The following is a 55,426-nucleotide window of genomic DNA, read 5'->3' on the forward strand; positions in this document are numbered from 1 at the left end:
GACCGCCGAAAGCTTCCTGGGCTTCATCGACATCACGTCGATCCGCCTCTGGCTCCGCCATTTGTCAACATGACCTAACGTGGCCAACTTGCAGCGATCTTTGCCACTTGGTCGTTGCCGTGCACCTTGGCATCGCGGGCATAGGGGCGCAGTTGGGCAATCGGCCAGGTTTCGATCTGATGCGGCGCGAAGACGAGGTCCGTGGGGCGGGGCTCGGAATGTTGGGGGGAAGCAAAGCGCCCGCGCGGGGGGCCTCTGGGCGCAATTCTTCGATGATCAAGGGGAGGCCAATGGGGGCGGGCCTGACAGACGAAAAAGCGAAGCAGATTCAACTTCTTCCTTTCTGGATGGGTGGATGGATCAGGGAAAGGGCCGCACGCAGGCATGGCAAAGGTGAAACATGCCAACGGGGAGCGGCGTGCGGGGCTTCAAGATGCTGGACCGGAATACCCGCGCCGTGCGATGCAATTCATCTTTCAATCCCAAGGAGGAATCGCCATGCGACCCGGTCGCACCCAGCCCCTGACCCTGACACGCCGCGCTCTCGGCACCCGGCTTGCCGGTGTGGCTGCTGCCATCGGCTTCGGGAACGGGGCGGCGGCCAGCACCATGGCGACCCCGGTGCCGGTTCTGGACCCCGACCTGCGCGATGCGGCCCTGCGTGGCCTGGCCCTGGCGGGCTACCGCGGGGACCCCGTCACCGCGGCTGCGGCAAATGCCGCGATCGAGCGACTGTCCCGGACCGACCCCGAGGGGGCGCTCCTCGCGCGCATCTACCAGATGCTCGACGTGCGCCCGGCGCAATACTGGCCGGAGAACGTTCCCGAGGCGGCCGCCGCCGACCTTGCCACGCTGCACGCAACCATCCGGGCCTGCCAGCCGGTTGCGTTCGGCTATACCGACCTGTCGGGGAACGAGACTGCGCGCACGGTCCTGCCGCTGGCACTGGTACATCCGCCGCAAGGGGTAAAACTGCTCGCCTGGTGCGAAGAGCGCGAGGATTTCCGCCAGTTCTTTGTACGAGCCATCAGGGGCCTGACCCCGCGCTCCGGCAACTTCGGCGAAGATCGTCTGGCGCTGCTGGAAGGCCTTCTGGAAAAGGAAGCCTGGCGGGTCTGATGTCTCGTACAAAGAACTGGCGGAAACCCGCCGCCGATGGAGCAACGGGCGGCCGACACGGCAGCACAGTTTCTGGTCCCTGACCCCCGGCGGCGATAGCACGGTCGCCCGCAGGGACCTGGCGGAACCGGATGATCGCGCCATCGCCCGGACCGCCCGCCTGTATACGGCGCTTGCGCGGATCGCGGGGGCGCTGCCGACGGGAAAACCTGTCCTGGCGGGCCCTCCCCCGGGGGATCCCCGGGGGCGGCGGGGTCAGGCGGGCAGGGGGGGGCGTTTGCGGATCAGCGGCCGCAGGAGGATCGGCAGGAAGATCAGCGTCCCGATGATCGTCGTCACCAGCTCGGGCGCCACCAGCAGCACCGCCGCCACCGCCAGCAGCACGCGTTCCCACCACCACAGCCGGTCGCCCAGATAGTCCGAGAACGCCGCCGACAGGGCGACGATCCCCAATGCACAGCCGTAGACCGCCAGGATGAACTCCGACCAGGCGAAGTTCTGCACCATGACCAGCATCGAGGGCGAGAACACGAAGACGAAGGGCACCATGACCTTGCCCATCGACAGCCGGAAGGCGGTGTTGCCGGTGGTGAAGGGGTTGGCGTTGGCGATCCCCGCCGTCGCATAGGCGGCCAGCGCCACCGGCGGGGTGATGTCGGCCAGGATCCCGTAATAGAACACGAAGAAATGGGCGACGATCTGTTCCACCCCCAGCAGGGCCAGGATGGGCGCCGCCACGGTGACCATGATCAGGTAGTTCGCGGTGGTGGGCACGCCGGTGCCCATCACGATGCAGACCACCGCGGTCAGCATCAGCGTCAGCAGCAACGTCAGCCCCTGGACCGACATCATGCCGAAGGGGATCCACGGCTCGATGACCGCGGCCCAGCCGCCTGCGGTCTGGGTGACGATATAGGCCACCTTGAACGAAACCCCGGTCAGGGTGAACACGCCGATGATGATGCCGACGGTCGCCGCCGCCGCCCCCACCGCCAGGGCGTATTTCGCCCCCAGGACGAAGGCCGCGAACACATCCGAGAAGGTCATCCGGTTGCGCGGGTTCACCAGCCCGATCAGCACGCAAAGGGTGATGCCCCAGAACGCCGCCAGATAGGGCGTGTTGCCGTTCATCAGGATGGCGACCAGCACGAACATCGGAAACAGCGTCGGCCAGTCGCGTTTCAGGATCGCCCAGATCCTCGGCATTTCCTCGCGCGTCAGGCCGCGCAGGCCGCGGCGCTTGGCCTCGAAATGCACCTGCATCAGCACGCCGAAGAAATGCATGAAGGCCGGGACCAGCGCGGCGATCATGATATGGGTATAGGGGATGCCCAGAAACTCGATCATCAGGAAGGCGGCGGCGCCCATGATCGGCGGCGTGATCTGCCCGCCGGTGGAGGCCGCGGCCTCGACCGCCGCGGCGAAATGGCGCCGGTAGCCCACCCGCATCATCGCGGGAACGGTCAGCGCGCCGGTCGTCACCGCATTGGCGATGGAGGATCCGGTGATCGTCCCCAGAAGCGCCGAGGACAGCACCGAAACCTTCGCCGGCCCGCCCGAGAAACGCCCGGCCAGCGCGGTCGCGGCGTCGATGAACAACTGCCCCAGCCCCATCCGGGTCGCCAGCACCCCGAACAGCACGAAATGGAACACATAGGTCGCCACCACCCCCACCGGCAGGCCGTAGATCCCCTGCGAGGTCAGGTAGAGGTGGTTGACCAACGCCGACCAGCTTGCCCCCGGATGGACCAGCATGCCCGGCATGTAGCGCCCGTAAAGCGCATAGAGCATCATCACCACGGCGATGACCGGCAGCGGCCAGCCCATGGACCGGCGCGTGGCCTCCAGCAGCACCACGATCAGCGTCGAGCCCATCACCAGATCGAGCGTCGAGGGGTTGCCGACCCGGAACGCCAGTTCCGAAAAGACATAGGGCACATAAAGCGTCGAGACCGCCGCCGCCGCCGCAAGGATCCAGTCGTAGACCGGCAGTCCGCCCGGGCGGAACAGCGACGACGGGTGCAGCTTGTCATCCGCCCGCCGCGCCGCGAAGACGAGGAAGATCAGCGACAGCACGAAGGACATGTGCACGGCGCGGTGCGTCACCTCGCGCAGCAGGCCGAAACCCGCGGTGTAATAGTGAAAGGCCGACAGGCTGAAAAGCGCCGCCGCGGCCAGCCCGCCGGCGAACCCGCCGAGCGGGCGGAAACGTACCTCGGGGTCGAATTTCTCTTCAAGCTCGCGGGCCTTCGCCTCGTCGAACTCGACCCGGTCGGGCTCTTCGGGTCCGGGCGGATGCTGTTCGGTCATCTGGAAGCTGTCCCTTGATCGGCGCCCCGGGGGGCGCGATTGAAAAAGGGCGGGAGGCGGCTCTTGCCGTTCCTCCCGCCCGGGGTCAGGTCAGTCGCCCGCCCTCACTTGGCGGCGGGAATATCCAGACCGGCTTCCTTGTAGAAGCGTTCGGCACCCGGGTGCAGCGGAATACCCACGCCGTCCAGCGCGGTTTCCAGCCGGATTTCCTTGCCCTTGGCGTGGCCCGCGTCCAGCAGCGCGCGCGAGTTCTTGTTCCACAGCGCCTTGGTGATCTCGTAGACCAGTTCCTCGGGCTGGTTCGCGCCGGTGATCCACTGGGCGCCGACGGCGAGCGTCTGCACATCGTGGTCGATGCCCTTGTAGGTGCCCGCCGGAACCGTGTTCGCGGCGAAGAAGCCATAGTCGGCGATCACCTTTTCGGCCTCGGGCCCGGCAAGCGGAACCAGCGTGACCGGGCGGCTGGCCGCCAGTTCGGCGATCGCGCCGGCCGGGAAGCCGCCGACGAAGAAGAAGGCGTCCATATGCCGTCACGCATCAGATCCGCCGCCTGGTTGGGCTTGAGGAATTCCGGCGTGATGTCGCTTTCCGACAGGCCCCAGGCGGCGAGGATCAGCCGGGCATCCACCAGCGTGCCGGAACCGGGTTCGTCCAGCGACACCTTCTTGCCCTTGAGATCGGCCACGGAATTGATCCCGGCATCGGCGCGGGCGACGAGGTGGATCGATTCCGGGTAGAGGTTCGCGATGGCCCGCAGTTCGGTCACGGCCGGCTGGCCCTCGAACACCCCGGTGCCGGTATAGGCCCAATAGGCGACGTCGGATTGCGAGAAGCCGGATTCGATGGTGCCGCCCTTGATGCCGTTCACGTTCGCCACCGACCCGTTCGAGGCAAGGGCCGTGGCCACGAGGCCGGGGGCGCCGCAGCTGCCGCCCTCTTCGCAGGGGCGCGAGCCGGGCGGGTTGGAAATGGCATTGGCCAGCAGACCGCCGATCGGGAAATAGGTCCCGGCGGTGCCGCCGGTCGCGATGCGGAAGAAGCTCATCTCCTGCGCGTTGGCCGCGCCGAGACCGAGCGTCACCACCACTGCGGCGGCAAGTCCTGCGATGTTCTTCATCATGTCGGGCTCCCTGGTTGTCGTTCCTTGAAGGCAGCCTAGCCAGCGATCCGGCTTCGCTCAAGCCTAATCGGGGCGGAGGGCGCCGCCTCCCGTCGGGTAAAGGGGCCTTCCCGCCTCAGGTTTCGACGATCCCGCGCAGCCGGTCGGAGCGGCGGCGCAGCAGTTCCAGCGAGATCAGGAACAGGACCGAGACGAGGATCAGGAGCGTCGCGACCGCAAGGATCGTCGGGTTGATCGACTCGCGCAGGCCGGAAAACATCTGGCGGGGGATCGTCCTTTGCCCCGGGCCGGCCAGGAAGATCACGATCACCACCTCGTCGAACGAGGTCACGAAGGCGAAGAGCGCGCCGGAAATCACCCCGGGCCGGATCAGCGGCACGGTGATGTCGCGGAACGCCCGCAGGGGCGTGGCCCCCATGCTCAGCCCCGCCTGATAAAGCGCGGTGTCGAAGCCCGACAGCGTGGCCGTGACCGAGATCATGACAAAGGGAATCCCGAGCGCGGCATGGGCCATGATCAGCCCGATATAGGTGCCCGCGATGTTGTAGCGGGTGTAGAAGAAGAACATCCCCGCCGCCATGATGATCAGCGGCACGATCATCGGCGACAGCATCAGCGCGGTGATCAGCCCCTTGAACGGCATGTGGCGGCTGGTCATGCCCACCGCCGCCATGGTGCCCAGAACGGTGGCGATGGCGGTGGCGCAGATGCCGATGAAGAAGCTGTTCTTGATCGCCAGCATCCAGTTCGGGTTGTTCAGCATCTCGCGGTACCAGCGCAGGGAATAGGCGTCGGGGTCGAGCCGCAGCATGCCTTCGGTGAAGCTGAAGAAGGGTTCCGAATTGAACGACAGCGGCACGATCACCAGGATCGGCAGGATCAGGAAGAACAGCACCAGCCAGGACAGGCCCGACAGCGCCCGCGCGCCCAGTTTGTGCCAGAAGGTGAACCACGCCGGCCAGCTTCGGAACATGTGCCTACCCCAGCTTGATGTTGCTGGCGCCCACCAGCCGGTCGAAGAGGAAATAGATCGCCAGGATCAGCGCCAGCAGCAGCGTGCCCAGGGCCGCGGCCAGACCCCAGTTGTTCGATTCCGTCATGTGGAAGGCGATGAGGTTGGAAATCATCTGCCCGTCCGTCCCGCCCACCAGCGCGGGTGTGATGTAATAGCCGACCGAGATGATGAAGACGAGCATCGCGCCCGCCGAAAGCCCCGGCAGGCTGGCCGGCAGATAGACCGACCACCACGCCCGGACCGGCCGCGCGCCCATCGACATGGCGGCGCGCATGTAGCTGGGGTCGATCCCGCGCATCACGGCGTAAAGCGGCAGCACCATGAAGGGCAGCAGGATATGCGTCATCGCCAGCACGGTCGCGAATTCGGTGTAAAGCAGCGTCAGCGGCCGGTCGATCACGCCGAGCCGCAGCAGGGTGGAATTCACCACCCCGTTGGTCTGCAACAGCGTGATCCAGGCCGTGGTGCGCACCAGAAGCGAGGTCCAGAACGGCAGCAGCACGAAGATCATCAGCATGTTCGCCCGGCTGGCACGCTGATGCGCCAGAAAGAACGCCAGCGGATAGCCGAGCGCCACGGTCAGCAGCGTGATGACCAGCGCCATGCGCAGGGTCTTGACGTAGAGGTCGATATAGATCCGCGCCGAGGCCCGCGGCTGGATGCTGCCGTCCGGCGTGCGTTCGAGGTCGAGCGCGGTCAGGAAGTTGCGGTCGGTGAAGGTGCGCCCGGCCTCGTGCATCGCGCGCCAGATCCGGGGCTCGCCCCAGGTCGCGTTGATCGTGGGCAGCAGGTCCGCGCCATCGGCCTCGACCTCTGCCGCCGGCATGCCGTTCAGCCGCCGCCCGGTGCTCTGGATCGTGCTGGATGCGCCGGGCATCACCCGGTTGATCTCTTCGCCCAGCCGGCCGGAACGGCGTTCGCCGAACAGCGCGCGCAGTTCCACGGCAAAGGCGGTGCGGGCCTCGGCCGGGGGCAGGCCCGCGTCGTCCCAGCCGGACATGGCGTCGAGCGTCTGCGGGATCAGCTGCATCACGCCCGGGTTGTGGACCGACCGGAACAGCATGGTCCCGATCGGCGCGATGAAGGCGAAGGCCAGAAACACCAGCAGCGGCGCGACCAGCAGCAGCGCCGTCAGCCGATGGCGCAGCACCTCGCGCCGGGCATGGCGCCTTTCCCCGGCGGTCAGGGCCAGATCGGCCGCCAGCGGGGCCGCCTTGCGCGGCAGGGGGCCGGTCGATGCGGCAGGGGTGACGGTCATGCGAAGATCCCGGGATCGGCTGGCGCCGGGGGCGGGGCCCGCCCCCGGCGGATCAGGCGCTTATTGCAGCAGCCACTGGTTGAACCGCTCGCCCAGCGCCTCGCCGTAATCGGCCCAGAAGATGCCGTCGGCACGCAGGCCCTTGTCGATGTGGGACGAGGGCAGATAGGGCACGACCTCGGGCGCGATCAGCGCGTTCGAGGACCGGCGGGTCGGGCCATAGGCCACGTCCTGCATCCCGGCCAGCGGTTCGGTGCCGGTGGCGAAGGCGATGAATTCATGCGCGAGGTCGATGTTCTTCGAACCCTTGAGGATCGCCCAGACGTCGATGTCGAAGATCTGCCCGTCGAAGATCATCTCGAACGGGCGCTTTTCGTCCATCACCACGGCGAAGATCCGGCCGTTGGCCGATTGCACCACCGAGGCGCCGCCGTCGTTCAGCAGCACCGGCGCCTGGCTCCAGCTGTCGAACCAGACGATATCGCCCCGGATCTTGTCGAGGCTGGCGAAGGCGCGGTCCTGCCCTTCGGGGGTGGCAAGCACCTCGTAGACCTGATCCATCGGCACGCCATCGGCGATCAGCGCCCATTCCAGGTTCACCTGCGGCCGGCGCTGGAACCCGCGCTTGCCGGGGAACTTGGCCACGTCCCACAGATCGGCGATGGTCTGCGGCCCGCCCGCGGTGAACACGTCGCGGTTATAGGCGAAAATGGTGGACCAGAAGATCACGCCGACGCCGCATTCGTTGGCCAGCCCGTCCGCGTAGAAATCCTCCAGCGCCGCGGTGCCGTCGGCGCCCGCGGGCAGGATGTCGCGCGGGATGCTTTCCAGCAACCCCTCGGCGCAGGCGCGTTCGAGGTCGATGGCCTCGATATCGACCACATCCCACAGGATATTGCCGGCCTCGACCTGGGCCTTCATCTCGGCGATGCCGCCGGAATAATCCTCGAACAGCACGTTCTTGCCGGTCTTGGCGATGAAGGGCTCGATCATGTGCTTGCGTTGTGCCGCGCCATAGGCGCCGCCATAGGACACCACGGTCAGATCCTGCGCGGCGACGGGCAGGGCCAGGGCGGCGAACACGGTCGCGGCCAGAAGGCGTCTTGCGGTTGTCATCTCTGCGTCTCCTCTGTTGTCGGTCGTCTCAGGCATTGCCCGGCCTGTTTCGGGTCGCCTATTCCCCGATCGCCGCATGGGCCGCGAAGGCGGAACAGTCGCGGGTGGAGGCGGCCAGAACCACCTCGTCCCCTTCGGTGAATTCGGGCGCGGTCAGGTCGTTCAGCAGTTTGACCACGATCTGCGTGCCGTCCGGCAGGCGAAAGAAATACCGGATGAAATCCCCGACATAGAGCCGGGTGGTGAAGCGCGCGGTGAAGCGGGTGTCGAACGCGATCCCCGAGGCGGCGAAGAACAGCTTTTCCGGCCGGACCGAGACATTGCAGGACATGCCGATGGTTTCGGCATCGGCGCGCCGGCAGCGCAGCACCTCGCCCGAGGATATGCGCACATCCGCCGTGCCCTCGCCAAGCGCCACCAGTTCGCCGGGCAGGAAGTTGTTCTCGCCGATGAAATCCGCGACAAATCCGTTGCGCGGGGACTCATAGAGCACATCGGGCGCGTCGCATTGCTGCACCACGCCCGCGTTGAACACCGCGATCCGGTTCGACATGGTCAGCGCCTCGGTCTGGTCATGGGTGACATAGATCACCGTGAAGCCGAGTTGCCTGTGCAGCCGCGTGATTTCGAACTGCATCTGTTCGCGCAGCTTCTTGTCCAGCGCGCCCAGGGGTTCGTCCATCAGCACCAGCCGGGGCGCGAAGATCAGCGCGCGCGCCAGCGCCACCCGCTGGCGCTGCCCGCCCGACAGCTGCGCCGGGCGGCGGTTGCCGTAGGCGCCCAGTTCCACCAGATCCAGATATTCCTGGACCTTGGCCCTGACCTCTGCCCCGCGCATGTTGCGCAGTTTCAGCGGATAGCCGAGGTTTTCGGCGATGGTCATGTGCGGGAACAGGGCGTAGTTCTGAAACACCATGCCGATGTCGCGCTTGTAGGGCGCCATCCGGGCGATGGACCGGCCTTGCAGCCGGATATCGCCGCTGGTCAGGCTTTCGAACCCGGCCAGCATCATCAGCAGCGTGGACTTGCCCGACCCCGAAGGGCCGAGCAGGGTCACGAATTCCCCCTCCGCCACGGAAAGGTCGAAATTGCGGACGACCAGCGTTTCTTGGTCATAGCTTTTCTGAACCCGGTCGAATTCCAGAAAAGCCCGGTCGCCCGGATCACCCATGCAACATGTTCCCCTGTCGAACGGCTTTTCGAAGCGGGGCTTCTGTCGGCCCCGTCAGTGGCTGGGGTCATGATAGCGTCGGCTTCGCTCTCGACGCAATCCGCTCGTCATGGCCGGGGGCGGGGGCGTTTCCGGTCGGCGGCCCGGGCCGGTTTCCGGCGGGCACGGTTTCGGCACGGGACGGGAGGCAGAACGCTGCAGCGGAAGGGGGCCGTTCATCACCTGCGCCGCGATGCCAAGGCGCACGCCTTCGCCACAGTGATGCAGGTTTCGTTGCCCCGGCCGAGGGCGCGAAACCCCCGGCCAGCGCCCGCCCCGCCCATCGCGGGCGCTGGCCGGACCGGTGTTCCCGACATCGCCATCGCTCCTGTCGCCGTCCCGCCACGGGCGGGGAAACGCAGCGGGTTTGCTATCCCGCCCGACCGGACTGCGGTGGAGCGTGGATCCGGCCTACTTCTCGCCGTCCTCTTCCCGCCGCACCGACGCCGCCTTGGGGCCGCCTCCGGCGTCGACGGGCCGCCCGGTGTCGGTGTCCGTCCCGGACCCGCGTTTCGGGCCCTCTTCGGCGGCCTTCAGGATGGGGCGGGGGTTGAAATCCTTGTCGGCATTGCTGGTATCGACGCGCTTTTCCAGGATCCGGCGCTGCTGTTCATGGGTCTTGTTGCCGCTCATCGCCGCCCCCTACTTGTTCTCGCGCCCGCGCTGGCGCGGGTCGATGCCGCCCGAGGGCGTGGTGTCGTTCAGCACGTCGCCCTCGAAGGTGTTGTCGCCGTCGATGCGCGGATCGTCGCGGTCGGCGCCCTTGGACCGGCCGATGCCGGGATCGTTGCGCAGATCGGCGTCGCTGGGGCGCGAGGTCTTGGGATGCTTGCCGGAGGTCATGGGGTGTCCTTTCCCTTTTCCGGGCGGGTGTCGGCCAGATCCTCTGCCGGGCGGGCGCCGCCCGTCTGCCGGTCGTCCTGCCGTTCCGCCCGCACATGGGCGGAATCGAGCCCGCGCTGTTCGGAATGGCGCGCGGCGTCGCGGTTCGACAGCACCTCGGGCAGCGGCCCGGGGTCGAGCGGGCCCATCCCGCCGGTGCCGTCGCCCTTGCCGCTGTCCTGCTGGCCGGGGCCGTATTTCTTGCTGCTTGCTTGTGCCATGCTGGTCTCCTTCAGGACAGGAACCGCCGCCGGCGCCGGTTGTTCCCCAAAGGGGCGGGTTCAGCCCCCTTCGGGCAGCGCCCAGGCGATGACGTAATCCCCCGGTTCCGTGCCGATGGACCCGTGCCCGCCCGCCACGATCAGCAGGTACTGCCGGCCCTCCACCTCGTAGGTCATGGGGGTGGACTGGCCGCCCGCGGGCAGGCGGGCCTTCCACAGTTCCGCACCGGTGGTCAGGTCGTAGCCGCGCAGGTAGTCGTCCACCGTGGCGCCCAGAAAGGCGACGCCGCCCCGGGTGATGATCGGCCCGCCGATGCCGGGCACGCCCAGTTCGAACGGCAGGGGCAGGGGGGTCATGTCGCGCACGGTGCCGTTCTTGTGCCGCCAGGCGATCTCGCCCGTCACCAGATCCGCCCCGGCCACATAACCCCAAGGCGGCGCCTGACAGGGAATGCCGAGCGGCCCGAGGAACGGCCCCATCACCACGCCATAGGGCGCGCCCTCGTTGCGGTTGAGGCCCTGTTCGCTGGCGGTTTCGCCCGCCTCGGGCGGCGGGATCTGGTCGCGCGGCACCAGCCGCGCGGTGAAGGCCAGCCATGTCGGCATGCCGAACATCACCTGCCGTTCGGGATCCACGGCGATGGAACCCCAGTTGAACACCCCGAAATTGCCGGGATAGACGATGGTTCCGTTCTGCGACGGCGGGGTATAGCGGCCCTCGTAGTTCAACCGGTTGAAGTCGATCCGGCACATCAGCTGGTCGAAGATCGACAGGCCCCACATGTCGGCCTCGCGCATGCGCGGCGGCTCGAAGCTGAGGGCGGAAACGGGCTGGGTGGGGGCGGTGAAATCCTCGGGGATGGCGCCATGCGGCGCGGACACCTCGGTCACGGGCAGGATCGGCGCGCCGGTCTCGCGGTTCAGCACATAGATGTCGCCCTGCTTGGTGGGGGCGACCAGCGCGGGCACCGTTTCCCCGCCGGTTTCCAGATCCAGCAGCACGGGCTGGGCAGGCACATCCATGTCCCACAGATCGTGGTGGACGGTCTGGAACACCCACCGCCTTTGCCCCGTCGCCACGTCCAGCGCCACGACCGACGAGGAATGTTCCTCGACCGCCGGGCTGCGGCCCATGCCCAACTGATCGGGCACCTGATTGCCGAGCGGGATATAGACCAGCCCGCGGTCGGCATCGACCGAGAACACCGACCAGCTGTTGGGGGAATTGGCGGAATAGGTCTCGCCCCCCGCGATGTCGATGGGCGCGGTGTCGTCGGGGTTGCCGCTGTCCCAGTTCCACAGCAGCTCGCCCGTCAGGATGTCATAGGCGCGGATCACGCCCGACTGCGACCAGATCGAGAAATTGTCGTTCACCGCGCCGCCGATGATGATGCGCCCGTCCACCGCGACGGGCGGTGAGGTGGAATAGTAATAGCCCGCCGGGTTGTAGGGCATGCCCGCTTCCAGATGCAGGGTGCCGTTTTCGGCAAAGCCGGTGCAGACCTGCCCGGTTTGCGCATCCAGCGCGATCAGCCGGGCGTCGGCGGTGGGCATGTAGACCCGTTCCACGCAGGCCGGGCCTTCCGCCGCGGGCGCGGCCCCGGTGTTCCAGTAGGTGACACCGCGGCAGGTCTGGTGCTGCCGGTCGGGGTTCATGCCGGAATCGGCGTCGAAGCGCCAGATCTCTGCCCCCGTCGCGGCGTCGAGCGCGATGGCGATATTGTGCGGGGTGCAGAGGTAAAGCCGGTTGCCGACCTTCAGCGGCGTGACCTGATAGGTCGTCTCGTTCACATCGTCGGGCCGCTTCACATCGCCGGTCTGATAGCGCCAGACCTCTTGCAGGTTGCCGACATTGGCGGGGGTGATGGCGTCGAGCGGCGACCACCGCTGGCCAAAGCCGGTGCGGCCGTACTGGTGCCAGTCGCCGTCCGGCACCGGGTTGCCGGTGGCGGGCGCGCTGGTCAGCCGCGGGCCGGGCAGTTCGCCGGCGATGTCATGCGGATCGCGCAGCATCGCGGCCCCCGCCGCCGCGACGGTGACGAGGATGACCAGCCCGAGCGGCAGGCCCCGCGCCATCGCCGGCGCGCTGCCCTCGCCCGGAACCGGGGGAACCAGCCGCCGGCGCACCGGCGGCAGCCAGAGCCATATCCCCATCAGCACAAGGATCCCGCCGCGCGGCATCAGTTGCCACCAGTCGAACCCCACCTCCCACAGCGACCAGACCAGCCAGAGCGCGATGATGGCGGCGAAAAGATGCAGCCCCGCCGGCCGCCCGCGCCATAAGAGCCAGACCGCCACCAGCATGGCCACGCCGAGCAGAAGATAGGCCGCGCTGCCCCCGAGGGCCGCGAGCCAGGCGCCGAGACCCGTGAGGGCCAGTGCGATCAGGCCGAAAAGCCCGGTGGTAAAGATCCGCATTCCGCATCCTCTTCGTTCGGGGGCGGCCCCCCGCCCGGACGGTTCGGGCAGGTCATTCCTGCTGGATGGCATGGGGGTTGGCGCTGTCCTGCCCGGCCTCGCCGCCGTCGTTGCCGATCCCGCCGAAGACCAGCAGGGCGGCCAGGCCGAGGACGACGATCGCCGCCGCGATCCAGATCTTGGCCATTCCCGCCTCCTGTTCCTGCGGATCCGCCGGGCGGCCTTCGCCGCATCCTGCACGGCAAACCGGCCAGCGGGCAGGATGTTCCCGCCCGGGGCGAAAGAGGGGCGTCCCGCAATGGGACGGCGATGCCGGGCCCCGTCCCGATCCGGGACGGTTTCCGGCCGCCCCGGAAAACCATCCATCTGGGATTCATGATTATTCCCCGCCGCCGGGCCGTGGCGCGGATCCTGCATGCAAAAGGTCGCAGACCAACGAAAGGGAGGATTTCGATGTCTGGACCAAGAATGACGGTGGTGGACTGCGGGCCGCTGACGCTGGACAAGGCCAAGCTGGTGACGATGGCGCCGGGGACGGTCTCTATCCCGACCACCGTCGCGATCTTCGATCACCCGAAACATGGCGTGATCCTGTGGGATACCGGCTGCTGGGAGGATGTGGCCGATCCCGACGGGCCCGGCGCCTATTGGGGCGAGGGGATCAAGACCGCCTTCGGCGCCGAAGCCTTCACCCGCGACATGGCGATCAACCGGCGGCTCGACAGGCTGGGGATCAGGACCGGCGACGTGAAATACGTGGTCTATTCCCACCTGCACCTCGATCACGCCGGCGGCATGAGCTATTTCCCGAACGCCGTGCATGTCATGCAGCGGGATGAGCTGCGCTATGCGCTCTGCCCCGATCCGTGGATCAGGCCGGTCTATGTGCAGAACGACTTCCGCGACCTGCACCGGCTGAACATCCTGGAAATCGACGGCGACCACGACCTGTTCGGCGACGGCACCTTCCAACTGATCAAGGCGCCGGGCCATGCGCCGGGGATGCAATGCCTGATGGTCACGCTGCCGCAGCGCGGGCGCTTCATCCTGGGCGGCGACATCGCCCACCAGCGCGACCAGTATGAGGCGATGATCCCCATGCCCTGGGACTACAGCTGCAACCTGATGAGCCGGTCGCGCAACAGGATCAAGCAGTTGGAACGCGCGGGCATCGAGATGTTCCTGTGCCACGAGCCGGGCGAATTCGCCGCCCTGCCGGGCAACGGAACCTGGTGGGAATGACGAAGGGCAGGGGAGGAGACATCATGAAAAACAAGGCACCCAACAACCCCGCCGATCTGGACGTGCTGATCGTCGGTGCCGGTTTCGCCGGGCTCTACCAACTCAAGCACCTGCGCGATCGCGGCTACAACGTGAAGCTGTTCGACGCGGGCAGCGACATCGGCGGCGTGTGGCACTGGAACTGCTATCCCGGCGCGCGGGTCGATTCCATCGGGGCGATCTATCAGTTTTCCGACCCCGACCTGTGGAAGGGCTGGGATTATTCCGAGAAATTCCCCTCGTGGCAGGAACTGCGCGCCTATTTCGACTATGTGGACAGCAAATGGCACCTGCGCCGGGACTGCCGGTTCAACACACGGGTGACGGCCGCGACCTTCGACGAGGACCGCAACATCTGGGCCGTCCAGACGCAGGACGGCCGGACCACCACCTGCCGCTGGTTCATCCTCTGCACCGGTTTCGCCGCCAAGCCGGTGATCCCGGATTTCAAGGGGAAAGAGGATTTCAAGGGCATCGCCACCCACACCGGCCTGTGGCCGCAGGGCGGGATCGACATGAAGGGCAAGCGCGTGGCGGTGATCGGCACCGGCGCCAGCGCGGTGCAGGTGATCCAGGAGGCCAGCAAGGAAGCCGCGCAACTGACGATCTTCCAGCGCACGCCGAACCTGACCATCCCGATGCGGCAGAAGGCGCTGTCCAAGGAGGAGAACGCCCGGCTGAAGGCCGAGAAATATCAGGAATGGCTGGACAACCGCGAACGGACCTTCGCGGGGTTCGAGTTCGATTTCTACCCCAGGGCCGCCGCCGACTGCACCCCCGAGGAACGCGAGGCGATCTTCCGCGAGGTCTGGGAAACCGGCGCCTTCAACTGGTGGCTGGGGAACCTGAACGACGTTCTGGTCAACCCGGAATCGAACCTCGCGCAATACAACTTCTGGCGCGACGAGACCCGCAAGCGCATTGCGAACCCCGCGCTGCACGAGGTGCTGGCCCCCACGACGCCGCCGCATCCCTATGGCGTCAAGCGGCCCTGCCTGGAACAGTGGTATTACGAGGTGTTCAACCAGGACAATGTGGAACTGGTCGACCTGAAGAAGGAACCCATCGGGCGCATCACCGAAACCGGGCTGATCGCCGGCGACCGGGAATTCGCGTTCGACATTCTGGTCTATGCCACCGGCTTCGACGCGGTGTCGGGCGGGCTGGTGCAGATCGACGTCAAGGGCACCGACGGGCGCAATCTGGCCACCCATTGGGCCGATGGCATCAGGACCCATCTGGGCATGGCCGCCCCCGGTTTCCCGAACCTGCTGTTCCTTTACGGACCGCAAAGCCCCTCGGGGTTCTGCAACGGGCCGACCTGTGCGGAAAAGCAGGGCGACTGGATGATCCGCTTCATCGAGGACATGACCGCGCAAGGGGTGGTGAGGGCCGAGGCCACCGCGGCGGCGGCGCGGGACTGGGCCAGGGGGACGCATGACATCATCAACATGACGCTCTTCCCGCAGGCCGGAAGCTGGTACATGGGCGCGAACATCCCCGGCAAGCGGCGCGAGATCCTGGTCTATCCGGGCGGGCTGCCGAGCTATCTGCAACTCGTGAACAAGAACCGCGAGGACGGCTATCCCGGCTTCGATCTGGCGCGCGAAACGGCCATGGCCTGAGGGCAGGGCGGGGCCCCCGCGGCCCCGCCCGTTCAGCGGAGGAGAAAGATGACGGAACTGACATTCATGACGCCGCCGCGCATCGTCTGCGCGCCGGGCGGGCTGGCGCGGCTGGGCAGCCTCGCGGCGGAACTGGGCGGAACGCGCGCCTTCATCGTCACCGACCCGGGGCTGACCCGTCTGGGGCTCGGCCAGCGGGCGGTGGCGGCGCTGGAGGCCGCGGGCCTGTCCGGCACGGTCTTCGACCGGGTGGAGGCCGATCCGCCCTATGCGGTGGTGCGCGCGGCGGTCGCCCATGCCCGCGAGGCCGGGGCGGATCTGGTGATCGGGCTCGGGGGCGGCAGTTCGATGGACACCGCCAAGGTGGTGGCGCTGGCGCTGAATTCGGACCAGAGCCTCGACGAGATGGTGGGCACCGAACAGGCCACCGGCACAAGGCTGCCGCTGATCTGCGTGCCGACCACGGCGGGCACCGGATCGGAAGTGACCTTCGTGTCGGTCCTGACCGGCGACGACGGGATGAAGAAGGCGATCTATTCCGCGAAACTGCTGCCCGACATCGCATTGCTGGATGCCGAACTGACATTGGGGATGCCGCCGCATGTGACCGCGGCCCCGGCGCTGGACGCGATGGTCCATGCGGTCGAGGCCTATACCTCGCGGACCCGCAAGAACCCGGTGTCGGACGCGCTGGCGGTCAAGGCGCTGGCGCTGCTGGCCGGGAATTTCGAGACCGTGCTGACGGATGGCGGCAATATCGCCGCGCGCAGCGACATGTTGCTGGGTTCGATGATGGCGGGCATGGCCTTCGTCAACGCCTCGGTGGGCGCGGTCCATGCGCTGTCCTACCCCTTGGGCGCGCGGTTCCATGTGCCGCACGGGCATTCCAACGCGCTGGTGATGGGGCCGGTGTTCCGCTTCAACATCCCGGCGGCCCGGGCGCAATACGCCGAACTGGCCGCGATCGTCCTGCCCGGGCGCAGTTTCAATTCGGACAAGGATGCCGCCAACGCCTTCGTGGACCGGCTGGAAGGGATGCTGACCGCCAGCGGCCTGCCCACCCGCCTGTCGCAGCTTGGCGTGACCGCGGCGGACATTCCCGCCATGGCGCAGGAGGTGACAGAGAAGATAACCCGCCTGATCGCCACCAACCCGCGCGACATGACCTTGGACGAGGTGATGGCCCTCTATCGCGAGGTGTTGTGAAGGCCGGGTGTCCGGCGGCGTTTTACACGCTGGCGCAGACCGCCTACATTGGCGCCTGACCGCCGGTCGCGCCGGAATACCCACTGTTTACTGTGAGGGAGGACGCAGTAATGCAGAAACTGGATCTGACCCGGATCGGGTCGCGCGAATACGCGCGCGAGGTCGCGCATTTCTGGGACCGGCTGCTTGGCGACTACGATGTCGAGATGCCGGGCGTGCGCGATGTCGTCTATGAATCCTGGCTGCGGTGCAAGCAGATCGGGGTCGATCCGCTGAAACGCGCCGCGCCCAAGGCGCCCGCCCCGGTCGCCGGATCCGGCAATGTCAGCGAGGACCGGCTGCGCGCGGTGATGCGGTCCTCGCTGGAAACCGTGGCGCCCTATCTGAGCGAGGCGAAATCGGTCCTGATCGGCACCGGGCACAACGGGCTGATCTTCACCTCGCAGGGCGATGCGAGGCTGGCCGAGGGGCTGTCGGAAAATTCCGTGGTCGAGGGCGCGATGTGGGACGAGGCCCATGTCGGCACCAATGCCATCGGCACCGCGCTGGCCATCGGCGGCAAGGTGCTGATCCATGGCGAGGAGCATTTCTGCAACGCCGGCAAGCAATGGAGCTGCGCGGCCGATGTGATCCGCGACCCGGTGGACCGCTCGATCCTGGGCGTCATCGACCTGACCGGCCCGGCCGAGTCGATTTCGCTGCGCGCCGGCGCTCTGATCGCCGCCGTGGTCGAACGCGCCGAAAGCGAACTGGCCCGGCTGGACCTGATGGACCAGATCAGCCTGATCGACTGCTTTCACCAGCGCAGCAATCTGGGCGAGGGGCTGATCCTCGTGGACCGGCGCGGCCTTGTGGTGCGGCGCAGCTTTCAAAGCCGCTTCGACAAGGCGAACATCCGGCAGGGCGATTACCTGTCCGGCCTCAAGGGGCTGCCTTGCGAAAGCTGGACGCTCGATCTGGTGCATGACGCGCTGCATGACGGCGAGGTGGAATGGATCCGCAACGGCGAAGAGGTGATCGGTGCGGCCATCCATGTCTCGCGCCGGCAGGCGCGGGCGCCCGCCCGATCGGATCTGCCCGCGCCGCTGAAGGCGCTGGTCGACTCCTCGCCCTCGCTCGCGCCGCTGATCCGCGAGGCGGCCATCGTCGCCAAAGGCTCCGTCCCGGTGATGATCACCGGCGAGACGGGCACCGGCAAGGATGTGCTGGCCACCGCGATCCACCTGTCGGGCGCGCGCGCCGGCAAGCCTTTCGTCCCGGTCAACTGCGCCGCGATCCCGCGCGACCTGATCGGGGTGGAACTGTTCGGCTATGTCGAGGGCGCCTTCACCGGCACCCGCAAGGGCGGCATGTCGGGCCGGATCGAGGATGCCGACGGCGGCACGCTGTTCCTGGACGAGATCGGCGACATGCCCATCGAGTTGCAGCCCTATCTGCTGCGGGTGCTGGAAAGCGGCACGGTGTCGCGTCTGGGCGAAAGCCGGCAGCGCAAGGTGGATCTGCGCATCATCGCCGCGACCAACCAGCCGTTGCAGGACCTGATGGCGCAGGGGCGGTTCCGCAGCGATCTTTATTACCGGCTGAACGTCGCGCGGCTGCATCTGCCGCCGCTGCGCGACCGGCGGGGGGATATTCCGTATCTGGTGGAGCGGCTGCACGCCCAGATCCACGGCAGCACCGCCGGGCAGGCCATGCCGCGCGCCATCGTGGACCAGCTTGCGGCGCGCGACCTGCCGGGGAACATCCGCGAATTGCGCTCGCTGGTCGAACGCGCGGCGGCGGGGCTGTCGCTGGACGAGCCCGCGGCGGTTTCCGCCCCGGTGACGCCCCGGGCCACGACCCTGGCGGCGGTGGAACGCGACCTGATATTGACCTGTCTGGACCGCAACAACGGCAATGTCGGCCGGGTGGCCGAGGAACTGTCGATCCCCCGCTCCACGCTCTACCGCAAGCTGGCCGCCTATCGCGACAAAGACCCGGCCTGAATGCAAAGGGCTTCGCTGCAAACCCGGGCAGAGGCCGGGCCGAGGGCGCAGACCATCGCCGTTGCCCGGCTGCTCGCCCTGTCCGCGGTGGACATCGCGGTGCTGACCGCGCAGGCCGCGCTGGAAAACCCCGCACTGCGGGTCGGGTTCGCGCTGGAGGAGGACCCGCCGCCCCGGCGCATCGGCGCCCCGCCGCTGGCCCGGCTGGACGAAACCATGGCCGGGGCCGCGCCGCAGTCGCTGCATGAACATGTCGCGCGCCAGATCCCGCTGCTGGTGCGCGACCGCGGCCTGCTGCCGCTTGCCCATGCCTGGCTGGAGGGGTTGGAGCCGACCGGCTGGGTCGGTCTGCGGGCCGACGAGGTGGCGGCCCGCTGTTCGGCAGGCGTCGGGGCGGCCGAACATGTGCTGCATCTGTTGCAGGGAGCAGAGCCGGATGGCCTCTTCGCCCGCAGCCTGCGGGAATGTCTGGCCATCCAGTTGCGCGCCCGCGATGGCCTGACGCCGACGATGCAGGCGCTGCTGGATCACCTGCCGCTTCTGGCGGCCGGGGATCTGCGGGCGCTGGCCGACCGCACCGGCATTCCGCCGCAAGACCTGCCCGCGCTGATCGGCCGGTTGCGCGGGCTCGACCCCAAGCCCGGCGCGCAGTTCCAGAATGCGCCCGCGATCCTGCCCGCCCCCGATTTCCTGATCGAGCGGGTGGAGGGGGCGGGCTGGGACCTGCGCCGGGGCCGCTGGTTGCGCCCCACGCTGGACATCGCCGCACCCCCGGCGCGCGCCTTGGCCGCCGACCTGCGGCGCGCCGCGGCGCTGGCCGCGCTGGTCGAGAACCGCGACCGGCTGATCTGGCGCACGGCGGTTCAGGCGGCGGGCTGGCAGGGCGATTTTCTCGACGGGCGGCGCGACTGGCCGCGCCCCATGGCGCTGGCGGATGTCGCCCGGCCCCTGGGCGTGCATGAAACCAGCGTCGGGCGCATCCGCAACCATCTGGTCATCGGCGACGGAAGCCGCGCCATCCGGTTGCGCGACCTGTTCGCCCCCGGGATCGCCACCGCCGCGGGGCCGATCACCCCGCGGGAACTGACGGCCCGCATCGCCGCCATCGCCGCAGCACCGGCGGGTGCCCTGACCGACGAGGCCATCCGCAACGCGCTGTTGCGCATGGGGATCACGGTTTCGCGCCGCACGGTCGCGAAATATCGCGGCAGGATCGGCTAGACCCCTGCACGCCTGCGCAGAAGCGGATGGATTGCCCATCTTCGCGCAAAAGGCGTAAACAGCCCGGGGCCGTGCCGGGTGCGTGCGGCACGGAAATCGCGGTTCAACGATGCTGGAAACGGATGTGATCGAAGATCTGCTGCGCGGGCTGGGCCTGCATTCGGCCTCGTTCATCGTCACGGTCTATGGCGATGTCGTGGTGCCGCGCGGGGGGGTGCTGTGGACCGGCACGCTGATCGAGATCTGCGGCCGCGTCGGCATCAATGAATCGCTGGTGCGCACCGCCGTGTCGCGGCTTGTGGCGGCGCAGCGGCTGACGGGCGAACGGGCGGGGCGGCGCAGCTATTACCGGCTGGACGCCTCGGCCCGGCGCGAGTTCGAAGAGGCGGCGGCGCTGCTCTATGCCCCCGACATCCCGCCGCGCGGCTGGCAGATCCTGCATGCGCCGGGGCTGTCCGAGGATGCGGCGCGCCACATGCGCATGGGCCATATGGGCGGGCCGGTGTTCATCCGCCCCGACCGGGGCCAGCCGCCGCCCCCGGGGGCGCTGGTCTTTCACGCCCCCGACCCGGAGGACGCCGGGCGGCTGGCGGGGTTCTGGGACCTGTCGGCGCTTCAGGCGGGCTATCGCGGGATGCTGGACCGTTTCGGCGCGCTGGAGGCCGGGCGGCTGTCGGATACCGATGCGCTGGTGGCGCGGCTGCTGCTGGTCCATGTCTATCGCAACGTGATGCTGCGCGACCCGCGCCTGCCGCAGGCCGCGCTGCCCCCCGGCTGGCAGGGCCATGCCGCGCGGGACCTGTTCCGCCGGCTTTACCGGCGCCTGTCGCCCGGGGCAGAGCGCCATATCGCCGCCCGGTTCGAGGGGGTCGATGGCTTCCTTCCGGCCCGCACGCCCGAAACCGAGGCGCGCCTGGCGGGCCTTCTGTAGCCTATGACGTTGATTTTTATCCTGTATTTCCGTGCACCCCAAAACATCACGGGATTACGAAACTTTTTCTTTTCATGTGATGATTCGAGGCGTATAAATCGACCAATCGGTCGGTGAATTGGGAGAATCGCCGTCCGCCAGCAAACAGGATGAAGGGGGACCGGATGCGCGAGGCATTCATCTGCGACGCGGTCAGAACGCCGGTGGGGCGTTACGGCGGGGCATTGGCCCAGGTTCGTGCCGACGATCTGGCGGCGCTGCCGCTGAAGGCGCTGATGGCGCGCAACCCGGGCGTGGACTGGTCGGCGGTGGATGACCTGATCTACGGTTCCGCCAACCAGGCGGGCGAGGACAACCGCAACGTGGGCCGCATGGCGGTGCTGCTGGCGGGGATGCCGATCGGCGTGCCGGGCACCACGGTGAACCGGCTCTGCGGGTCGGGCATGGATGCGGTCGGCATGGCGGCGCGGGCGATCCGGGCGGGCGACTGCGATTTCGTGATCGCGGGCGGCGTCGAAAGCATGACCCGCGCGCCCTTCGTGATGCCCAAGGCCGACAGCGCGTTTTCCCGCGCCAACGCGGTCTATGACACCACCATCGGCTGGCGCTTCATCAACCCCTTGATGAAAAAGCTGTTCGGCGTGGATTCCATGCCGCAGACCGCCGACAACGTGGCGGCGGATTTCAACATCTCGCGCGCCGATCAGGATGCTTTCGCGGTGCGTAGCCAGGAACGGTGGGCGGCGGCGCAGGCGGCGGGCCTGTTCCGGGACGAGATCGTGCCGGTGACGATCCCGCAGAAGAAGGGCGAGCCGATCGTCGTCGATACCGACGAACATCCGCGCCCCGGCACGACGGTGGAACAGCTGGCCCGGCTGAAGGGCGTGAACGGGCCGGATCTTTCGGTGACGGCCGGAAACGCCTCCGGCGTGAACGACGGCGCGGCGGCGCTGGCGATCCTGTCGGCCGAGGCGGCGCCGGCGCAGGGGCTGACCCCCCGGGCACGCATCGTCGCCATGGCGGCGGCGGGGGTGGAACCCCGGATCATGGGCATCGGCCCGGTTCCGGCGACCCGCAAGGTTCTGGCCCGGGCGGGGCTCACGCTCGACCGGATGGATGTGATAGAATTGAACGAGGCCTTCGCGGCCCAGGGGCTGGCGGTGCTGCGCGAACTGGGGCTGGCGGATGACGACCCCCGCGTGAACCCCAACGGTGGCGCCATCGCCATCGGCCATCCCCTCGGCATGTCGGGGGCAAGGCTTGTGACGACCGCGATGTACCAGCTTCACCGCAGCGGCGGGCGCTATGCGCTGTGCACCATGTGCATCGGTGTGGGGCAGGGCATCGCGATGATCATCGAACGCGTCTGAAACGGGAGGTTCAGCCATGTATGCCCAGCTAGTGAAATCCGAAGGCGCGAAGTCGCGCGAGGAGATGACGCCGGAAGAGATCGCCTTTCAGGAGCGGATCGACCGGGGCGAGAAGATCGAGCCGAAGGAATGGATGCCCGAGGGCTATCGCAAGACGCTGATCCGGCAGATCGGCCAGCATGCGCATTCCGAGATCGTGGGCCAGCTGCCCGAAGGCAACTGGATCACCCGCGCCCCCACGCTGGAACGCAAGGCGATCCTGCTGGCCAAGGTGCAGGACGAGGCGGGGCACGGGCTCTATCTTTACAGCGCGGCGGAAACGCTCGGCGTCTCGCGCGACGAGTTGCTGGACGCGCTGCATGCGGGGAAGATGAAATATTCCTCGATCTTCAACTATCCGACGCTGAACTGGGCCGATATCGGCGCGGTCGGCTGGCTGGTCGACGGCGCGGCGATCATGAACCAGGTGCCGCTGCAACGCACGTCCTACGGCCCCTATTCCCGCGCGATGATCCGCATCTGCAAGGAAGAAAGCTTCCACCAGCGGCAGGGCTACGACATCATGATGAAGATGGCCGCGGGCACGCCGGAACAGAAGGCGATGGCGCAGGACGCGCTGAACCGCTTCTGGTATCCCTCGCTGATGATGTTCGGGCCGTCGGACAAGGATTCGGTCCATTCCGCGCAGTCGATGCAGTGGAAGATCAAGATCAACACCAATGACGAACTGCGCCAGAAGTTCGTGGACCAGACCGTGCCGCAGGCGCATTACCTGGGCCTGACCGTCCCCGACCCGGACCTGAAATGGAACGAGGAAAAGGGCGGCTGGGATTTCAGCGAGCCCGACTGGTCCGAATTCTTCGCCGTCATCGCCGGCAACGGCCCCTGCAACGCCGAACGCATGGAGGCCCGCGTCAAGGCGTGGGAGGACGGCGCATGGTTCCGCGACGGCCTGATGGCCCATGCCGAAAAGGCCGAGGCGCGCCGCCGCGCCGCCCGCGTGGCCGCCGAATGACCCCTGCGGGCGCCGCAAAGGGAGAGGCGCCCGCACCCCGCATCCAGCATTCCGGGAGGAAGCAAGACATGTCCAGCGAATGGCCCCTGTGGGAAATCTTCATCCGCGGCCAGCACGGCCTCAATCACCGCCATGTCGGGTCGCTGCACGCGCCCGACGCCGAAATGGCGATCCGCAACGCGCGTGACGTCTACACCCGCCGCAACGAGGGTGTCTCGATCTGGGCGGTGCGGTCGAACGACATCACCGCCTCGTCGCCTTCGGAGAAGGGCCCGCTGTTCGAGCCCTCGAACTCCAAGGTCTACCGCCATCCGACCTTCTTCGACATCCCGGCCGAAGTGGGGCATATGTGATGGGCGCGGCGGTGCAATCGGTCGACCGGGCCACCTATGTGGACTGGCTGCAAAGGGTCGGCGACAATGCGCTGATCCTGGGGCACCGGGTGTCCGAATGGTGCGGGCATTCGCCCGTGCTGGAAGAGGACATCGCGCTGGCCAACCAGGCGCTGGACCTGATCGGCCAGTGCCAGCTGTGGCTGGGCCTTGCCGCCGAGGTCGAGGGGCAGGGGCGCACGGCCGACAACATGGCCTATCTGCGCGATGCGGCGGCGCTGCGCAACGTGCTGCTGGTGGAACGCCCGAACGGCGATTTCGGCCAGACGCTGATGCGCCAGTTCCTGTTCGACGCCTTCCATATCGAACTGCTGCGCGCGCTGAAGGGGTCGTCGGACCCGCGCGTGGCGGAAATCGCGGCCAAGGCGGAAAAGGAAGTGGCCTATCATCTGGAACGGTCGGCCGATCTGGTGATCCGGCTGGGCGACGGCACGGCGGAAAGCCAGGCCCGGATGCAGAAGGCGCTGAACACCCTTTACCCCTATACGGGCGAGCTGTTCATGGACGACGCCGTGGACCGCGCCATGGCCGAGGCGGGCATCGCCCCCCTGCCGGGCAGCCTGCAGGCCGGCTGGGACCGCACCGTGCGCGAGGTTCTGGCCGAGGCGACGCTGACCCATCCGGGCGAGACCTATCAGCACAAGGGCGGCAAGACGGGCGTTCATTCCGAACACCTCGGCTTCATCCTGGCCGAGATGCAGTTCCTGCAACGCGCCTATCCCGGCGCGACCTGGTAGGCCCATGCAAGGCGCGACCCACCCCGATCTGGATCAGGTCTGGCGCTGGCTGTCCGAGGTGCCGGACCCCGAGATCCCGGTGATTTCCCTGACCGATCTGGGGATCATCCGCAATGTCGCCTGGGACGAGGACACGCTGGTCGTGACGGTGACGCCCACCTATTCGGGCTGCCCTGCGACCAGCATCATCAACCTCGACATCGAAACGGCGCTGCGCGGGCACGGCATCGGGAAACTGCGGCTGGAACGGCAGCTTTCGCCGCCCTGGACCACCGACTGGATCACGCCCGAGGGGCGGGAAAAACTGCGCGCCTATGGTATCGCGCCCCCCGTCGACGGCACGGCGGCGGACGGGCGGCTGGCGGGGCGCATCTCGCGGCTGGCGGGCACCTCGAACCTGGTGATCGCCTGCCCGCGCTGCGGATCGACCCATACGGAAAAGATCAGCCAGTTCGGGTCCACCCCCTGCAAGGCCAGCTACCGCTGCAAGGACTGTCTGGAACCCTTCGACTATTTCAAATGCATCTGAGGATGCGGAGGACACCCACATGGCACGCTTCCATCCGTTGAAAGTCACCGACGTGCGCCGCGAGACGCGGGACGCCGTGGTGGTCACGCTGGCGCCCCGGGACGAGGACCGGGCGCTGTTCGATTTCACCCAAGGGCAGTACCTGACCTTCCGCCGCGATTTCGATGGCGAGGAACTGCGCCGCAGCTATTCGATCTGCGCCGGCAAGGGCGAGGGCGCGCTGCGCGTCGGCATCAAGCGGGTGGACGGCGGCGCCTTTTCCACCTGGGCGAACGAGAACCTCGGCCCCGGCGACGAGATCGAGGCGATGCCGCCGATGGGCAAGTTTTTCACCCCCATCGAACCCGGGGCGGAACGGCAGTACCTCGGCTTTGCCGGCGGGTCGGGCATCACGCCGCTTCTGTCGATCATCAAGACGGTTCTGGCCGAGGAACCGAAGTCGCGCTTCACGCTGGTCTATGCCAACCGCACCATCAACAGCATCATGTTCCGCGAGGAACTGGAGGATCTGAAGAACCTCTATCTGGGCCGCTTTTCGGTGATCCATGTGCTGGAACAGGAAGGGCAGGAAATCGACCTGTTCACCGGCCTGATCGACGCGGAAAAGATGAAGGGGCTGTTCCGGCACTGGCTGGACGCATCGGCGATCGACACCGCCTTCATCTGCGGGCCCGAGCCGATGATGCTGGCCATCGCCGCATCGCTGCGCGACCACGGGCTGAGCGATGCGCAGATCAAGTTCGAGCTTTTCGCCAGCGGCCAGCCGGGCCGGGCAAGGGCCAGGGCGGTGTCGAAGGTGGCCGTGGCCCCCGGCACCGGGGTGCAGGCCACCGTCACGCTGGACGGCGCCACCCGCAGTTTCGAGATGCCGCGGACCGGGCAATCCATCCTCGACGCCGCCATCGCGGCGCAGATGGACGCGCCCTATTCCTGCAAGGCCGGGGTCTGTTCCACCTGCCGCTGCAAGGTGATCGAGGGCGAGGTCGAAATGGCCGTCAACCACGCGCTGGAGGATTACGAGGTGCGGGCGGGCTATGTCCTGTCCTGCCAGGCGACGCCGCTGAGCGACCGTGTGGTCGTGACCTATGACGAGTGAGGATGCCATGTCTGACACGATGAACATCGAGGACTACCTCGCCCAGGGCGGTGTTCTGACCGCGCCCGGCAACGTTCCCGCCCGGTATCGGGGCGAGCTGATGCGGCTGATGTCCTCTTTCGTGGACAGCGAACTGGCGGCTTCGGCCGGGTTCGCGGGGTCGATCAACTTCGCGCCGGGGATCAAGGAACGGATCGCCGCCAGCCGCATCACGCTGGAAAAGGCCGACCATGCCGAACGGGTGCTGGGTGTGATGGCAACCTTCGGCACCGATGCCGACCGCTATCAGGCGCAGCACGACTGGGCCGCCCGGGTGGCGCGCGACGCCGATCTGGGCGCGCAGCGGGCGGGCGGCGACATGCGGCTGTCGGTGTTCCACTATCCTATCACCGGCTGGGCCGATGCGGTGGTGATGAACGTGTTGCAGGGCCTTGCCACCGGCGTGCAGATGACCGAACTGACCCGCGTGTCCTATGGCCCGCTGGCCGAGGTGTTCCGCGAGATCGCCCCGCGCGAGGCGCGCCATGCCGAACTGGGCCTCGAAGGGCTGGGCCGGCTCGACAAGGGGGCCGCCCGCGCCGCCGTCGCCTATTGGCGCCCGCGCGTCGCGGCCGGTTTCGGCGTGGCGGGGTCGTCGCGCTATGACACGCTGCGGAAATTCGGCCTGCGCCATACGCCCAACGAACAGCTTCTGGCCCGTTGGGAAGGGCTGGTTGCGGAACAACTGGCCGCGCGCGGCCTTTGACCCTTCGGGCGCGGGTGAACCGGCCCGCGCCCCTTCTTGAACGGCCCCTTCTTGAACGAACGTAAGGAAACGCCCATGAATGCCCCGGCCCGCCAACCGCGCCGTCTTGAAAGCTATGTCTGCGGCGGCTGGACCCCCGGCCAGAAGGAAGGCCAGGTGCTGCACGACGCCGCGACCGGCGATCCGGTGGCCTTCATCGATTCCACCGGGCTCGACTTCGCCGCCGTGCTGGACCATGGCCGCCGCGTGGCGGGGCCCAGGCTGCGGGCGATGTCGTTCCACGACCGGGCCGGGATGCTCAAGGATCTCGGCCTCGCGCTGATGGCGCGGAAGGAAGAGTTCTACGCCGAAAGCTATCGCACCGGCGCCACCCGACCGGATGGCTGGGTGGATATCGAGGGCGGCATCGGCACCATGCTGACCTTCGCGTCCAAGGGGCGGCGCGAACTGCCCAACACCCGCGTGCTGACCGACGGCGAAATCGAGGTGCTGTCGAAGGACGGCAGCTTCGTGGCCCAGCACATCCTGTCGCCGCTGCAAGGCGTGGCGGTGCATATCAACGCCTTCAACTTCCCCGTCTGGGGGATGCTGGAAAAGATCGCGCCGACGCTGCTGGCCGGCGTGCCCTGCGTGGTGAAACCCGCGTCCCAGACCGCCTATCTGACCGAACTGGTGGTGCGCCGGATCGTGGAAACCGGGATCCTGCCCGAGGGCGCGCTGCAACTGATCTGCGGTTCGGTCGGCGACCTGCTGGACCATGTGACGGGGCAGGACGCCGTGACCTTCACCGGATCGGCCACTACGGGGCGCAAGCTGAAGGCGCATCCGGCCATCGTGGCCAATTCCGTCCGCTTCACCATGGAGGCCGACAGCCTGAACGCCGCGATCCTCGGCCCCGATGCGGTGGCGGGCACGCCCGAGTTCGACCTGTTCGTGAAGGAGGTCGCGCGCGAGATGACCTCGAAGGCCGGGCAGAAATGCACCGCCATCCGCCGCGTCGTCGCGCCGCGCGCGCAGGTGGACGCGCTGGTCGCGGCGCTGCGCGACCGTCTGGGCAAGACCGCGCCCGGCCTGCCGGATGCGGAGGAAACCCGGATGGGGCCGCTCGCGTCGCTCGACCAGCGCGACGAGGTGCGCGCCCGCATCCGCGACCTGCAAGCGGCGGCAGAGATCGTGGCCGGCAACCCCGACGACGTGCGCACCGCCTCTGGCGATGCCGGGAAGGGGGCCTTCCTGAACCCCGTGCTGCTTTACGCCGGCAATCCCTTCGCGGCGCAGGCCGTGCACGAGGTGGAGGCGTTCGGCCCCGTCTCGACCGTGCTGCCCTACGACACGCTGGACGAGGCGGTGGAACTGGCCAGGCTCGGCAAGGGGTCGCTGGTGTCCTCGGTCTTTACCGACGACCCGGGCGTGGCCGAAGAGGTGGTGCTGGGTGTCGCGCCCTTCCATGGCCGGGTGCTGATCGGCAACCGCGGCTCGGCCAAGACCTCGACCGGCCACGGCTCGCCGCTGGCGGGGCTGGTCCATGGCGGCCCCGGCCGCGCGGGCGGCGGCGAGGAAATGGGGGGCATCCGCGGCGTCAAGCATTACATGCAGCGCACCGCCGTCCAGGGCACGCCGCGGCTTCTGTCGGCGGTCACGGGGCGCTGGATCGAGGGGGCCGAGGCGCGCCATGACGTGCATCCCTTCCGCAAGTCGCTGGCCGAACTGCGGATCGGCGACCAGCTGATCACCGAAAAGCGCACCGTCACGCTGGAGGATGTGGAACATTTCGCCCATTTCACCGGCGACACCTTCTACGCCCATATGGATGCGGCGGCGGCCAGGGCGAACCCGTTCTTCGACGACCGCGTGGCGCATGGCTATCTGATCGCGTCCTTCGCGGCGGGCCTGTTCGTGGAACCGAACCCCGGCCCGGTGCTGGCCAACTATGGCGTCGACTCCTTGCGCTTCCTCACGCCGGTCTATTTCGGCGACACGCTCCAGGTGCGGCTGACCTGCAAGGAGATCAACCCGCGCGCCAATGCCGACCATGGCGAGGTGCGGTGGGATTGCCAGGTGACGAACCAGAACGGCGCGGTGGTGGCGCAATACGACGTGCTGACCATGGTGGCCAAGGTCTGGCCGCCCGCGCAGGCGGCGGGCTGATGGCGCGGGTCTATGCGTGGGACGGCATCGTCCCGGTGATCGACCCGGCCGCCTTCGTCCACCCCGAGGCGGTGGTGATCGGCGACGTGATCGTGGGGGCGGGGGTCTATGTCGGCCCCTGCGCCGTGCTGCGCGGCGATTTCGGGCGGATCGTGCTGGAGCCGGGCTGCAACGTGCAGGAAACCTGCGTGGTGCATTCCTTCCCCGGCAAGGATGTGGTGGTGGAAACCGGGGGCCATATCGGCCATGGCGCGGTGCTGCACGGCTGCCACATCGGGCGCAACGCCATGGTCGGCATGAACGCCGTGGTGATGGACGAGGCGGTGGTGGGCGAGAACACCATCGTCGCCGCCATGGCCTTCGTGAAGGCCGGGATGCAGGTGCCGCCGAATTCGCTGGCGGTCGGGTCGCCCGCCCGGGTGGTGCGGGAACTCACGCCCGGGGAAATCGCCTGGAAACGGCAGGGAACGGGTGTCTACCAGCGGCTGGCGATCGAGGCCGCCCGGAAGATCACCCCCGCCGAACCCCTGACCGAAGCAGAACCCGACCGCCGCCGCGCCACGGCGCCGGACTACGACCCGCTGGTGCTGGCGCGGGCGGGGTTCGGGGTGGAAGGGTAGGGGGAGCCGGTTGGGGTCGGCTATGCGGACAAAGCTGCCGTTCGATGCTCTGCTCAGGTGCGCCCCACCTATTGACATACGAAGGCGTTAGACCCCATATGGTCAGTGGAGGCTTTGTGATGGCAACGTTGCATTGCCTTTTTTATTTTGGATCAGTGACTTGTGGACGCAGATCTCTGATCTCCTTGATTCCCCACACCGCATGCCCACCTTCGGTCAGGTATTGGTAACGCATCCGCCTGACGATATCCACGAGCGGATTGAGTTCCGGGCGCGTGGTCGCGGGCATGCGTGCCAAGCGCAGGCCCCAGCTGATGACGTAGGCGACCAGGTCTGCGAGCTGAACAAGTGGCGTCAGATCTGAGTGAACGAAGAATGGTTCAGGAATGATGAGCCGAGAACGCGTTCGGCCATTCGATGTTCGCTGGAAGTAACGCGATATCTGGCCAAGCAGGACATGGCTGGCGGTCTTGTCAAGCTCATCGAACACGAGAAAGCCCATGGGGTCACCAGGTGACTGGTTGAGAAAATGGTAATAGCGTTCAAGGAAGAAGGCATAGTCCTTTCGCATATCTTCGCCATTTGGGGGTCTCGGCGCGTCCTGCGGAACCATCGTAGCGAAAACGCGGCCACCATGTCGGCGCGTTAAGTTCAATATAAACTCGCAGTAAGCGATTTTCGCTTGGGCAAGAGCGGTCAGGCGAGCGCGCGTCGGGTTTTCGCCGTCTTCGAGCATTTCTTTCGCGAGACGCCTGCGATCTTCGTTCCCGAAGGGCTCCATCTGATCGGCGTGCCTATATGATTTCTTCTTGAGAAGCTCTTTGGCCTTGGCTTCAGCGCCATACGCATCAAATAGGCGCATTCCAAAGAAATGCTTTTGGGCATCGGATATTTGACAAATGAGAGACCAGATCTGTCGATCCTCGATGGCAACACCGGCGAGGACCTCGAACGGAGAGTTCCTCTGATCCTGCCCGGATTCGTCGACGAACAGTGCCCAGCTCAAATCCGATCTCCTCCTTGAAGTGGCAACATCTATGGGACGCTTGAGGATAACAATCCACCCGTAAACTGTCCGCTCTTGTCATACTTTCCCCGCGACGGGAGGGTCAGCTTTGATGCTGCACCGCGCCCAGAAGGCCGCTCTGGGCTCCGATCCACCCCCCTCACCGCACCGCCTTGATCCCCTCCAGGATCAGGGTCGTCGCCACGTCGGCGTAGTCCTCGCGGCTGATGCGGCCGCCGTCCTTGAACCACATGTACATCCAGTTCATCATCCCGAAGAGCGACATGGTGACCGGCGTCAGCAGGGGGCGTTCCTTGGTGTTCAGGCCGGGGTTGATCTGGTCCAGCACGACCGAGAAGCGGCGGACGATGCGGCGTTCCAGGGACAGGATTTCGGCCCGCAGTTCCTCTGACAGGGCGGGGGTGGCGTTCAGCTGGACCTTGTGCTGGTTGTCGGCGCCCCGGTAGGTTTCCAGCACCGCGCCGACCAGTTGCCGCAGCCGCTGGTGCGGGGGCAGGGCGGGGTCGTCGGCCTCTTCCACGGCGGTGTCCAGTTCCTCCAGATGGGTGAGGATGATGGCCGAGATCAGCGCGTCCTTGCTGGGATAATAGTGATAGAGCAGCGCCTTGGACACCTGCGCATGGGCGGCGATCTGCGCCATCGACGCCTTGTCCATGCCCTGTTCGGCAAAGACCTGCGCGGCATTGTCCAGAATGCCGCGTTGCTTTTCCTCGAAATCCTGTGCCCGTGTCCGAGCCATTGCCGTCACTTTCCTCAGGGCGGGGCCACCGTCCAGCCGCCGGATGGCCTGGCCCCGCTTTAACGCCTGCGCGCGCGGCTGTCACGCCCGCGCAGGCCGCATTTCTTCATTCCTTCGGGCGGTTGTCCACCACGCGGCGGGCCTTGCCTTCGGACCGGGCGACGGCGTGGGGATCGCAGACCTCGACCCGGGTCGAGACGCCGACGATCGACTTGATGTGATGCGCCAGTTCCTTCGCCGATTTCGCCCGCGCGTCCCCGGCGGCGTGGTCGGGGGTGCATTCGACATGGACGGTCATGTTGTCCATCCGCCCGGTGCGGGTCAGTTCGATCTGGAAATGGGGGGCGAGGCCCCTGCATTTCAGGATCTGTTCCTCGATCTGGGTCGGAAAGACGTTCACCCCGCGCAGGATGATCATGTCGTCGGACCGGCCGGTGATCTTTTCGATCCGGCGCATGGACCGCGCGGTGCCCGGCAGCAGGCGGGTCAGGTCGCGGGTGCGGTAGCGCACCATCGGCAGGCCCTCTTTCGTCAGCGTGGTGAAGACCAGTTCGCCCATCTGGCCGTCGGGCAGCACCTCGCCCGTCACCGGGTCGATGATCTCGGGGTAGAAGTGATCCTCCCAGATGTGCAGGCCGTCCTTGGTTTCCACGCATTCCTGCGCCACGCCCGGGCCCATGACCTCGGAAAGGCCGTAGATGTCGACCGCGTGCATGTCGAAGGCGTCCTCGATCTCTGCCCGCATGGCGTTGGTCCAGGGCTCGGCCCCGAAGATGCCGACCTGAAGCGACGACTGGCGCGGGTCCAGCCCCTGACGGCGGAATTCGTCGAGGATCGACAGCATGTAGCTGGGCGTGACCATGATGACGCGCGGGCGGAAGTCGTTGATCAGCGTGACCTGCCGTTCCGTCATGCCGCCGGAAATCGGCACCACGGTGCAGCCGAGCCGTTCGGCGCCGTAATGCGCGCCGATGCCGCCGGTGAACAGGCCGTAGCCATAGGCGTTGTGCAGGATGTCGCCCGGCCGCCCGCCCGCCGCGCGGATCGAGCGCGCGATCAGGTTGGCCCAATGGTCGATATCGGCGGCGGTATAGCCGACCACCGTGGGCTTGCCGGTGGTGCCGGACGAGCCGTGGATGCGCACCAGTTTCGTCTGCGGCACGGCGAACATGCCGAACGGATAGGTGTCGCGCAGGTCCTGCTTCACGGTGAAGGGGAACTTGGCGATGTCCTTGAGGGTTTTCAGTTCCTCGGGGTGGACATCGTGTTCGATGAACCGCTTGCGGTAGAAGGGGGAATTTTCGAAGGCATGTTTCAGCGACCGCTTCATGCGGTGGAATTGCAGCGCCTCGATTTCATCGCGCGAGGCGATCTCGATCGGGTCGAGATCCTGCCGGCGCGGGGTCAGGTCTTCCATGGTGTCCTCCCTCGGATGGCGGTGCCGGCGTCTCAGGCGCCGAGCAGGGTTCCCTTGACGGTGCGCGAATGGCCGCGGAATTCGGCGATGACCTCGCCCTTCTGGTTGGTGACGGTCACGTCATACACCCCGCTGCGCCCCTTGCGCGATACCTCGCGCCCGGCGGCGGTCAGCCGGTCGCCCTTGAAGGCGGGCGCAATATAGGTGATCGCCGCCTGCTGGCCCACCGACCGCTGGTCGACGGTGTTGCAGGCGAAGGCGAAGGCGCTGTCGGCCAGCGTGAAGATATAGCCGCCATGCGCGGTGCCGTGGCCGTTGGTCATCTGGTCGGTCACGGTCATGGTCAGCACCGCCGTCCCCGGCGCGATGCGGTCGAGCACCATGCCGAGGCGCTGCGAGGCGCTGTCGTCGTTCCACAGCGCGGCGGCGCAGGCTTCGGCGAGTTCCTGGGGGCTCATCTCACTTCCCCTGGAAGGTCGCGGGCCGTTTTTCCAGAAAGGCGGCGACGCCTTCGGCATAATCGGCGCTGCGCCCGGCGGCCTGCTGGCAGTCGCGTTCCATGTCCAGCTGTTCGTCGAGGCTGTTGGTCGCGGCGGCCTGGATCAGCCGCTTGGTCAGCCCAAGGCCGAGCGTCGGCCCGGCGGCAAGGCTGCGGGCGAGCGCGGTCGCCTGATCCATCAGGTCGGCATCCTCGACCGCCTTCCAGATCAGGCCCCAGTCGGCGGCCTTTTCGGCGGGCAGGGGTTCGGCGGTCAGGGTCAGCGCCTTGGCGCGCGCCTCGCCCACGAGGCGCGGCAGGCTCCAGCTGCCGCCGGCGTCGGGGATCAGGCCGATTTTGGCGAAAGCCTGGATGAACTTTGCCGATTTCGCCGCCAGAACGATGTCGCAGGCCAGCGCGATATTGGCGCCCGCCCCGGCGGCGACGCCGTTCACCGCGCAGACCACCGGCTTTTCCAGGCTGCGGATCAGCCGCAGGTTGGGGTTGTAGAAGGTTTCCAGCGTCCGGCCCAGATCGGGGGGCGGGGCGCCCTTGGCCGGGTCGCGGTCGCCCAGATCCTGCCCGGCGCAAAAGCCGCGCCCGGTGCCGGTCAGCAGCACCGCCCGCACCCCGGCGTCGTCATGCGCGCGTTCCAGGCCCGCCCGCAGCGCGCGGTGCATGTCGTCGTTGAACGAGTTCAGCTTGTCGGGGCGGTTCAGCGTCAGCGTCAGGACGCCATCGGCGAGGGCCGAAAGGACGGTTTCGTGCATGGATCTTCTCCCTGTCCCCCGAATTCGCGGGGGCCTCGCAGATTCTTGTTGCATAAACCGACCGGCCGGTCAATGATAAAGCCGAGCCGGACGAGAACCGGCCGGGAGGATACTCATGACCGAATTCTTCGACCGTCATCGGCCGATGCTGGAGGCTGCGGTAGAGGCCCTGCGCGCCCGCGGATTCTGGACGCCTTTCCCTGAGGTTCCTAGCGGAAAATTCTATGGCGAATCCGCGAGGGAAGAGGGCGAGGCCGCCTTCGCCGCGATGCAGGGCCGGCCTTTCGACCTGCCCGGCCATCCCGAATCGCGCCGTCTGGGGGCCGAGGCGTCGCCCTTCGGGCCGGTGCCGGGAATCACCTATCCCGCCGCCGATGTCCCCGCGCTGATCGCCGCCGCGCAGGCCGCCGCGCCCGCGCTGGCCGCCGCCACGCCCGAGGCCCGGGTGGGGGTGTGCATGGAGATCCTGACCCGGCTGAACCGGATCAGCTTTCTTCTGGGCCACGCCACGATGCACACCACCGGCCAGGCCTTCGCCATGGCGTTTCAGGCCGGGGGCCCGCATGCGCAGGACCGCGGGCTGGAGGCTGTGGCGATGGCCTGGGACGAGATGACCCGCTTTGCGCGGCAAGCCGTCTGGGAAAAGCCGCAGGGCAAGGCCGCGCCCATCGTGATGGAAAAGCACTGGACGCTGGTCCCGGCGGGGGTGGCGCTGACCATCGGTTGCAATACCTTCCCGACGTGGAATTCCTATCCCGGCATCTTCGCCAGCCTCGCCACCGGCAATCCGGTGATCGTCAAGCCGCATCCCGCCGCCATCCTGCCGCTGGCGCTGACCGTGCGGATCGCGCGCGAAGTGCTGGCCGAGGCGGGGCTGCCCGCCGATGCGGTGCTGCTGGCGGTGGATGCGCCCGGGGCCGAGATCACCAAGGATCTGGCGACCGATCCGGCGGTGCGGCTGATCGACTATACCGGATCCACCGCCTTCGGCGGCTGGCTGCGTGCGAACGCCCGCCAGGCGCAGGTCTTTACCGAAGAGGCCGGGGTGAACACCGTCACCATCGCCGCGACCGATGATTTCGCCGGCATGTGCGCGAACCTCGCCTTTTCGCTGTCGCTCTATTCCGGGCAGATGTGCACCGCGCCGCAGAACCTCTACATCCCCGAAGGCGGGATCGAGACCGATCAGGGCCACAAGAGCTTTGACGATGTGGCGCAGGGCATCGCCGGGGCGATCGACGCGCTTCTGGCCGATCCGGCGCGCGCGGCGGGCATCTGCGGTGCCATCGCCAATCCGGCCACGCAGGCGCGGGTCGCGGCGGCGCGCGCCATGGGCCGGGTGATCCGCGACAGCGCGCCGGTGGGCGAGGGGCGCACGGCCTCGCCGCTGCTGCTGGCGGTCGATGCGGGCGATCCGGCGGCCGAGGCGGAATGTTTCGGCCCGGTGGCCTTCCTTGTCGCCACCAAGGACGCCGACGCGGGCATCGCGCTCGCCGCCGGTCTTGCCGCGCGCAAGGGGGCGATCACCGCGGCACTTCACGACACCGACGAGGCGCGCATTGCCCGTGCCGTGGCGGCCTTTGCCCGGGCGGGGGTGAACCTGTCGATCAACCTGACCGGCAACATCTTCGTCAACCAGTCGGCCGCCTTCAGCGATTTCCACGTCACCGGCGCCAATCCGGCCGGCAACGCCAGCCTGACCGATACCGCCTTTGTCGCCACCCGTTTCCGCCGCGCGATGTGGCGGCGGCCGGCGGCGGCCTGATACTGCAACCGTTCTCTGGGAGGAGACCACATGAAAAAGACCCTGACCACGACCGCCCTCGGCCTGCTGGCCGCCTTCGGGCTGACGCAGGCCGCGCTGGCCGATATCAAGCTGGGCGCCAGCATCTCTGCCACCGGCCCGGCCGCCTTTCTGGGCGACCCCGAGGCGAAGACGCTGGAAATGCTGGTGGCGGACCTGAACGCCGCGGGCGGCATCAACGGCGAGAAGATCGCGCTGGTGCTCTATGACGACAACGGCGATCCCAACAAGGCCCGCACCTTCGCCACCCGTCTGGTCGAGGATGACGAAGTGGTGGCGATCATCGGCGGCACCACCACCGGCACGTCGATGTCGATCCTGGCGGTGGCAGAGGATGCGGGGGTTCCCTTCATCTCGCTGGCAGGCGCCATCGACATCATCAGCCCGGTCAAGCCCCATACGTTCAAGACCCCGCACACCGACCGCATGGCCTGCCAGAAGATCTTCGAGGACATGCAGAAACAGGGCTACACCAAGATCGGCATGATTTCCGGCACCGACGGTTTCGGCGCGTCGATGCAGGCGCAGTGCAAGGACGTGGTGGGCGATTACGGCATCGAGATCGTGGCGGATGAAACCTACGATCCCAAGGACGCCGACATGACGGCGCAGCTGACCAAGATCAAGAACGCGGGCGGCGTGCAGGCGGTGCTGAACCCCGGCTTCGGTCAGGGCCCGTCGATCGTGACGCGCAACTACAAGCAACTCGACATCGGCCTGCCGCTTTACCAGTCGCATGGCGTGGCCTCCGACGGGTTCATCGAACTGGCCGGCGCCGATGCGGCAGAGGGCGTGCGCCTGCCGGGCACCGCGCTGCTGGTGGCCGACCTTCTGGCCGAGGACGACGCGCAACGGCCGGTCGTCACCGCCTACAAGGCGGCGTTCGAGGCCAAGACCGGCACGCCGGTCGGCACCTTCGGCGGCTATGCGCATGACGCCTTCCTGATCATGACCGACGCGATCGCGCGCGCGGGGTCGGCCGAACCGGCCGCGATCCGCGATGCGATCGAGGCGACGGCGGGCCTTGCCGGCACCACCGGGATCTACACCTTCAGCCCCGAGGACCATCTGGGCCTCGACCTGTCGGCCTTCCGCATGCTGGAAATCAAGGGCGGCAAGTGGACGCTGGTCGACTGACCGGACGGCCTTCGGCCCCTGCCCGGAACGGGCGGGGGCCTTTTTGCGGCCCCGCCGCCTTTCACGCCTGATAAAGTCCCGCATCCCGAGCCCGGAGGCCCCATGTCGGAACTTCTGCAATTCCTCTTTTCGGGGGTGACGGTCGGCGCGGTCTATGCGCTGGTCGCCCTTGGCTTCACCATCATCTACAACGCCTCCGACGTGGTGAACTTCGCGCAGGGCGAATTCGTCATGCTGGGCGGCATGATCACCTGGTTCGCCCATGCGGCGGGCCTGCCGCTGCCGCTGGCCGCGGTGATCGCCATCGTGGCGACGGCGGCGCTCGGCGTGGCGATGAACAAGCTGGCGATCGAGCCCGCGCGCGGCGCGCCGGTGGTGTCGCTGATCATCATCACCATCGGCGCCTCGATCTTCATCCAGGGCGCGGCGCAGCTGGTGTTCGACAAGCAGATCCACAGCTTTCCGGCCTTTTCCGGCGATGCGCCGCTGCGCATCGGGGGTGCCACGATCCTGCCGCAGAGCCTGTGGGTGATCGGCGGCGCGCTGGCGGTGTTCGTCGGGTTGTGGGTGTTCTTCACGAAAACGCTGCTGGGCCGGGCGGTGCTGGCGACATCCAACAACCGGCTGGCGGCGCAGCTGGTGGGGATCAACACCAATTTCGTGATGACGCTGTCCTTTGCGCTTTCCGCCGGGATCGGCGCGCTGGCGGGGGTGCTGGCCACGCCGATCACGCTGACGGCCTACAGCGTCGGCATCGGTTTCGCGCTCAAGGGCTTTGCGGGGGCGATGCTGGGCGGCATGGGCAACCCCAAGGGTGCGCTGGCGGGCGGTTTCCTGATCGGGCTGATCGAGGCGCTGACGGCGGGCTACCTGTCCTCGCAGTACAAGGATGCGGTGGCCTTCATCGTGATCCTGCTGGTCCTGTTCTTCATGCCGCAGGGGCTTTTCGGCCGCAAGTCGACGGATCGGGTGTGACGCCATGAAACTTTCCGCGAAAACCGCGACGCTTCTGGTGCTGGCCCTGCTGGTGGCCGTTTCGCCGTTCTTCTTTCCCTCGGGCTATTACTACCGCGTGGGCGCGCTGATCTTCGTCAACGGCATCGCCGTGACCGGGATCGTGATCCTGACCGGCTATGCCGGGCAGATCAGCCTCGGCCATGCCGGTTTCGCCGGGATCGGCGCCTATGCCTGCGCGCTGGCCCCGGTGCATCTGGGCCTGCATCCGGCGCTGGCGGTGGTGCTGGGCGGGGCGATTTCCGCCGTGCTGGCCTTTCTGGTGGGCCGGCCGATCCTGCGGCTGAAGGGCTATTACCTCGGCGTCGCCACGCTCGGCTTCGGCATCCTTGTGTCGATGGTGCTGAACAACGAACGGGAACTGACGCGCGGCCCCGACGGTATCGAGGTGCCCGAACTGGGCCTGCGCGGGGTGCTCAAGGACTGGGGGCTCGACCTGACGAATGGCGAGTTCTGGTATTTCTTCTGCGGCCTCGCCCTGATCCTCGGCGCCTGGCTGGCGCTGAACCTTTACGGCAGCCCCACCGGGCGGGCGCTGCGGGCGTTGCACGGGTCCGAGGTCGCGGCGCGCACCGTGGGCGTCGATGTGGCGCGGATGAAGCTGCAGGCCTTCGTGATCTCTGCCGTCTATGCCTCGGTTTCGGGTTCGCTGCTGGCGTTGCAGAACAAGTTCATCACGCCGGATGTCGCGGGCTTCATGCATTCGATCGAGATGGTGACGATGGCCGTCCTCGGGGGTGTCGGTTCCGTGCTGGGCGCGATCTTCGGGGCGGGCATCCTGACGCTCTTGCCGCAGGTGCTGACGGTCTTTGCCGAATACGAACAGCTGGTTCTGGGTCTGGTGATGATGGTGGTGATGATCTTCCTGCGCGAGGGGCTTCTGCCCTCGATCCTGCGCAGGCTGCGGGGGACGGGCGAATGACGCGCGAAGCCAGGGAAGCATTGCTGTCGGTCGAGGGGCTGGGCATCGCCTTCGGCGGGTTGAAGGCGGTCAACGATGTCAGTTTCACCGTGAGGCCGGGCGAGATCGTGTCGGTCATCGGGCCGAACGGCGCGGGCAAGACGACGCTGTTCAACATGATCTCGGGCGTCTACCTGCCCGGCATGGGCAAGGTGAAGCTGATGGGCGAGGAGGTGACGGCCATGGCCCCGCATCTGCTGGCCCGCCGGGGGATGAGCCGGACGTTCCAGAACCTCCAGATCTTCCAGTCGATGACGGTGCTGGAAAATGCCGTCACCGGCTATCACCTGACCGAACGCGGCCCGGTGCTGGCCGATCTTCTGGGCCTGCCGTCGTCGCGCCGCCGGGCGCGCGCGTCCGAGGAAGGGGCGCGCAGGCTGCTGGCCCGGGTCGGCCTTGAACGCGCGGCGGAACGCGAGGCGGGGAACCTGTCCTACGGGTCGCTCAAGCGGCTGGAAATCGCCCGCGCGCTGGCGCTGAACCCCAAGATCCTGCTGCTGGACGAACCCGCCGCCGGCTGCAACGCGGTGGAAACGGAGGAAATCGACCACCTGATCGCCGAGGTCGCGGCCTCCGGCGTCGCCATCCTTCTGGTCGAGCATGACATGAAGATGGTGATGCGGGTGTCCAACCATATCGTGGTGCTGGACCATGGCGAGAAGATCGCCGAGGGCGATCCGGCCACGGTCAGCCGCAACCCGGCGGTGATCGCCGCCTATCTGGGGGCCGAAAATGCTGACGGTTGAGGGGCTGCGTTCGCGCTACGGGCGTATCGAGGTGCTGCACGGGATCGACCTGCGGGTGGATTCCGGCGAGATCGTCACCGTGGTGGGCGCCAATGGCGCGGGCAAGACCACGCTTCTGCGCTGTCTGTCGGGGGTGCAGCCCGTGACCGGCGGCACCATCACCTTCCGGGGCGAGGCGCTGACCCCCGTTCCCGCCTACAAGCGGCTGCGCCGGGGGCTGGCGCAATCGCCCGAGGGGCGGCAGATCTTCACCAACCTGACGGTGGAGGAAAACCTGCGCCTCGGCGCGTTCCTGTTTTCCGACGACCGGGTGGAAAAGGACATGGAAGACGCCTTCCAGATGTTCCCGATCCTCAGGCAAAAGCGCAACCTGCCCGCCGGGGGCCTGTCGGGCGGGCAGCAACAGATGCTGGCCATGGCGCGGGCGCTGATGGGGCGGCCGTCCTGCCTGCTGCTGGACGAGCCCTCGATGGGGCTGGCGCCGATCATCGTGTCCCAGATCTTCGACGTGGTGAAGGGGCTGAAGGCGCTGGATGTCACCGTGCTGCTGGTGGAACAGAACGCCTTCGGCGCGCTGAAGATCGCCGACCGCGGCTATGTGATGGAAACCGGCCGCATCATCATGCAGGGCGCGGCAGAGGATCTGATCGCCGACCCGCGCATCCGCGAAGCCTATCTGGGGATCTGACATGTCCGCCGCAACCGCCGTCGTCACCATCGCCCGCGAGGGCGATATCGCCGTCGTCACCGTGGACAACCCGCCGGTGAACGCCCTGGGGCAGGCGCTGCGTCAGGGGCTGTGGGATGCGGTGGCCGCGCTCGACGCCGATCCGGCGGTGCGGGCGGTGGTGCTGGTCTGCGCCGGGCGCACCTTCATCGCCGGGGCCGATGTGACCGAATTCGGCACGCCGCCGCAGCGGCCCTACCTGCCCGATCTGGTGGACCGGATCGAGGGCGCGGCGAAGCCATGGGTCGCGGCCATCCACGGATCGGCCCTCGGCGGCGGGTTCGAGGTGGCGATGGGCTGCCGTTTCCGCGTGGCGCTGGATACGGCCGCGATCGGCCTGCCCGAGGTGACATTGGGCGTCGTGCCGGGCGCATCCGGCACCGTGCGCACGCCCCGCCTTGCCGGGGTTGCGGCGGCGGTGGATCTTGTGACCACGGGCCGCCCGGTGAAGGCCGGCAAGGCGCAGGCCATGGGGCTTGTCGATGCCGTGGTGACGGGCGACCTGCGGGCGGGGGCCGCGGATTTCGCCCGCGCGGCGCTGGCGAAACCGCTGCCCCCGCCGGTATCGCAGCGCGCCGTCACGCCGGTGGCGCCCGCCTTCTGGGCCGAACAGGAAGCCGCCATCGCGAAACGCGCGCGTGGCGAGGCCGCGCCCCTGCGCGCGCTGGCCTGCCTGCGCAAGGCCGCCGAGGCGCCCTTTGCCGAGGCCATGGCCTTCGAACGCGAGACTTTCCTTGACCTGCGCGCCTCGGAACAGGCGGCGGCGCTGCGGCATGTGTTCTTTGCCGAACGCGCCGCGCCCCGGCCCGCGCATCTGAAGGATGTGGCCCCCCTGCCGCTGCGCCGCGCCGGGGTGGTCGGCGGCGGCACCATGGGCGCGGGGATTGCGGCGGCGCTGCGCGACGCGGGTCTGCCGGTGGTGCTGATCGAACGCGATGCGGCGGCGGTGGATCGCGGCCTTGCCAACCTGCGCGCGATCTTCGACGGCGGGGTAAAACGCGGCCGGTTGACCGAGGCGCAGGCCGCGGCGCGGATGGCGGGCGTCACCGCCAGCACCGACTACGCCGCGTTGGCCGATGCCGATCTGGTGATCGAGGCGGTGTTCGAGGAGATCGGCGTGAAACGCGCCGTCTTTGCCGAACTGGGCCGGGTCTGCCGCCCCGACGCGGTGCTGGCCACCAACACCTCTTATCTGGACCCGCAGGCGATCGCCGGGGGGCTGACGAACCCCGGCCGCTTCATCGGGCTGCATTTCTTCAGCCCCGCCAATGTGATGAAACTGCTGGAAATCGTGCCGACTCCCGGCACCGCGCCCGAAACGCTCGCCACCGGCTTTGCCCTTGCCCGCGCCCTGGGCAAGATCCCGGTGCAGGCGGGCATCTGCGAGGGGTTCATCGGCAACCGCATCCTGAAACGCTATCGCGCGGCGGCCGAGGCGCTGGTCCGCCAAGGTGTCGCGATTGCCGAGATCGACGCCGCCATGCGCGGCTACGGCTTCGCCATGGGGCCGTTCGAGGCGCAGGATCTGGGCGGGCTCGACATCGCCTTCCTGCAACGCGAGGGCGCGCGGGCGGCGGGGCAGGGCGTGCCCGAAACGCTTGGCGACATCCTCGTGCGCGCGGGCCGCAAGGGGCAGAAGACCGGCGGCGGCTGGTACGACTATGCCCCGGGCGACCGCAGGCCGCAGCCCTCGGCCACGGTGGCCGGGTTGCTGGCCGGGCAGATCGCGCCGGGCGCACCGATGGACCGCGCCGCCATCGCCGGCCGCCTCGTGGCCGAAATGGCGGCAGAGGGGGAGGCGATCCTTGCCGAGGGCATCGCCCGGCAGCCCGCCGACATCGATCTGGTGAAGATCCACGGCTATGGCTTTCCGCGCTGGCGCGGCGGGCCGATGTTCGCGGCCCGCCGCGCGGCCTGAACGGGGCAGGGCGGGCCGGTAGCGGCCGCCCGGCTACCGCCGCGGCAGGTCCAGCGTCGCGCAGAAGCCGGGGTTCAGGTTGGCCAGCCGCAGATCCCCGCCGGCGGCATCCATGATGTCCTGCGCCAGCGCAAGGCCAAGCCCCGTCCCGCCCGCATCCAGCCGCACCCCGCGCCGCGCCACCGCGTCGATCAGATCCTCGGGCACGCCGGGGCCGTCGTCCTCTATCGCCAGCCGGACCCGCGCGCCCTCTGCCCCGGCGCGGAAACGGACCCGCGTCCGCGCATGGCGCATGGCGTTTTCGGCCAGGCTGCCCACGGCCTCTGTCAGGTCGTGGGGGTCGATGGCCGCCATCAGGTCGCCGGGCACCTCGATCTCTATCGCGATTGCGTCGCCCCGGGCGGTGCGGCGCAGGACGGCGGCGATCTTGCCGACCACCGCGGCGATCCCCGCCGTGCCCTCGGCGCCGATCCGGGCGCGGCCCAGTTCGCGGTCGAGCTGGCCGCCGATCGCGCCCACGATGTCCTCGATTGCGCCCGCGGCCTCTGCCTCGCCCCGCGCACGCAGGCCCGCCGTCACCCCCAGCAGGGCCTGCATCGGGGTTTTCAGCGTATGGGCCAGATCGGCGGCGCGGTTGCGGGCGCGGGCGACGCGGCGGTCGCGGTCGTCCAGCAGGCGGTCGATGGCGACGGCCAGCGCGCGCACCTCGCGCGGCATGTCGCGGCCCAGCCGGTCGCGCCGCCCGCTTTCCAGCGCCTCGATGTCGCGGCCGATGCGGGCGAAGGTCCGCAGCCCGATGGCCACCTGCGCGATGGAGGCGAGGATCAGGAACAGGCCGAGCGCCACCAGAAACGGCAGCACGTCGCGCACGAAAAGCCCGCGCGCCTCGTCGAACCGCGCGAGGCTGGTGGCGACGGTGATCCTGACCGGCGCATCCCCCGGGCCGACCAGAACCACGCGGTCGAGGATGAGCAGCTGTTGCCCGTCCGGGCCGGGGGCCGGCACGATCCTGACCGCCGCGCCCTGCGGCGGGGTTTCGGGAATGTCGAGGATCTGGTCCCAGAGCGAGCGCGACCGCCATGTCCGCCCGCCCATCCCGATCTGCCAGTACTGGCCCGAATAGGGCTGCCGATAGCTGGGATCGCCGCCCGCGGTTTCCGGCGGGGCGGCGGGGGGCGCGCCGCTGGTGAAGCCCGCGATCAGCACATTGGCGCGCGTTTCCAGTTCCTGCGTGGCCAGCCGGATCGCCTGGCGTTCGAACAGAAGCGTCAGCCCGAGCGCCGCCAGCGCCAGCACCGGCACGATGGCCGCCAGCGCCGCCAGCATCAGCCGCAGGCGGATCGAACTGCCGCCCTCCCTCACCGCGCGCAGTCCAGATAATAGCCGAAGCCGCGCCGCGTGCCGATGATGCCGGGGCCGGTCTTGCGCCGCAGCCGGGCGATCACCGCCTCCAGCGCGTTGGCCTCGCGCGCGTCCTCGTCGCCGTAGAGATGTTCCAGCAGTTCGGTGGGCGTCACCACCCGGTCGCCCGCATGGGCCAGATAGACCAGCACCCGCAGTTCCAGCGGCGTCAGGTTCAGCATCCGCCCGTCCACCGAGGCGACCTGCCGGTTGAGGTCGAGCACCAGCCGGTCCAGCGTCTGCACCGGGTTGATCCGGCCCGAGGCGCGCCGGATCAGCGCCCGGGCGCGGGCGACCAGTTCCTCCATGCGGAAGGGCTTGGGCAGGTAGTCGTCGGCGCCGGCGTCGATGCCCTCGACCCGCTCGTTCCAGCTGCCCCGCGCGGTCAGGATCAGAACCGGCATGGCCCGCCCCTCGGCGCGCCAGCGTTTCAGCACGCTCAGCCCGTCCAGCCGCGGCAGGCCGAGGTCGAGGATCACGAGGTCGTAATCCTCGGTGCCGCCGCGGAACCACGCGGCCTCGCCGTCCGCCACCTGTTCGGTGCGGAACCCCGCGCGGGTCAGCGCGCCGGCCAGATCGGCGGCGATGCGGGGGTCGTCCTCGACGATCAGGCAGCGCATCGCGCCCCCGCCCTGCGGCGATCAGTCATCCTCGTCTTCCTCGATCTGCAACAGCCGCCCGGTGGCGGCGTCGATCTCGACCTCGAACAGGCGGCCCTCGGGCGAGACGAGATCGAACTCATAGATCAGAACGCCGTCCTCCATCTCAAGCTGCATCTCGATCAATTCGCCCGCGACATGCTCGCGCAGCACCTTCAGCACCTGGTCCAGCGGCAGGATCTCGCCCCGCAGGACGGCGGCGCGGGCGAAACCGGCGTCGAGCCCGTCCTCGAATTCCACCGGCGGCATCGGCGGGGGCGCGTCCTGCGCGGGTGCGGGGCCCGGCAGCGCCGCCGCCGCGCAGGCCAGACAGAAAAGAAGGCGGGCCGGTCGGATCATGGGCGAGCGGTATCACGGCGGCGCTGACATTTCGCTGACAAATGCCGTCAGGCCGCTGTCAGGGCCGGGATGCGACAAGGGCGCACCGCATTTGGAAGGAGTATCGACCATGATCCGTATCCTGCCCGTCAGCCTGACGCTGATCTGCCTCGCCTCGCCGCTGCTGGCCCAGCAAAAGCCGGTCCGCCCCCTGTCGGCCACGGTGCTCGATTTCGAAAGCCGCGGCTATGTCGTGCGCAGCGCCGAGGACGACGGGCGCACCCATGACATCGAGGCGATCACGCCCCAGGGCGCCCGGATCGAGGCCATCGTCGAGGCCGCCACCGGCGAGGTGCTCAGCGAACGCGCGGACGACTGAACCCCCGATGCCCTGCAAGGAAAGACCCCAGATGACCGTTTTCAAACCCCTCATCGTCCTGGTTTCCGTCACCGCGCTGTCCGCCTGCATGGGCGGCGGTTCCGACAATCCGGCGGCGGAATATGCCGCGGATTCCGCGCGCGGGGCGGGGCTCGTCACCCTCACCGACGGGCTGGACCCGACCCCGGCGGGGGCGATGCCCGCGCAGGGTTGGGCCGAATACGACGGGATCGTCGGCATGGCCTTCGGCGCCGCCCCCGAATCGCTGGCGGCGGCGGACATGATCGGGGAACTGGATCTGCGCGCCGATTTCGCCCGCGGCACGATCAGCGGCGAACTGGACGACTTCAACACCAGCGACGGCCGCGAAGTGTACGGCGCGCTGCGGCTGAGCGGCGGGCAGATCGCCGGATCGGGTTTCAGCGCCAATATCGACGGCCGCCTTACCGGGCCGGCGTCGGCGCCCGGCACGGTCAGCGGCACGATCGGCGGCGATTTCCTCGGCGCCGGGGCCGATGCGCTGGCCGGCACCGGCACGGCGACCAGCACGGCGGGCGGGCTCGGCGTGGTCTTCCGGGGGGTCCGTGACCGGGACTGACCTGCGCCGCCGTCTGGCGGGGCTTGCGCTGGCGCTGTGGCTGCCCTTGGCGGCGCAGGGTCAGGACGCGGGCCTCGCGCTGGACGAGGGGTTGCCCGACCTTGCGCTTTTCACGCTCGGCCAGGCCGGGGGGCAGGTGTCGCCCCTCGGCCATGCGCTGTTGCGCGAACAGGGTTTCCTGCACGACCCGGCCGCCCGCGGCAGGGTGCGGGCGCTGTCGCGGGGCCAGTCGCTGGTGCCGGTGCTGCGCCATGCGGCCAATGTGAACGACGGCATTCCCGCGGACAGTTTCACCATCGGCGGGCTGGAATTCACCGTCAGCGCGGCGGCGCGGGCGAAGGATGCCGTGCTGATGGGGCTGCGCCATACGCGCTGGCGGACCTTCACCTATGCGCCCGGCGCGCGGCTGACGGTGGCGGGCAGCCTGACGGCCGAGGCGGAGCCCGCCCATGGGTTCCACCGGCTGGACCTGTCGTTGCGCGCCTGCGCCGAACAGCCCGCCGCGCGCTGGACCTGGATCGACGCCTGCATCCAGACCCGGTGGGAAAACGACAGCCTCGCCATCAGCCGGGGCGCGACCGCGACGCTCGGCCCCCGCATGGTCTTTGCCAGCCGGTTCGGCCACCATCGGCTGACCCTCTCGCCGGGGCGGGAGGCCATCGACGGCGGCCAGCGAACGGTGATCCAGATCTCGTTGGCCACGCTGACGGCGGGCAAGGGCCTGTGGACCCTGCATGCGATGCGGGGCGGGGCCGTGGCCGGGCGGAACACCGTGCTGCACGCCTTCGGGATCGGCTGGGCCGGGCAGGTCGCGGGGCGGCGCATCGGCCTTTCGGCCAGCCGCGAGGCGACCGGCGGCGGCGCCTTCTTCGGCATCCCGCGCGAGGACCGGGTGACGCGGCTGCGGCTGACCCTGCCCTTGGGCAGGGTGGAAATCGGCGGCTACGCCGAAAGGCGCCGGTCCTCGGTCGCCGCCTACGAGGGCACGGATCTGGGCGTGACCCTCGGCTTTCGCATGGATCTTCTGGCCGGGCGCCGCGCCGCCCGGCGGCCGGCGCTCTGACCCTTTTTTCCGCGCATCCGCCCGGCCCGCCCCGGGCGGGGTCAGATTCCTGTTGACTCATGTCCGATTGGCGGTAGATTAAATATGAACAGAACGTTCAATAAAGAACACACAGGGGGGCGATGGGAATGGATGCTTTCAAGGACAGGCTTTCCGAGCGTGCGCGCGACACCAGCCGCCCGGCGCTTGCCCATCAATGCCGCGGGCGCGCGCTTCATCCCCGCGAATCGGCGCTGGCCGAGGCGCTGATGGAGGTCTACCGCACCGGCACGCACGATCCTGCCGCCGTGGCCGCCGCGCTGGCCGCGCAAGGGATCGTCGCGCCCCTGTCGGGCCGCACCGACTGGACCGGCGCGCTGCTGGCCGAAGAACTGGCCGCGATCAACGCCGATCTCGACGCGGCTTACGCCGAGCACGGCTATGGCGCTTGAGTTCCGCGGCGTCACCAAGCAGTTCGCCACCAATTCCGGGTGGGATCTGACCGCGATCCGCGACGTCACCTTCAAGGTGAACGAGGGGGAATTCGTGTCGGTGGTCGGCCCTTCCGGCTGCGGCAAATCCACGCTCCTGTCGATGACCGCGGGGCTTTACCAGCCGACGGCGGGCGAGGTGCTGGTCAGCGAGGAAAGGGTGACGGGGCCCAACGACCATGTGGGCTTCATGCTGCAGAAGGATCTGCTGCTGCCCTGGCGCAATATCGTGGGCAATGTCGAATTCGGGCTCGAGGCGCGCGGCGTTCCCAAGGGCCCGCGCCGCGAACGGGCGATGAGGGAACTTCAGCGCTGCCATCTGGCGGGGTTCGAGAACCATTATCCCTACCAGCTGTCGGGCGGCATGCGGCAGCGCGCGGCGCTGGCCCGCACCCTCGCCGTCGATCCGGAGATCATCCTGCTGGACGAGCCGTTTTCCGCGCTCGACGCCCAGACCAAGCTGCTGTTGCAGGACAGCTTCGCCACGACCATCGCCGAAAGCGGCAAGACGACGCTTCTGATCACCCACGACCTCGCCGAGGCGGTGCTGATGTCGGACCGCATCCTGGTGCTGTCAGAGCGGCCCGGCTCGATCATCGCGGAGATCAAGGTGGATCTGCCCGACCGCGCCCATCCGCTGCGGCGCCGGGTGATGCCCGAGGTGGGCGAATACGCCGGCCAGATCTTCCGGCACCTGAAACTAGAAGAAAAAGCCATCTGACGACAGCCATCCCAACAGGGGGACCACGACGACATGAAGCGCATGTTCCTGATCACCGCCGCTGCCGCCGCCTTCGCCTTCGGCGCGGTTTCGGCCCGGGCGGCCGAGGAGGTCACCTATCTCTTCCCCGCGCCGGATTTCCTGCCCGCCTTCGCGCCGTTCCAGCTTGCCAAGGCCAAGGGCTATTTCGACGAGGCCGGGCTCGACGTCACCTTCCGCGTCGGCAAGGGCGGGGCGGATGTCGCGACCCAGGTCGCCGCCGGCAACGCCGATCTGGGCGGCGGCATCGGCGACACGTCGATCATCGTGCGGGCCAACGGCCTCGAGGTGCGCGGCGTGGCCCTGCTGGGCGGGCGCGGGCTGACGCAGCTGGCCTGGCGCAAGGACAGCGGCATCACCGGGCCCGAGGGTTTCAAGGGCAAGTCGGTGGGCGTGCTCGCGTTCCAGGATACCACCTATTACAACCTGCTGGGCGTGCTGGCCTCGGTCGGGCTCGGCAAGGACGACGCCAATATCCAGGCGGTCGGGCCGGGCGGCATCATCCAGCTGATGATCGCGGGCCAGCTCGACGCGATGTCGGGCGTGCCGGAATGGATCGCGGCCGTGCAGGGTGCGGGCGTCGAGGTCGAACAGGTTCCGGTCGATACCGTCTTTCCGGCGATGGCGCAGGCGATCATCGCCTCGGACAGGTCCATCGCCGAACGTCCCGAAGTGGTCGGCGGCTTCGTCAAGGCGGTCCTGCGCGGCGTGGCCGACATCCAGGCCGATCCGGCGCAGGCCGCGAAGGATTTCGTCGCCGCCGTGCCGCAGCATGCCGGCAAGGAGGCCGAGGTGGAGGCGATCCTGACCGCCTATGCCGAAAAGGTCTATCCCGCGGCGGAAGGCCAGCCGCTGGGCACCTTCGATCCCGCGCGGATCAAGGCGGTGCAGGATTTCTACATTCAGCAGGGCATCGTCCAGACCGCCGTGCCGGTCGAGGACCTCTATACCAACGAGTTCGCCCGATGAGCAGCGCCACCACCACGGCGCCCGCCGGGGCGCCCGCGAGGGCGAAGGTGCGCGCGCCGCGCACCGCGCTTTATGCGAGCCTCGCGCTGCTTGTCGTGGTGCTGGCCGCCTGGCAGGTGCTGCCCACCTATTTCGGGGTGCCGAAATACATCATCCCGACGCTTTCGGACAGCATCGCCGAATTCGGCCGCATGTGGCGCAGCGAGGGCCTGCTGCGCCATACCGCCTCGACCGCGCTCTATACGGTGCTGGGCTTTGCCATCGGCAGCGCGCTGGGGGCGGTGCTGGGCTATCTTCTGGGCATGTCGAGGTTCTGGGAAGAGGTGCTCTCGCCCTATATCCTCGCGCTCCAGATCGCGCCCAAGGTCGCCTTCGCGCCGCTGTTCATCATGTGGTTCGGCTACAATGCGATGCCCAAGCTGCTGGTCACGGTGCTGATCGTGTTCTTCCCGGTGCTGGTCAACGTGTTGCAGGCCATGCGCACGGTGGACCGCGACCTGGTGAACCTCGCCCGCGCCTACAACCTGTCGCGTTGGGGGATCTTCCGCAAGGTCGAGATGCCCTCGACCCTGCCGAACCTGATGGCGGGGCTGCGCATCGCCTCTACCCTCGCGGTGATCGGCGTCACGGTGGGCGAGCTTGTCGGCGGCAACACCGGCCTCGGCTTCCTGATCTCCTACGGCGGCGGGCAGGCGAATGCGGCGATGGTGTTCAACGCGATCATCCTGCTGACCGTCATCGGCTTCCTGCTCTATTCCGCGCTGGTCCGGGCCGAAACCCGCCTGCTGCATTACCTGCCGAAGGCCCAGTACTGAGCCTTCCTTCCCATCCCAAGCAACTGAGGAGGCATCATGTCTGCCGCACCGATGAAATTCCCCTCGATCGAACCCGATGATGTCGTGATCCCCGAGGGCAAGTCCCTGGGCGACTGGATCGAAAGCCGGACCGCCCGCTATGCCACCCGCACGCTCGACTGGGACGCGCTGAAATTCCAGGCCGACTACGACCCGATCTACCGCCGCGCGCAGATGCGCTACATCGGCACCGGCGCGACCGGCGTGACCGACGACGAGAACGTGATCCCCTCGGAACATTTCACCTTCTCGACGATGGTCCTGCCCGCCGGCTGCGAGGGCCCGCTGCACATCCACCGCGACGCCGAAGAGGTGTTCTTCATCCTCAAGGGCCACAAGGTCCGCTTCTTCATCGAACACAAGGGCCAGGTGGTGGAAACCGTCCTGACCGAACGCGACATGGTATCGGTGCCGCCCGGGGTCTATCGCGGTCTGCGCAACGAGGGCATCGAGGAGGCGCTGATGTGCGTCATCATCGGCAACCCCAAGCCGGTCACGCCGACCTATCCCGAAGACCACCCGGTTTCCAAGCTCAAGCGCGACAAGAAACCGGCCGCCGCCTGACACCGCAGCGGGGCGCCCGTGCGTGCGCGCCCCGCCATTCCAGGACCGACGTGACGCCCGGAGGACAGCCATGACAGCCATCGACAAGAAAACGCTGATCGAAGAACGCGTGAACACCGGCCTTCTGGGCCAATGGTATCCCGTCGCCAAGTCGGTCGAGGTGAAAGGCACCCGGCCGCACGGCGTCAAGGCGCTCGGGCAGAAGCTCGTGCTGTGGCGCGACGGATCGGGCAAGATCCGCTGCATCGAGGATTTCTGCCCCCACCGCGGCGCGCCGCTGTCCTATGGCGAGATCCACGAGGGCAATATCGGCTGCCGCTACCACGGCGTCGTCGTCGATGGCGAGGGCGTGGTGGTCCGGGTGCCGGCGATGCCCGAATGCGCGCTGGAGGGCCGCAAGGCGCTGACTTCCTTCGAGGTGACGGAATCGAACGACGCGGTTTTCGTCTATTTCCCCTCGGTCGAACAGCCGAAGGCGCCGGAACTGGTGATGCCGAGGGAACTGCGGTCCGACGCCTGGACGGGGTTCCTGTGCACCTCGGTCTGGGAAACCAACTACCGCTATGCGCTCGACAACCTCGCCGACCCGATGCACGGCTGCTACCTGCATTCGGAAAGCTTCACGCTCGCCTACGGGTCCAAGCAGGATCTGATGAAGCTGGACAAGACCGAACACGGCTTCCACATCAGCCGCGTGGGGCAGGCGGGCGAGAACTTCGACTGGTCGGAATTCGAGGTCCACGCGGGCAACATGTTCTGCTTCCTCGACATTCCCTATCCGCCGGCGGCGGGTCCGGGCGGGTTCATGCGCATCATTGGCTTCGTGCTGCCCATCGACGAACGCAGCTGCAAGGTCTTTTTCTGGCGCATGCGCGAGGTGTCGGGCTTTGCCCGCGACAGCTGGCGCTTTCTCTACCGGGCGAAGCTGGAACAGAACCACTGGAACGTTCTGGAACAGGACCGCGTGATGCTGGAAGGCATGCCCGACGATGCCCGCAAGCGCGAGATGCTCTATCAGCACGACATCGGCGTCAGCCGCATCCGCCAGATCCTGACGCGGGCCGCCAAGTCGCAGATCGAGGCCGAACTCGCCCGCGCGCAGGCGGCAGAGTGATGCTGACGGGCCGCAACATTCTGGTGACGGGCGCCGCGCGCGGCCTTGGGGCCGAGATCGCCCGCGGCCTTTCCGCCCATGGCGCGGCCCTGATCCTCGCCGATATCGACGAGGACGCGGGCCGGGCGACGGCGCGGGCGCTCGGGGCGGAATTCGTCCCGGTGGACCTGGCCGAGCCCGGGTCGATCGCCGCGCTGGCGGATGCGGCGGGCCGGGCGGCGGGGGGCAGGCTGCACGGGCTGGTCAACAACGGCGCCGTCGCCACCGGCATCGGCGGCGTTCCCTTCGACGGGATCGAGATCGACAGCTGGGACCGGGTGATGCAGGTCAATGTCCGCGGCACCTGGCTGATGACCCGCGCCGCGGCGCCGCTGTTGCGGGCCTCCGGTTCGGGGCGGGTGGTCAACATCGCCTCGGATACCGCGATCTGGGGGGCGCCGCGGCTTTTGTCCTATGTCGCCTCCAAGGGGGCGGTGATCGCCATGACCCGTTCGCTCGCCCGCGAGCTTGGCCCCGACCGGGTGGGGGTGACGGCGGTGGCGCCGGGCATCCTGACCACGCCCTCGACCGAATACGTCCCCGAGGCGCGGCACCGCCACTATGCCGAAGGCCGCGCCGTGCCCGGCCCCCAGACCCCGGCCGAGATCGTGGACACCATCGCCTTCCTGCTGACCGCGGGGGCGCTGACCCTCACGGGGCAGGTTCTGCCGGTCAACAACGGCTTCGTCTTTACCTGAGGTCGCGCATGTTCACCGCCCATATCTCCGCCGGTATCGACTACCGCGAGCGGCCCGGCAGCGGCCCGGCGCTGGTCCTGCTGCACGGCATCGGATCGAACGCCACATCCTTCGCGGGCCTCCTGCCGCTGTTGCCGGCGGACTGGCGCGTGCTGGCCTGGAACGCACCCGGCTATGGCGGATCGGCGCCGCTCGGTTCGGACTGGCCGCTGGCCGCCGATTATGCCGGGGCGCTGGCGGGGTGGCTCGACCGGCTCGGCCTCGGGCGGGTGGTGCTGGCGGGTCATTCGCTCGGCGCGCTGATGGCCGGGGCCTTCGCGCTGGCCCATCCGGGGCGGGTGGCGCGGCTGGTGCTCGCCTCGCCCGCGCTCGGCCACGGGATTGCGCCGGGTGCGCCGCTGCCGCCCGCGGCGCAGGGGCGGATCGACGATCTCGCGCGGCTCGGCCCCGCCGCCTTCGCCCGCGCCCGCGCCCCGGCGCTGATCTGCGGGGCGGCGGCGAACCCCGCGCTGGTCGCCGCGGTGGAAACGGGCATGGCCTGCGTCCGCAACCCCGGCTATGCGCAGGCGGTGCGCATGCTGGCCGCCGGCCGGCTGGTCGAGGACGCGGCCCGCCTTGCGGTGCCCACAGAGGTCGTCACCGGCGCCGAGGATGCCGTCACCCCGCCAGAGGGCGCGCGCCGCCTGCACGCCGCCATTCCGCCCGCCCACCGCGGGCCGCTGATCGAGGTGCCCGCCACGGGGCACGCGCTTTACACCCAGGCCCCCCTCGCCTTTGCCGAGGTGCTGGCCCGCCCTGCAACGCCGGACACCGGAACCGGGAAAAAGGAGCAAGCGACATGACCGAGACCGTCCGTGTCGGATCGCTGCGCGGCATCATGATGCGCGGCCCCGGCGTCAGCGCCACACTGCCCTTCTACGAGGATATGTGGGGCCTCAGCCTGTCCCATGCCGAGGACGGCCTCGCGCTGTTGCGCGGCACGGGGACGGAACCCTTCCTCTACGGCCTCAAGGACGGCCCCGTGTTCGGCATCGAATATGTCCATTTCGCCATGCCCGACCGCGCCGCGATGGATGCGCTGCATGCCCAGATCATCGCCCGCGGCCACCGGCCGGTTTCCGCTCCGGGGCCGTTCGACGACTGGGTGGGCGGCTACGGGTTCGAGATGCTCGACCCCGACGACCGCCGCCTGCGGTTCCGCACCGAGGGCCGCAGGGTCGAGGACCAGAACGATTGGGCCAAGCCCCGCAAGGTCAGCCATGTCGTGCTGAACACCCCCGATCTGGAGGGGGTGCAGAAGTTCTACGAGGATGTCCTGGGGTTCCGCACCTCGGATTATTCGGCCGACCAGATGGTCTTTCTGCGCTGCAATTCCGACCACCATTCCATCGCGCTGGTGCGCGGCAATTACCCTTCGGTCAACCATGTCGCCTTCGAGATGCCGACGCTGGACGAATTCATGCGCGGCATCGGCCGGATGCGGCAGAAGGGCCATGTCCCCACCTGGGGCCCCGGCCGCCACGGCCCCGGCAACAACCCCTTCGCCTATTTCGTCTCGCCCTCGGGTTTCGTGATCGAGTTCACGTCCGAATTGCAGCAGATCGACGAGGCGACGCACGAACCGAAGGTCTGGTCGCGCACCGACCCCGAGGCGATGGACCGCTGGATGACGGCGGGCCCGCCCACCCCGGCGCAGCGCGCGGTGATGCAGGGCCGGCCCGACCCGGGCTTTCCCGAACTGAGGGCGAAGTGATGGACTACGGCTATCGGGGAAAGGTCGCGGTCGTCACCGGCGGTTCTTCCGGCATCGGGCTGGCCACCGTGCGGTTGCTGCTGGACCAGGGGGCGAAGGTCGCCTTCTGCGCCCGCAACGAGGGGCGGTTGCAGGATGTGGCCCATCTGCTGACCCGCGACCATGGCGAGGACCGGGTGTTCGCCCGCGCGCTGTCGGTGCTCGACCGCGATGCCGTGGGCGCCTTCGCCGCCGAGGTGGCGGCGCGGTTCGGCGGCTGCGACCTGCTGGTCAACAACGCGGGGCAGGGCCGGGTGTCCACCTTCGCGGATACCGGCGACGACGACTGGCGCGCGGAATACGACCTGAAGCTGTTCAGCCAGATCCATCCGATCCGCGCTTTCCTGCCGTCCCTGCGCCAAAGCCGCGGCGCCATCGTCGCCGTCAACTCGCTTCTCGCCTATCAGCCCGAACCGCACATGGTCTGCACCTCTTCGGCGCGGGCGGGGGTGCAGAACCTGCTCAAGTCCCTGAGCGTCGAATTCGCGCCCGAGGTGCGGGTGAATTCGGTCCTGCTCGGCCTCGTGGAATCGGGCCAGTGGACCCGCCGCTTCGCCGAACGCGAGGACCAGAGCCAGAGCCGCGCCGAATGGTACGGCAACCTGGCGGCGAAGAAGGGCATTCCGCTCGGCCGTCTCGGCGACCCGGCAGAGGCCGCCGCCGCCATCGCCTTTCTCGGCTCCAGAGCCGCCAGCTACATCACCGGTGCCCAGCTCGACGTGTCGGGCGGCCTGGCCCGCCATATCTGAGGGATCCCCCATGCTTCTCGCCCCCATCGACGAGACCGAGACCGCCACCGAGACCGTCGGCGACTTCATCGCCCGCTACCTTGCGGAAATCGGCGTCAGGACGATCTTCGGCGTCATCTCGATCCACAACATGCCGATCCTCGACGCCGTGGCCCGGCAGGGCCGCATCCGCTTTGTCCCCGCGCGGGGCGAGGCGGGGGCGATGAACATGGCCGATGCCTATGCCCGCGTCACCGGGGGGCTCGGCGTCTGCATGACCTCGACCGGCACCGCCGCGGGCAATGCCGCGGGCGCCCAGGCCGAGGCACTGACCGCAGGTTCGCCCGTGCTGCACATCACCACCCAGGTGGATCTGGAATTCGCCGACCGCGACCGCGCCGCCATCCACGACGTGCCCCGCCAGCCGGAAATGCTGCGCGGCGTGTCCAAGGCCGTGTTCCGCATGTGGGATGCGAACGGCGCCATCGGCGCGCTGACCGCCGCCGTTTCGGCCGCGCTGTCCGCCCCGGCGGGGCCGGTCAGCCTGGAAATCCCGGTGGACGTGCAGCGCACGACCGCGCGCGGCGCGACACGCATCCATGCGCCCCGCCCGACCCGGCCGACCGCCCCCGATGCCGTCATCGACGAGATCGCCGAACTGGTCCGTCAGGCCCGCAGGCCGCTTTTGTGGCTGGGCGGGGGCGCGCGCGGC

At 68.3% G+C, this 55,426-nt stretch carries 55 protein-coding genes and 1 pseudogene (1 of these 56 cut by a window edge); 37 read left to right on the forward strand and 19 right to left on the reverse strand.

Features of this window, described 5'->3' with window-relative positions:
• Positions 1 to 384 precede the first annotated feature (384 nt).
• Positions 385 to 1,119, forward strand: coding sequence for a WYL domain-containing protein (locus tag RGD00_RS16145; protein ID WP_310458320.1), 735 nt, complete (start codon positions 385 to 387; stop codon positions 1,117 to 1,119).
• 255 nt (positions 1,120 to 1,374) lie between these two features.
• Here RGD00_RS16145 and RGD00_RS16150 read toward each other — a convergent pair whose 3' ends face one another.
• The 11 genes and pseudogenes from RGD00_RS16150 to RGD00_RS16200 all read right to left on the reverse strand — a co-directional run bounded on the left by RGD00_RS16150 (position 1,375) and on the right by RGD00_RS16200 (position 12,856).
• Positions 1,375 to 3,429, reverse strand: coding sequence for a TRAP transporter permease (locus RGD00_RS16150; protein ID WP_310458321.1), 2,055 nt, complete (start codon positions 3,427 to 3,429; stop codon positions 1,375 to 1,377).
• 104 nt (positions 3,430 to 3,533) lie between these two features.
• Positions 3,534 to 4,549, reverse strand: a pseudogene (locus tag RGD00_RS16155) (TAXI family TRAP transporter solute-binding subunit).
• A 115-nt stretch (positions 4,550 to 4,664) separates the two neighbouring features.
• The gene (locus tag RGD00_RS16160; protein ID WP_310458322.1) at positions 4,665 to 5,522 is read right to left on the reverse strand and encodes an ABC transporter permease; all 858 of its coding nucleotides are present in this window, start codon (positions 5,520 to 5,522) and stop codon (positions 4,665 to 4,667) included.
• Positions 5,523 to 5,526: 4 nt separating this feature from the next.
• Positions 5,527 to 6,822 carry an ABC transporter permease gene (locus RGD00_RS16165; protein WP_310458323.1) on the reverse strand — a complete coding sequence of 432 codons (1,296 nt, stop codon included), beginning with the start codon at positions 6,820 to 6,822 and terminating at the stop codon, positions 5,527 to 5,529.
• A gap of 60 nt (positions 6,823 to 6,882) precedes the next feature.
• Positions 6,883 to 7,938 (reverse strand): ABC transporter substrate-binding protein, encoded by a 1,056-nt coding sequence (locus RGD00_RS16170; RefSeq protein ID WP_310458324.1) that lies wholly within the window; start codon positions 7,936 to 7,938, stop codon positions 6,883 to 6,885.
• A gap of 58 nt (positions 7,939 to 7,996) precedes the next feature.
• Positions 7,997 to 9,109: an ABC transporter ATP-binding protein gene (locus tag RGD00_RS16175; RefSeq protein WP_310458325.1), complete on the reverse strand. Its 1,113-nt coding sequence runs from the start codon at positions 9,107 to 9,109 to the stop codon at positions 7,997 to 7,999.
• 450 nt (positions 9,110 to 9,559) lie between these two features.
• Complete coding sequence (locus RGD00_RS16180; RefSeq protein WP_310458326.1) at positions 9,560 to 9,781, reverse strand: hypothetical protein; 222 nt, start codon at positions 9,779 to 9,781, stop codon at positions 9,560 to 9,562.
• Positions 9,782 to 9,790: 9 nt separating this feature from the next.
• The gene (locus RGD00_RS16185; RefSeq protein ID WP_310458327.1) at positions 9,791 to 9,991 is read right to left on the reverse strand and encodes a hypothetical protein; all 201 of its coding nucleotides are present in this window, start codon (positions 9,989 to 9,991) and stop codon (positions 9,791 to 9,793) included.
• The gene (locus RGD00_RS16190; RefSeq protein WP_310458328.1) at positions 9,988 to 10,251 is read right to left on the reverse strand and encodes a hypothetical protein; all 264 of its coding nucleotides are present in this window, start codon (positions 10,249 to 10,251) and stop codon (positions 9,988 to 9,990) included. Before RGD00_RS16190 ends, RGD00_RS16185 begins: the two co-directional genes overlap by 4 nt.
• Before the next feature lie 60 nt (positions 10,252 to 10,311).
• Positions 10,312 to 12,669: a glucose/quinate/shikimate family membrane-bound PQQ-dependent dehydrogenase gene (locus RGD00_RS16195; RefSeq protein WP_310458329.1), complete on the reverse strand. Its 2,358-nt coding sequence runs from the start codon at positions 12,667 to 12,669 to the stop codon at positions 10,312 to 10,314.
• A 52-nt stretch (positions 12,670 to 12,721) separates the two neighbouring features.
• Complete coding sequence (locus RGD00_RS16200; protein WP_310458330.1) at positions 12,722 to 12,856, reverse strand: hypothetical protein; 135 nt, start codon at positions 12,854 to 12,856, stop codon at positions 12,722 to 12,724.
• 266 nt (positions 12,857 to 13,122) lie between these two features.
• Between RGD00_RS16200 and RGD00_RS16205 the strand changes: the two genes are divergently transcribed.
• The 15 genes from RGD00_RS16205 (at position 13,123) to RGD00_RS16275 (ending at position 29,570) form a co-directional block, all read left to right on the forward strand.
• Positions 13,123 to 13,911, forward strand: a complete 789-nt coding sequence (locus tag RGD00_RS16205; RefSeq protein ID WP_310458331.1) for an N-acyl homoserine lactonase family protein — start codon at positions 13,123 to 13,125, stop codon at positions 13,909 to 13,911.
• A gap of 23 nt (positions 13,912 to 13,934) precedes the next feature.
• Positions 13,935 to 15,575, forward strand: coding sequence for a flavin-containing monooxygenase (locus tag RGD00_RS16210; RefSeq protein WP_310458332.1), 1,641 nt, complete (start codon positions 13,935 to 13,937; stop codon positions 15,573 to 15,575).
• Between the two features lie 48 nt (positions 15,576 to 15,623).
• Positions 15,624 to 16,781: an iron-containing alcohol dehydrogenase gene (locus tag RGD00_RS16215; RefSeq protein WP_310458333.1), complete on the forward strand. Its 1,158-nt coding sequence runs from the start codon at positions 15,624 to 15,626 to the stop codon at positions 16,779 to 16,781.
• 110 nt (positions 16,782 to 16,891) lie between these two features.
• Positions 16,892 to 18,766 (forward strand): sigma-54-dependent Fis family transcriptional regulator, encoded by a 1,875-nt coding sequence (locus RGD00_RS16220; protein ID WP_310458334.1) that lies wholly within the window; start codon positions 16,892 to 16,894, stop codon positions 18,764 to 18,766.
• Positions 18,767 to 19,987: an RNA polymerase factor sigma-54 gene (locus RGD00_RS16225; protein WP_310458335.1), complete on the forward strand. Its 1,221-nt coding sequence runs from the start codon at positions 18,767 to 18,769 to the stop codon at positions 19,985 to 19,987.
• 109 nt (positions 19,988 to 20,096) lie between these two features.
• The gene (locus RGD00_RS16230; protein WP_310458336.1) at positions 20,097 to 20,918 is read left to right on the forward strand and encodes a PaaX family transcriptional regulator C-terminal domain-containing protein; all 822 of its coding nucleotides are present in this window, start codon (positions 20,097 to 20,099) and stop codon (positions 20,916 to 20,918) included.
• Positions 20,919 to 21,082: 164 nt separating this feature from the next.
• Complete coding sequence (gene pcaF / locus RGD00_RS16235; protein ID WP_310458337.1) at positions 21,083 to 22,288, forward strand: 3-oxoadipyl-CoA thiolase; 1,206 nt, start codon at positions 21,083 to 21,085, stop codon at positions 22,286 to 22,288.
• 16 nt (positions 22,289 to 22,304) lie between these two features.
• Positions 22,305 to 23,303, forward strand: coding sequence for a 1,2-phenylacetyl-CoA epoxidase subunit PaaA (gene paaA / locus RGD00_RS16240; protein ID WP_310458338.1), 999 nt, complete (start codon positions 22,305 to 22,307; stop codon positions 23,301 to 23,303).
• Between the two features lie 68 nt (positions 23,304 to 23,371).
• A complete protein-coding gene (paaB, locus tag RGD00_RS16245) occupies positions 23,372 to 23,656 on the forward strand; it encodes a 1,2-phenylacetyl-CoA epoxidase subunit PaaB (protein ID WP_310458339.1) in 285 nt (94 codons plus the stop codon).
• Positions 23,656 to 24,432: a 1,2-phenylacetyl-CoA epoxidase subunit PaaC gene (gene paaC, locus RGD00_RS16250; RefSeq protein ID WP_310458340.1), complete on the forward strand. Its 777-nt coding sequence runs from the start codon at positions 23,656 to 23,658 to the stop codon at positions 24,430 to 24,432. The genes paaB and paaC overlap by 1 nt, the downstream gene beginning before the upstream one ends.
• 4 nt (positions 24,433 to 24,436) lie before the next feature.
• Entirely contained in the window at positions 24,437 to 24,961 is a 525-nt protein-coding gene (paaD, locus tag RGD00_RS16255; RefSeq protein ID WP_310458341.1) for a 1,2-phenylacetyl-CoA epoxidase subunit PaaD, read from the forward strand.
• A 19-nt stretch (positions 24,962 to 24,980) separates the two neighbouring features.
• On the forward strand, positions 24,981 to 26,057 hold the full coding sequence (gene paaE, locus RGD00_RS16260) for a 1,2-phenylacetyl-CoA epoxidase subunit PaaE (RefSeq protein ID WP_310458342.1): 1,077 nt from the start codon (positions 24,981 to 24,983) through the stop codon (positions 26,055 to 26,057).
• Between the two features lie 7 nt (positions 26,058 to 26,064).
• Positions 26,065 to 26,802, forward strand: coding sequence for a Phenylacetic acid catabolic protein (locus RGD00_RS16265; protein ID WP_310458343.1), 738 nt, complete (start codon positions 26,065 to 26,067; stop codon positions 26,800 to 26,802).
• 75 nt (positions 26,803 to 26,877) lie between these two features.
• Positions 26,878 to 28,950, forward strand: a complete 2,073-nt coding sequence (gene paaZ, locus RGD00_RS16270) for a phenylacetic acid degradation bifunctional protein PaaZ (RefSeq protein ID WP_310458344.1) — start codon at positions 26,878 to 26,880, stop codon at positions 28,948 to 28,950.
• Positions 28,950 to 29,570 (forward strand): acyltransferase, encoded by a 621-nt coding sequence (locus tag RGD00_RS16275; RefSeq protein ID WP_310458345.1) that lies wholly within the window; start codon positions 28,950 to 28,952, stop codon positions 29,568 to 29,570. The genes paaZ and RGD00_RS16275 overlap by 1 nt, the downstream gene beginning before the upstream one ends.
• 142 nt (positions 29,571 to 29,712) lie before the next feature.
• On the opposite strand, the gene RGD00_RS16280 is transcribed toward RGD00_RS16275, so the two are convergent.
• The 5 genes from RGD00_RS16280 to paaG all read right to left on the reverse strand — a co-directional run bounded on the left by RGD00_RS16280 (position 29,713) and on the right by paaG (position 34,001).
• Positions 29,713 to 30,576: a DUF3800 domain-containing protein gene (locus tag RGD00_RS16280; RefSeq protein ID WP_310458346.1), complete on the reverse strand. Its 864-nt coding sequence runs from the start codon at positions 30,574 to 30,576 to the stop codon at positions 29,713 to 29,715.
• Between the two features lie 160 nt (positions 30,577 to 30,736).
• Positions 30,737 to 31,336, reverse strand: coding sequence for a TetR/AcrR family transcriptional regulator (locus tag RGD00_RS16285; protein ID WP_310458347.1), 600 nt, complete (start codon positions 31,334 to 31,336; stop codon positions 30,737 to 30,739).
• Positions 31,337 to 31,442: 106 nt separating this feature from the next.
• On the reverse strand, positions 31,443 to 32,753 hold the full coding sequence (paaK, locus tag RGD00_RS16290; RefSeq protein WP_310458348.1) for a phenylacetate--CoA ligase PaaK: 1,311 nt from the start codon (positions 32,751 to 32,753) through the stop codon (positions 31,443 to 31,445).
• A 32-nt stretch (positions 32,754 to 32,785) separates the two neighbouring features.
• Complete coding sequence (paaI, locus tag RGD00_RS16295; protein WP_310458349.1) at positions 32,786 to 33,211, reverse strand: hydroxyphenylacetyl-CoA thioesterase PaaI; 426 nt, start codon at positions 33,209 to 33,211, stop codon at positions 32,786 to 32,788.
• 1 nt (position 33,212) lies between these two features.
• Entirely contained in the window at positions 33,213 to 34,001 is a 789-nt protein-coding gene (gene paaG, locus RGD00_RS16300; RefSeq protein ID WP_310458350.1) for a 2-(1,2-epoxy-1,2-dihydrophenyl)acetyl-CoA isomerase PaaG, read from the reverse strand.
• Between the two features lie 115 nt (positions 34,002 to 34,116).
• On the opposite strand from paaG, the gene paaN reads away from it, so the two are divergent.
• The 7 genes from paaN (at position 34,117) to RGD00_RS16335 (ending at position 42,308) form a co-directional block, all read left to right on the forward strand.
• A complete protein-coding gene (gene paaN, locus RGD00_RS16305) occupies positions 34,117 to 35,766 on the forward strand; it encodes a phenylacetic acid degradation protein PaaN (protein WP_310458351.1) in 1,650 nt (549 codons plus the stop codon).
• 30 nt (positions 35,767 to 35,796) lie between these two features.
• Complete coding sequence (locus RGD00_RS16310; protein WP_310458352.1) at positions 35,797 to 36,942, forward strand: ABC transporter substrate-binding protein; 1,146 nt, start codon at positions 35,797 to 35,799, stop codon at positions 36,940 to 36,942.
• Positions 36,943 to 37,044: 102 nt separating this feature from the next.
• The gene (locus RGD00_RS16315) at positions 37,045 to 37,917 is read left to right on the forward strand and encodes a branched-chain amino acid ABC transporter permease (RefSeq protein WP_310458353.1); all 873 of its coding nucleotides are present in this window, start codon (positions 37,045 to 37,047) and stop codon (positions 37,915 to 37,917) included.
• Between the two features lie 4 nt (positions 37,918 to 37,921).
• Positions 37,922 to 38,878, forward strand: a complete 957-nt coding sequence (locus tag RGD00_RS16320; RefSeq protein ID WP_310458354.1) for a branched-chain amino acid ABC transporter permease — start codon at positions 37,922 to 37,924, stop codon at positions 38,876 to 38,878.
• The gene (locus tag RGD00_RS16325) at positions 38,875 to 39,663 is read left to right on the forward strand and encodes an ABC transporter ATP-binding protein (protein WP_310458355.1); all 789 of its coding nucleotides are present in this window, start codon (positions 38,875 to 38,877) and stop codon (positions 39,661 to 39,663) included. Before RGD00_RS16320 ends, RGD00_RS16325 begins: the two co-directional genes overlap by 4 nt.
• Positions 39,650 to 40,351, forward strand: a complete 702-nt coding sequence (locus RGD00_RS16330; RefSeq protein WP_310458356.1) for an ABC transporter ATP-binding protein — start codon at positions 39,650 to 39,652, stop codon at positions 40,349 to 40,351. Before RGD00_RS16325 ends, RGD00_RS16330 begins: the two co-directional genes overlap by 14 nt.
• Position 40,352: 1 nt before the next feature.
• Entirely contained in the window at positions 40,353 to 42,308 is a 1,956-nt protein-coding gene (locus tag RGD00_RS16335; protein ID WP_310458357.1) for a 3-hydroxyacyl-CoA dehydrogenase NAD-binding domain-containing protein, read from the forward strand.
• A 33-nt stretch (positions 42,309 to 42,341) separates the two neighbouring features.
• Here RGD00_RS16335 and RGD00_RS16340 read toward each other — a convergent pair whose 3' ends face one another.
• From RGD00_RS16340 to RGD00_RS16350, 3 genes are read right to left on the reverse strand one after another with little or no spacing between them, the layout of a single operon-like run.
• The gene (locus tag RGD00_RS16340; protein ID WP_310458358.1) at positions 42,342 to 43,670 is read right to left on the reverse strand and encodes a sensor histidine kinase; all 1,329 of its coding nucleotides are present in this window, start codon (positions 43,668 to 43,670) and stop codon (positions 42,342 to 42,344) included.
• Positions 43,667 to 44,329, reverse strand: a complete 663-nt coding sequence (locus tag RGD00_RS16345; protein WP_310458359.1) for a response regulator transcription factor — start codon at positions 44,327 to 44,329, stop codon at positions 43,667 to 43,669. Before RGD00_RS16345 ends, RGD00_RS16340 begins: the two co-directional genes overlap by 4 nt.
• Before the next feature lie 21 nt (positions 44,330 to 44,350).
• A complete protein-coding gene (locus RGD00_RS16350) occupies positions 44,351 to 44,707 on the reverse strand; it encodes a PepSY domain-containing protein (protein ID WP_310458360.1) in 357 nt (118 codons plus the stop codon).
• A gap of 109 nt (positions 44,708 to 44,816) precedes the next feature.
• Between RGD00_RS16350 and RGD00_RS16355 the strand changes: the two genes are divergently transcribed.
• From RGD00_RS16355 to RGD00_RS16420, 14 genes are all read left to right on the forward strand, one after another.
• Positions 44,817 to 45,065, forward strand: coding sequence for a PepSY domain-containing protein (locus RGD00_RS16355; RefSeq protein WP_310458361.1), 249 nt, complete (start codon positions 44,817 to 44,819; stop codon positions 45,063 to 45,065).
• Between the two features lie 31 nt (positions 45,066 to 45,096).
• Positions 45,097 to 45,663: a transferrin-binding protein-like solute binding protein gene (locus RGD00_RS16360; protein WP_310458362.1), complete on the forward strand. Its 567-nt coding sequence runs from the start codon at positions 45,097 to 45,099 to the stop codon at positions 45,661 to 45,663.
• Positions 45,650 to 46,726: a hypothetical protein gene (locus RGD00_RS16365; RefSeq protein ID WP_310458363.1), complete on the forward strand. Its 1,077-nt coding sequence runs from the start codon at positions 45,650 to 45,652 to the stop codon at positions 46,724 to 46,726. Before RGD00_RS16360 ends, RGD00_RS16365 begins: the two co-directional genes overlap by 14 nt.
• Positions 46,727 to 46,848: 122 nt before the next feature.
• On the forward strand, positions 46,849 to 47,157 hold the full coding sequence (locus RGD00_RS16370; RefSeq protein ID WP_310458364.1) for a recombinase-like helix-turn-helix domain-containing protein: 309 nt from the start codon (positions 46,849 to 46,851) through the stop codon (positions 47,155 to 47,157).
• On the forward strand, positions 47,147 to 47,917 hold the full coding sequence (locus RGD00_RS16375) for an ABC transporter ATP-binding protein (protein WP_310458365.1): 771 nt from the start codon (positions 47,147 to 47,149) through the stop codon (positions 47,915 to 47,917). The genes RGD00_RS16370 and RGD00_RS16375 overlap by 11 nt, the downstream gene beginning before the upstream one ends.
• Before the next feature lie 33 nt (positions 47,918 to 47,950).
• Positions 47,951 to 48,925, forward strand: coding sequence for an ABC transporter substrate-binding protein (locus RGD00_RS16380; protein ID WP_310458366.1), 975 nt, complete (start codon positions 47,951 to 47,953; stop codon positions 48,923 to 48,925).
• Entirely contained in the window at positions 48,922 to 49,740 is an 819-nt protein-coding gene (locus tag RGD00_RS16385) for an ABC transporter permease (RefSeq protein ID WP_310458367.1), read from the forward strand. Before RGD00_RS16380 ends, RGD00_RS16385 begins: the two co-directional genes overlap by 4 nt.
• Before the next feature lie 36 nt (positions 49,741 to 49,776).
• Entirely contained in the window at positions 49,777 to 50,343 is a 567-nt protein-coding gene (locus RGD00_RS16390; RefSeq protein ID WP_310458368.1) for a cupin domain-containing protein, read from the forward strand.
• A 70-nt stretch (positions 50,344 to 50,413) separates the two neighbouring features.
• Entirely contained in the window at positions 50,414 to 51,457 is a 1,044-nt protein-coding gene (locus RGD00_RS16395) for a Rieske 2Fe-2S domain-containing protein (protein WP_310458369.1), read from the forward strand.
• Positions 51,457 to 52,194, forward strand: coding sequence for an SDR family oxidoreductase (locus tag RGD00_RS16400; RefSeq protein ID WP_310458370.1), 738 nt, complete (start codon positions 51,457 to 51,459; stop codon positions 52,192 to 52,194). Before RGD00_RS16395 ends, RGD00_RS16400 begins: the two co-directional genes overlap by 1 nt.
• 8 nt (positions 52,195 to 52,202) lie before the next feature.
• Positions 52,203 to 53,036 carry an alpha/beta fold hydrolase gene (locus tag RGD00_RS16405; protein WP_310458371.1) on the forward strand — a complete coding sequence of 278 codons (834 nt, stop codon included), beginning with the start codon at positions 52,203 to 52,205 and terminating at the stop codon, positions 53,034 to 53,036.
• Positions 53,033 to 53,947 carry a VOC family protein gene (locus tag RGD00_RS16410; protein WP_310458372.1) on the forward strand — a complete coding sequence of 305 codons (915 nt, stop codon included), beginning with the start codon at positions 53,033 to 53,035 and terminating at the stop codon, positions 53,945 to 53,947. Before RGD00_RS16405 ends, RGD00_RS16410 begins: the two co-directional genes overlap by 4 nt.
• A complete protein-coding gene (locus RGD00_RS16415) occupies positions 53,947 to 54,735 on the forward strand; it encodes an SDR family oxidoreductase (protein ID WP_310458373.1) in 789 nt (262 codons plus the stop codon). Before RGD00_RS16410 ends, RGD00_RS16415 begins: the two co-directional genes overlap by 1 nt.
• A gap of 10 nt (positions 54,736 to 54,745) precedes the next feature.
• Positions 54,746 to 55,426 carry the start of a thiamine pyrophosphate-binding protein gene (locus RGD00_RS16420; protein WP_310458374.1) on the forward strand. The gene runs 1,002 nt beyond the window's last position, so 681 of the gene's 1,683 nt are visible here — the first part of the coding sequence; its start codon is at positions 54,746 to 54,748; the stop codon falls past the right edge of the window.

The organism is Ruixingdingia sedimenti (genome assembly GCF_031432425.1).
GTDB classification, from domain to species: domain Bacteria; phylum Pseudomonadota; class Alphaproteobacteria; order Rhodobacterales; family Rhodobacteraceae; genus Ruixingdingia; species Ruixingdingia sedimenti.

What these genes read in the sequence shown, in the direction of transcription:
- RGD00_RS16145 (WP_310458320.1), top strand. Translation starts at nt 385, where the DNA reads ATGGCAAAGGTGAAACATGCCAACGGGGAGCGGCGTGCGGGGCTTCAA.
- RGD00_RS16150 (WP_310458321.1), bottom strand. Translation starts at nt 3,429, where the DNA reads ATGACCGAACAGCATCCGCCCGGACCCGAAGAGCCCGACCGGGTCGAG.
- RGD00_RS16160 (WP_310458322.1), bottom strand. Translation starts at nt 5,522, where the DNA reads ATGTTCCGAAGCTGGCCGGCGTGGTTCACCTTCTGGCACAAACTGGGC.
- RGD00_RS16165 (WP_310458323.1), bottom strand. Translation starts at nt 6,822, where the DNA reads ATGACCGTCACCCCTGCCGCATCGACCGGCCCCCTGCCGCGCAAGGCG.
- RGD00_RS16170 (WP_310458324.1), bottom strand. Translation starts at nt 7,938, where the DNA reads ATGACAACCGCAAGACGCCTTCTGGCCGCGACCGTGTTCGCCGCCCTG.
- RGD00_RS16175 (WP_310458325.1), bottom strand. Translation starts at nt 9,109, where the DNA reads ATGGGTGATCCGGGCGACCGGGCTTTTCTGGAATTCGACCGGGTTCAG.
- RGD00_RS16180 (WP_310458326.1), bottom strand. Translation starts at nt 9,781, where the DNA reads ATGAGCGGCAACAAGACCCATGAACAGCAGCGCCGGATCCTGGAAAAG.
- RGD00_RS16185 (WP_310458327.1), bottom strand. Translation starts at nt 9,991, where the DNA reads ATGACCTCCGGCAAGCATCCCAAGACCTCGCGCCCCAGCGACGCCGAT.
- RGD00_RS16190 (WP_310458328.1), bottom strand. Translation starts at nt 10,251, where the DNA reads ATGGCACAAGCAAGCAGCAAGAAATACGGCCCCGGCCAGCAGGACAGC.
- RGD00_RS16195 (WP_310458329.1), bottom strand. Translation starts at nt 12,669, where the DNA reads ATGCGGATCTTTACCACCGGGCTTTTCGGCCTGATCGCACTGGCCCTC.
- RGD00_RS16200 (WP_310458330.1), bottom strand. Translation starts at nt 12,856, where the DNA reads ATGGCCAAGATCTGGATCGCGGCGGCGATCGTCGTCCTCGGCCTGGCC.
- RGD00_RS16205 (WP_310458331.1), top strand. Translation starts at nt 13,123, where the DNA reads ATGTCTGGACCAAGAATGACGGTGGTGGACTGCGGGCCGCTGACGCTG.
- RGD00_RS16210 (WP_310458332.1), top strand. Translation starts at nt 13,935, where the DNA reads ATGAAAAACAAGGCACCCAACAACCCCGCCGATCTGGACGTGCTGATC.
- RGD00_RS16215 (WP_310458333.1), top strand. Translation starts at nt 15,624, where the DNA reads ATGACGGAACTGACATTCATGACGCCGCCGCGCATCGTCTGCGCGCCG.
- RGD00_RS16220 (WP_310458334.1), top strand. Translation starts at nt 16,892, where the DNA reads ATGCAGAAACTGGATCTGACCCGGATCGGGTCGCGCGAATACGCGCGC.
- RGD00_RS16225 (WP_310458335.1), top strand. Translation starts at nt 18,767, where the DNA reads ATGCAAAGGGCTTCGCTGCAAACCCGGGCAGAGGCCGGGCCGAGGGCG.
- RGD00_RS16230 (WP_310458336.1), top strand. Translation starts at nt 20,097, where the DNA reads ATGCTGGAAACGGATGTGATCGAAGATCTGCTGCGCGGGCTGGGCCTG.
- pcaF (WP_310458337.1), top strand. Translation starts at nt 21,083, where the DNA reads ATGCGCGAGGCATTCATCTGCGACGCGGTCAGAACGCCGGTGGGGCGT.
- paaA (WP_310458338.1), top strand. Translation starts at nt 22,305, where the DNA reads ATGTATGCCCAGCTAGTGAAATCCGAAGGCGCGAAGTCGCGCGAGGAG.
- paaB (WP_310458339.1), top strand. Translation starts at nt 23,372, where the DNA reads ATGTCCAGCGAATGGCCCCTGTGGGAAATCTTCATCCGCGGCCAGCAC.
- paaC (WP_310458340.1), top strand. Translation starts at nt 23,656, where the DNA reads ATGGGCGCGGCGGTGCAATCGGTCGACCGGGCCACCTATGTGGACTGG.
- paaD (WP_310458341.1), top strand. Translation starts at nt 24,437, where the DNA reads ATGCAAGGCGCGACCCACCCCGATCTGGATCAGGTCTGGCGCTGGCTG.
- paaE (WP_310458342.1), top strand. Translation starts at nt 24,981, where the DNA reads ATGGCACGCTTCCATCCGTTGAAAGTCACCGACGTGCGCCGCGAGACG.
- RGD00_RS16265 (WP_310458343.1), top strand. Translation starts at nt 26,065, where the DNA reads ATGTCTGACACGATGAACATCGAGGACTACCTCGCCCAGGGCGGTGTT.
- paaZ (WP_310458344.1), top strand. Translation starts at nt 26,878, where the DNA reads ATGAATGCCCCGGCCCGCCAACCGCGCCGTCTTGAAAGCTATGTCTGC.
- RGD00_RS16275 (WP_310458345.1), top strand. Translation starts at nt 28,950, where the DNA reads ATGGCGCGGGTCTATGCGTGGGACGGCATCGTCCCGGTGATCGACCCG.
- RGD00_RS16285 (WP_310458347.1), bottom strand. Translation starts at nt 31,336, where the DNA reads ATGGCTCGGACACGGGCACAGGATTTCGAGGAAAAGCAACGCGGCATT.
- paaK (WP_310458348.1), bottom strand. Translation starts at nt 32,753, where the DNA reads ATGGAAGACCTGACCCCGCGCCGGCAGGATCTCGACCCGATCGAGATC.
- paaI (WP_310458349.1), bottom strand. Translation starts at nt 33,211, where the DNA reads ATGAGCCCCCAGGAACTCGCCGAAGCCTGCGCCGCCGCGCTGTGGAAC.
- paaG (WP_310458350.1), bottom strand. Translation starts at nt 34,001, where the DNA reads ATGCACGAAACCGTCCTTTCGGCCCTCGCCGATGGCGTCCTGACGCTG.
- paaN (WP_310458351.1), top strand. Translation starts at nt 34,117, where the DNA reads ATGACCGAATTCTTCGACCGTCATCGGCCGATGCTGGAGGCTGCGGTA.
- RGD00_RS16310 (WP_310458352.1), top strand. Translation starts at nt 35,797, where the DNA reads ATGAAAAAGACCCTGACCACGACCGCCCTCGGCCTGCTGGCCGCCTTC.
- RGD00_RS16315 (WP_310458353.1), top strand. Translation starts at nt 37,045, where the DNA reads ATGTCGGAACTTCTGCAATTCCTCTTTTCGGGGGTGACGGTCGGCGCG.
- RGD00_RS16320 (WP_310458354.1), top strand. Translation starts at nt 37,922, where the DNA reads ATGAAACTTTCCGCGAAAACCGCGACGCTTCTGGTGCTGGCCCTGCTG.
- RGD00_RS16325 (WP_310458355.1), top strand. Translation starts at nt 38,875, where the DNA reads ATGACGCGCGAAGCCAGGGAAGCATTGCTGTCGGTCGAGGGGCTGGGC.
- RGD00_RS16330 (WP_310458356.1), top strand. Translation starts at nt 39,650, where the DNA reads ATGCTGACGGTTGAGGGGCTGCGTTCGCGCTACGGGCGTATCGAGGTG.
- RGD00_RS16335 (WP_310458357.1), top strand. Translation starts at nt 40,353, where the DNA reads ATGTCCGCCGCAACCGCCGTCGTCACCATCGCCCGCGAGGGCGATATC.
- RGD00_RS16345 (WP_310458359.1), bottom strand. Translation starts at nt 44,329, where the DNA reads ATGCGCTGCCTGATCGTCGAGGACGACCCCCGCATCGCCGCCGATCTG.
- RGD00_RS16350 (WP_310458360.1), bottom strand. Translation starts at nt 44,707, where the DNA reads ATGATCCGACCGGCCCGCCTTCTTTTCTGTCTGGCCTGCGCGGCGGCG.
- RGD00_RS16355 (WP_310458361.1), top strand. Translation starts at nt 44,817, where the DNA reads ATGATCCGTATCCTGCCCGTCAGCCTGACGCTGATCTGCCTCGCCTCG.
- RGD00_RS16360 (WP_310458362.1), top strand. Translation starts at nt 45,097, where the DNA reads ATGACCGTTTTCAAACCCCTCATCGTCCTGGTTTCCGTCACCGCGCTG.
- RGD00_RS16370 (WP_310458364.1), top strand. Translation starts at nt 46,849, where the DNA reads ATGGGAATGGATGCTTTCAAGGACAGGCTTTCCGAGCGTGCGCGCGAC.
- RGD00_RS16375 (WP_310458365.1), top strand. Translation starts at nt 47,147, where the DNA reads ATGGCGCTTGAGTTCCGCGGCGTCACCAAGCAGTTCGCCACCAATTCC.
- RGD00_RS16380 (WP_310458366.1), top strand. Translation starts at nt 47,951, where the DNA reads ATGAAGCGCATGTTCCTGATCACCGCCGCTGCCGCCGCCTTCGCCTTC.
- RGD00_RS16385 (WP_310458367.1), top strand. Translation starts at nt 48,922, where the DNA reads ATGAGCAGCGCCACCACCACGGCGCCCGCCGGGGCGCCCGCGAGGGCG.
- RGD00_RS16390 (WP_310458368.1), top strand. Translation starts at nt 49,777, where the DNA reads ATGTCTGCCGCACCGATGAAATTCCCCTCGATCGAACCCGATGATGTC.
- RGD00_RS16395 (WP_310458369.1), top strand. Translation starts at nt 50,414, where the DNA reads ATGACAGCCATCGACAAGAAAACGCTGATCGAAGAACGCGTGAACACC.
- RGD00_RS16400 (WP_310458370.1), top strand. Translation starts at nt 51,457, where the DNA reads ATGCTGACGGGCCGCAACATTCTGGTGACGGGCGCCGCGCGCGGCCTT.
- RGD00_RS16405 (WP_310458371.1), top strand. Translation starts at nt 52,203, where the DNA reads ATGTTCACCGCCCATATCTCCGCCGGTATCGACTACCGCGAGCGGCCC.
- RGD00_RS16410 (WP_310458372.1), top strand. Translation starts at nt 53,033, where the DNA reads ATGACCGAGACCGTCCGTGTCGGATCGCTGCGCGGCATCATGATGCGC.
- RGD00_RS16415 (WP_310458373.1), top strand. Translation starts at nt 53,947, where the DNA reads ATGGACTACGGCTATCGGGGAAAGGTCGCGGTCGTCACCGGCGGTTCT.